The 49165-nt window shown below is 66.8% G+C and carries 46 protein-coding genes; 19 read left to right on the top strand and 27 right to left on the bottom strand.

Annotation, left to right across the window (positions count from 1 at the left end):
• Together ATI53_RS23635 and ATI53_RS15675 are read right to left on the bottom strand one after the other, a co-directional pair.
• Positions 1-219 (bottom strand): hypothetical protein (locus ATI53_RS23635; RefSeq protein WP_211315399.1); only part of this gene is annotated, 219 nt, incomplete at its 3' end.
• A gap of 57 nt (positions 220-276) precedes the next feature.
• On the bottom strand, positions 277-1008 hold the full coding sequence (locus ATI53_RS15675; protein ID WP_111550797.1) for a response regulator: 732 nt from the start codon (positions 1006-1008) through the stop codon (positions 277-279).
• 246 nt (positions 1009-1254) lie between these two features.
• On the opposite strand from ATI53_RS15675, the gene hisA reads away from it, so the two are divergent.
• The gene (gene hisA / locus ATI53_RS15670; RefSeq protein WP_009507238.1) at positions 1255-1977 is read left to right on the top strand and encodes a 1-(5-phosphoribosyl)-5-[(5-phosphoribosylamino)methylideneamino]imidazole-4-carboxamide isomerase; all 723 of its coding nucleotides are present in this window, start codon (positions 1255-1257) and stop codon (positions 1975-1977) included.
• A gap of 48 nt (positions 1978-2025) precedes the next feature.
• Here hisA and amaB read toward each other — a convergent pair whose 3' ends face one another.
• Complete coding sequence (gene amaB / locus ATI53_RS15665) at positions 2026-3546, bottom strand: L-piperidine-6-carboxylate dehydrogenase (protein WP_111550796.1); 1521 nt, start codon at positions 3544-3546, stop codon at positions 2026-2028.
• Positions 3547-3684: 138 nt separating this feature from the next.
• Here amaB and ATI53_RS15660 point away from each other — a divergent pair, with 138 nt between their 5' ends.
• Positions 3685-4437: a response regulator gene (locus ATI53_RS15660; protein ID WP_009507240.1), complete on the top strand. Its 753-nt coding sequence runs from the start codon at positions 3685-3687 to the stop codon at positions 4435-4437.
• Here ATI53_RS15660 and ATI53_RS15655 read toward each other — a convergent pair.
• Together ATI53_RS15655 and ATI53_RS15650 are read right to left on the bottom strand one after the other, a co-directional pair.
• The gene (locus tag ATI53_RS15655; protein ID WP_111550795.1) at positions 4404-7082 is read right to left on the bottom strand and encodes an ATP-binding protein; all 2679 of its coding nucleotides are present in this window, start codon (positions 7080-7082) and stop codon (positions 4404-4406) included. The genes ATI53_RS15660 and ATI53_RS15655 overlap by 34 nt on opposite strands.
• Positions 7079-8509 carry an ABC transporter substrate-binding protein gene (locus tag ATI53_RS15650; protein WP_111550794.1) on the bottom strand — a complete coding sequence of 477 codons (1431 nt, stop codon included), beginning with the start codon at positions 8507-8509 and terminating at the stop codon, positions 7079-7081. The genes ATI53_RS15655 and ATI53_RS15650 overlap by 4 nt, the downstream gene beginning before the upstream one ends.
• A gap of 68 nt (positions 8510-8577) precedes the next feature.
• Here ATI53_RS15650 and ptsP point away from each other — a divergent pair, with 68 nt between their 5' ends.
• Genes ptsP through ATI53_RS15635 form a run of 3 tightly spaced genes read left to right on the top strand, consistent with a single transcriptional unit; the run spans position 8578 to position 13834 of the window.
• Positions 8578-11043, top strand: coding sequence for a phosphoenolpyruvate--protein phosphotransferase (ptsP, locus tag ATI53_RS15645; protein ID WP_111550793.1), 2466 nt, complete (start codon positions 8578-8580; stop codon positions 11041-11043).
• Positions 11044-11048: 5 nt separating this feature from the next.
• Entirely contained in the window at positions 11049-12023 is a 975-nt protein-coding gene (pfkB, locus tag ATI53_RS15640) for a 1-phosphofructokinase (protein WP_034453698.1), read from the top strand.
• Positions 12020-13834, top strand: a complete 1815-nt coding sequence (locus ATI53_RS15635; protein ID WP_009507248.1) for a PTS fructose-like transporter subunit IIB — start codon at positions 12020-12022, stop codon at positions 13832-13834. The genes pfkB and ATI53_RS15635 overlap by 4 nt, the downstream gene beginning before the upstream one ends.
• A gap of 96 nt (positions 13835-13930) precedes the next feature.
• Here ATI53_RS15635 and ATI53_RS15630 read toward each other — a convergent pair whose 3' ends face one another.
• The 6 genes from ATI53_RS15630 to ATI53_RS15610 all read right to left on the bottom strand — a co-directional run bounded on the left by ATI53_RS15630 (position 13931) and on the right by ATI53_RS15610 (position 19659).
• Complete coding sequence (locus tag ATI53_RS15630; RefSeq protein WP_111550792.1) at positions 13931-14929, bottom strand: endonuclease/exonuclease/phosphatase family protein; 999 nt, start codon at positions 14927-14929, stop codon at positions 13931-13933.
• On the bottom strand, positions 14929-15612 hold the full coding sequence (locus tag ATI53_RS15625; RefSeq protein WP_009507251.1) for a TerB family tellurite resistance protein: 684 nt from the start codon (positions 15610-15612) through the stop codon (positions 14929-14931). The genes ATI53_RS15630 and ATI53_RS15625 overlap by 1 nt, the downstream gene beginning before the upstream one ends.
• 122 nt (positions 15613-15734) lie before the next feature.
• A complete protein-coding gene (locus ATI53_RS23370) occupies positions 15735-15878 on the bottom strand; it encodes a GNAT family N-acetyltransferase (protein WP_009507252.1) in 144 nt (47 codons plus the stop codon).
• Positions 15875-16492: a VOC family protein gene (locus ATI53_RS15620; protein WP_009507253.1), complete on the bottom strand. Its 618-nt coding sequence runs from the start codon at positions 16490-16492 to the stop codon at positions 15875-15877. Before ATI53_RS15620 ends, ATI53_RS23370 begins: the two co-directional genes overlap by 4 nt.
• 139 nt (positions 16493-16631) lie before the next feature.
• Positions 16632-18761 carry a methylmalonyl-CoA mutase gene (scpA, locus tag ATI53_RS15615; RefSeq protein WP_009507254.1) on the bottom strand — a complete coding sequence of 710 codons (2130 nt, stop codon included), beginning with the start codon at positions 18759-18761 and terminating at the stop codon, positions 16632-16634.
• A complete protein-coding gene (locus ATI53_RS15610; protein WP_009507255.1) occupies positions 18724-19659 on the bottom strand; it encodes a hypothetical protein in 936 nt (311 codons plus the stop codon). Before ATI53_RS15610 ends, scpA begins: the two co-directional genes overlap by 38 nt.
• 134 nt (positions 19660-19793) lie before the next feature.
• Between ATI53_RS15610 and ATI53_RS15605 the strand changes: the two genes are divergently transcribed.
• Positions 19794-20258, top strand: coding sequence for a DUF4174 domain-containing protein (locus tag ATI53_RS15605; protein ID WP_111550791.1), 465 nt, complete (start codon positions 19794-19796; stop codon positions 20256-20258).
• 79 nt (positions 20259-20337) lie between these two features.
• Here the strand turns inward: ATI53_RS15605 and ATI53_RS15600 are convergent, their stop codons facing one another.
• The 8 genes from ATI53_RS15600 to ATI53_RS15570 all read right to left on the bottom strand — a co-directional run bounded on the left by ATI53_RS15600 (position 20338) and on the right by ATI53_RS15570 (position 26688).
• Positions 20338-20841 (bottom strand): hypothetical protein, encoded by a 504-nt coding sequence (locus tag ATI53_RS15600; protein ID WP_009507257.1) that lies wholly within the window; start codon positions 20839-20841, stop codon positions 20338-20340.
• Positions 20842-21022: 181 nt separating this feature from the next.
• On the bottom strand, positions 21023-23023 hold the full coding sequence (locus ATI53_RS15595) for an acetyl-CoA carboxylase biotin carboxylase subunit (protein WP_009507259.1): 2001 nt from the start codon (positions 23021-23023) through the stop codon (positions 21023-21025).
• A 139-nt stretch (positions 23024-23162) separates the two neighbouring features.
• Positions 23163-23372 carry a hypothetical protein gene (locus ATI53_RS15590; protein ID WP_009507263.1) on the bottom strand — a complete coding sequence of 70 codons (210 nt, stop codon included), beginning with the start codon at positions 23370-23372 and terminating at the stop codon, positions 23163-23165.
• A gap of 226 nt (positions 23373-23598) precedes the next feature.
• The gene (locus ATI53_RS15585; protein ID WP_009507265.1) at positions 23599-23961 is read right to left on the bottom strand and encodes a hypothetical protein; all 363 of its coding nucleotides are present in this window, start codon (positions 23959-23961) and stop codon (positions 23599-23601) included.
• Positions 23962-24057: 96 nt separating this feature from the next.
• Positions 24058-24195: a hypothetical protein gene (locus tag ATI53_RS23365; protein ID WP_009507267.1), complete on the bottom strand. Its 138-nt coding sequence runs from the start codon at positions 24193-24195 to the stop codon at positions 24058-24060.
• A 214-nt stretch (positions 24196-24409) separates the two neighbouring features.
• A complete protein-coding gene (locus ATI53_RS15580; RefSeq protein ID WP_009507269.1) occupies positions 24410-24796 on the bottom strand; it encodes a DUF6497 family protein in 387 nt (128 codons plus the stop codon).
• Positions 24797-25132 carry a hypothetical protein gene (locus ATI53_RS15575; RefSeq protein ID WP_009507271.1) on the bottom strand — a complete coding sequence of 112 codons (336 nt, stop codon included), beginning with the start codon at positions 25130-25132 and terminating at the stop codon, positions 24797-24799.
• A 23-nt stretch (positions 25133-25155) separates the two neighbouring features.
• The gene (locus ATI53_RS15570) at positions 25156-26688 is read right to left on the bottom strand and encodes an acyl-CoA carboxylase subunit beta (RefSeq protein WP_009507273.1); all 1533 of its coding nucleotides are present in this window, start codon (positions 26686-26688) and stop codon (positions 25156-25158) included.
• A gap of 174 nt (positions 26689-26862) precedes the next feature.
• Here ATI53_RS15570 and ATI53_RS15565 point away from each other — a divergent pair, with 174 nt between their 5' ends.
• The 7 genes from ATI53_RS15565 to hrpB all read left to right on the top strand — a co-directional run bounded on the left by ATI53_RS15565 (position 26863) and on the right by hrpB (position 35606).
• Positions 26863-28080 carry a multidrug effflux MFS transporter gene (locus ATI53_RS15565; protein WP_111550790.1) on the top strand — a complete coding sequence of 406 codons (1218 nt, stop codon included), beginning with the start codon at positions 26863-26865 and terminating at the stop codon, positions 28078-28080.
• A 76-nt stretch (positions 28081-28156) separates the two neighbouring features.
• Positions 28157-29548, top strand: coding sequence for a helix-turn-helix domain-containing protein (locus ATI53_RS15560; protein ID WP_111550789.1), 1392 nt, complete (start codon positions 28157-28159; stop codon positions 29546-29548).
• Between the two features lie 82 nt (positions 29549-29630).
• A complete protein-coding gene (gene gatC, locus ATI53_RS15555; RefSeq protein ID WP_009507278.1) occupies positions 29631-29918 on the top strand; it encodes an Asp-tRNA(Asn)/Glu-tRNA(Gln) amidotransferase subunit GatC in 288 nt (95 codons plus the stop codon).
• Positions 29915-31402, top strand: coding sequence for an Asp-tRNA(Asn)/Glu-tRNA(Gln) amidotransferase subunit GatA (gene gatA, locus ATI53_RS15550; protein WP_111550788.1), 1488 nt, complete (start codon positions 29915-29917; stop codon positions 31400-31402). The genes gatC and gatA overlap by 4 nt, the downstream gene beginning before the upstream one ends.
• 29 nt (positions 31403-31431) lie before the next feature.
• On the top strand, positions 31432-32136 hold the full coding sequence (locus ATI53_RS15545) for a hypothetical protein (protein ID WP_009507280.1): 705 nt from the start codon (positions 31432-31434) through the stop codon (positions 32134-32136).
• Positions 32097-32792, top strand: a complete 696-nt coding sequence (locus tag ATI53_RS15540; protein ID WP_009507281.1) for an N-acetylmuramoyl-L-alanine amidase — start codon at positions 32097-32099, stop codon at positions 32790-32792. Before ATI53_RS15545 ends, ATI53_RS15540 begins: the two co-directional genes overlap by 40 nt.
• Before the next feature lie 375 nt (positions 32793-33167).
• Positions 33168-35606: an ATP-dependent helicase HrpB gene (hrpB, locus tag ATI53_RS15535; protein ID WP_111550787.1), complete on the top strand. Its 2439-nt coding sequence runs from the start codon at positions 33168-33170 to the stop codon at positions 35604-35606.
• Between the two features lie 57 nt (positions 35607-35663).
• Here the strand turns inward: hrpB and argF are convergent, their stop codons facing one another.
• The 3 genes from argF to truA form a co-directional block, all read right to left on the bottom strand.
• Positions 35664-36590, bottom strand: coding sequence for an ornithine carbamoyltransferase (gene argF, locus ATI53_RS15530; protein WP_111550786.1), 927 nt, complete (start codon positions 36588-36590; stop codon positions 35664-35666).
• A 94-nt stretch (positions 36591-36684) separates the two neighbouring features.
• On the bottom strand, positions 36685-37860 hold the full coding sequence (locus tag ATI53_RS15525; RefSeq protein ID WP_111550785.1) for an aspartate aminotransferase family protein: 1176 nt from the start codon (positions 37858-37860) through the stop codon (positions 36685-36687).
• A gap of 208 nt (positions 37861-38068) precedes the next feature.
• Complete coding sequence (gene truA, locus ATI53_RS15520) at positions 38069-38836, bottom strand: tRNA pseudouridine(38-40) synthase TruA (RefSeq protein WP_111550799.1); 768 nt, start codon at positions 38834-38836, stop codon at positions 38069-38071.
• Positions 38837-39001: 165 nt separating this feature from the next.
• Between truA and ATI53_RS15515 the strand changes: the two genes are divergently transcribed.
• From ATI53_RS15515 to ATI53_RS15495, 5 genes are all read left to right on the top strand, one after another.
• Positions 39002-39445: an NUDIX hydrolase gene (locus ATI53_RS15515; RefSeq protein WP_009507292.1), complete on the top strand. Its 444-nt coding sequence runs from the start codon at positions 39002-39004 to the stop codon at positions 39443-39445.
• Between the two features lie 49 nt (positions 39446-39494).
• Positions 39495-40976, top strand: a complete 1482-nt coding sequence (locus tag ATI53_RS15510; protein WP_111550784.1) for an inorganic phosphate transporter — start codon at positions 39495-39497, stop codon at positions 40974-40976.
• Between the two features lie 68 nt (positions 40977-41044).
• Complete coding sequence (locus tag ATI53_RS15505; protein ID WP_009507296.1) at positions 41045-42481, top strand: YcjX family GTP-binding protein; 1437 nt, start codon at positions 41045-41047, stop codon at positions 42479-42481.
• The gene (locus ATI53_RS15500) at positions 42478-42939 is read left to right on the top strand and encodes a GNAT family N-acetyltransferase (protein ID WP_009507299.1); all 462 of its coding nucleotides are present in this window, start codon (positions 42478-42480) and stop codon (positions 42937-42939) included. The genes ATI53_RS15505 and ATI53_RS15500 overlap by 4 nt, the downstream gene beginning before the upstream one ends.
• On the top strand, positions 42936-43982 hold the full coding sequence (locus tag ATI53_RS15495; RefSeq protein ID WP_111550783.1) for a YcjF family protein: 1047 nt from the start codon (positions 42936-42938) through the stop codon (positions 43980-43982). Before ATI53_RS15500 ends, ATI53_RS15495 begins: the two co-directional genes overlap by 4 nt.
• A gap of 93 nt (positions 43983-44075) precedes the next feature.
• Here ATI53_RS15495 and ATI53_RS15490 read toward each other — a convergent pair whose 3' ends face one another.
• From ATI53_RS15490 to dctP, 5 genes are all read right to left on the bottom strand, one after another.
• Entirely contained in the window at positions 44076-44240 is a 165-nt protein-coding gene (locus ATI53_RS15490) for a DUF1328 domain-containing protein (RefSeq protein ID WP_009507302.1), read from the bottom strand.
• Positions 44241-44263: 23 nt separating this feature from the next.
• The gene (locus ATI53_RS15485) at positions 44264-44452 is read right to left on the bottom strand and encodes a PLD nuclease N-terminal domain-containing protein (RefSeq protein ID WP_009507304.1); all 189 of its coding nucleotides are present in this window, start codon (positions 44450-44452) and stop codon (positions 44264-44266) included.
• Positions 44453-44823: 371 nt separating this feature from the next.
• Positions 44824-46221 carry a TRAP transporter large permease gene (locus tag ATI53_RS15480; protein WP_009507306.1) on the bottom strand — a complete coding sequence of 466 codons (1398 nt, stop codon included), beginning with the start codon at positions 46219-46221 and terminating at the stop codon, positions 44824-44826.
• The gene (locus ATI53_RS15475) at positions 46218-46850 is read right to left on the bottom strand and encodes a TRAP transporter small permease subunit (protein ID WP_009507308.1); all 633 of its coding nucleotides are present in this window, start codon (positions 46848-46850) and stop codon (positions 46218-46220) included. The genes ATI53_RS15480 and ATI53_RS15475 overlap by 4 nt, the downstream gene beginning before the upstream one ends.
• 136 nt (positions 46851-46986) lie before the next feature.
• On the bottom strand, positions 46987-48003 hold the full coding sequence (dctP, locus tag ATI53_RS15470; protein WP_009507310.1) for a TRAP transporter substrate-binding protein DctP: 1017 nt from the start codon (positions 48001-48003) through the stop codon (positions 46987-46989).
• A gap of 414 nt (positions 48004-48417) precedes the next feature.
• Between dctP and ATI53_RS15465 the strand changes: the two genes are divergently transcribed.
• The coding region (locus ATI53_RS15465; RefSeq protein ID WP_146609939.1) for an AMP-binding protein at positions 48418-49165 on the top strand (748 nt) is incomplete at its 3' end.

Genomic DNA, 49165 nt, shown 5'->3' with positions numbered 1-49165 from the left:
TTGCGCCACTTGGCGACGGTCTTGACGTTGATGCCCAACTCCCGGCTCAGCGCCGCGTTCGAAGCTTGCGCTTCTCATCGTTGTGCTGCGCAAACGACTGCCAGCCAATGGATCGCTGTATTGCTGCTCGGATCGCGTGCGTGCCCTCTCGGCAGATTTGCCTTGCAAATCGCCTGCCGGGTAACAGTGCGTGGCGCTGCCGTGAAGAATTTGTCCCATAGTGCGTCCTTCCCATGGTCACAGATAAGTAGACCATCACACGCTGGGACTAAACACCTAGCTGATTCGCCCGGTCATCGACCCCGAATGGCAATCGGCGAACCGGTCCCGCTTTTCGTCCGCTGGCGGCAGCGCCTCGCGACAGACTCCCTCGATCTCGCCAAGGGCGGTCAGGCCGTTCAGGCACATTTCGGTCATTTCGTGGTGGTCCGGACGCCAGGGTCCGGCATCGTCCCGCAGCGTTGCGGCTGAAATCCGGCGCAGCAGCCGCAACAGAACTGTCCGCATGTCGGGCGTGAACCCGGCGCCGACCCGCTGAATGCGCGATTCCAGTTCGACGAGCCGCCGGCCGCGCGCGCCATGACTGCGCCGCACGAGCCGTCGTTCAAACGCATTCGCAACCGACTTGCGAATGGCGTCAAGACCGAGTTCTTCTTTGACAAGGTAATCGTCGCAGCCACTGCGCATCGCTTCGATCACGACGTCATGGCGGCTGACGCTGCTGACCATGATGACCACCGCATCGCGCTGGTTGGGATGGGCGCGCAAAAGCTCCAGCGCCTCTTGCCCGCTTTCGATCCCGAGCCAGTAGTCGAGAAAGACGATGTCAAAGCGCCGCGCGTCCATCAGCGCCTTCATACGCTTCAGGCCCTCGGCATCGTGAAAGGCAAAGTCGAGCCCCGCCTTGCGGCACATCTTTGTCAGACGATAGCGATCTGCGTCATCGTCATCCACGATCAGGGCAAGCGGCAGATCGCCGCCCGTGTCCGGGTACTCCGTCAGCTGCATCGGTCTTTCGGTCTCCTCGTGTGCGGCCGCCTTGGCCAGAACCTACGCAGGCGCGTGTAAACACGGACTTAACGCAAGGTTAGCCGCGCCGACGACGCATCTGCCCATGGCGCGCCTCGGCGTCGGTCCCGGACAAGGCGCCTGGCAGATGGCGTATCGTCGATCCGGGCAGGAATGACGCAGCCGCCGATTGCATCGGACGCCCGGTCGTGAAATGTAGAAAAAAACAGCATATTGCGGACTGCCATGATCCTTTACCCAGCCATCGACCTCAAGGACGGCAAGGCCGTGCGCCTTCTTCGCGGCGACATGGACAAGGCCACCGTGTTCAATGACAACCCCGCCGCGCAGGCGCTGGAGTTCGTCGCCGCCGGCTGCGAGTGGCTGCACCTGGTGGATCTGAACGGCGCCTTTGCGGGCGAGCCGGTGAACGGTGACGCGGTCGAGGAAATCCTGAGACTGACCAACACGCCCGCCCAGCTTGGGGGGGGCATCCGCGACATGGCCACTATCGAACGCTGGCTGATGCGCGGGCTGGCGCGGGTGATCCTGGGCACCGTCGCCGTGGAAAACCCAAGCCTGGTGCGTGAGGCCGCCGCCGCCTTTCCCGACAAGATCGCCGTAGGGATCGACGCGCGCGACGGGCGCGTCGCGACCAAGGGCTGGGCCGAAGTCACCGATGTGGATGCGGTGGAGCTGGCCAAAAGCTTCGAGGATGCGGGCGTCGCCGCGATCATCTACACCGACATCAACCGCGACGGCGCCATGCAGGGGCCGAACGTGACCTATACCGCAGCCATGGCGCGGGCCGTGAGCATCCCGGTCATCGCGTCGGGCGGTGTGTCGTCGATCCAGGATCTTGAGGCGCTGCGCGATTGCGGCGCGGCGCTGAACGGCGCGATTTCGGGCCGGGCGCTGTATGACGGCGCCATTGACCTGAAAGAAGCCCTGGGCGCGCTGCGCCGCTGACCCGCGGGCGCCTCCGCGCGGCGAGGCTCTGCCCCGCCGCACCCGGCGTCATCCGATGTCAAAGCTCACGCCCTGCGCCAGCGGCAGCTCGCGGCTGTAGTTGATGGTGTTGGTCGCCCGGCGCATGTAGGCGCGCCATGCGTCCGAGCCGCTTTCACGCCCGCCGCCGGTTTCCTTTTCCCCGCCAAAGGCCCCGCCGATTTCGGCACCGGACGTGCCGATGTTGACATTGGCGATGCCGCAATCAGAGCCCCGGGCCGACAGAAAGGTTTCCATCTCGCGCAGGTCGGTGGTGAAGATCGACGACGACAGCCCCCCGCCCACGGCGTTGTGCGCATCGAGCACCGCGTCGAAATCGCTGTATTTCATGACATACAGGATCGGAGCAAAGGTTTCGCGCAGCACCGGGCCGGCCTGCTCGGGCATCTCGACAAGGGCGGGTTTGACGTAATAGGCCGCGTCGCCCTCGACCGGTTGACGTGCACCGCCGTGAACGGTCCCGCCCAACGCCTTTGCGTCGTCCAGCGCCGCGCCCATGCCGACGAATGCCGCCTTGTCGATCAGCGGACCGACCAGCGCGCCCGAGCTCAGCGGATTGCCGACCGACACGCTGCCATAGGCCGTGACAAGCGCCGGAACCAACCGGTCATAGACGGACTCGTGCACGAACAGGCGGCGCATGGTGGTGCATCGCTGCCCCGCCGTGCCCATGGCGCCGAAAGCGATCGCGCGCAGGGCCATGTCCATGTCGGCGCTCGGGCAGACGATGCCCGCGTTGTTGCCCCCCAGTTCCAGGATGCAGCGCCCGAAGCGCGCCGCCACCTTCGGCCCGACGATGCGGCCCATGCGGGTCGACCCGGTGGCCGACACCAGCGCCACGCTGGTGCTGTCGGTCAGCGCCTCGCCCAGATCGGGGCCGCCGATCAGAACCTGCGAAAGCCCCTCGGGCGCATCGCCAAAGCGCGCCACCGCCCGGTCGAACACCGCCTGCACCGCCAACGCCGTCAGCGGGGTTTTCTCGGACGGTTTCCACAGCACCGGATCGCCGCAGACCAGCGCCAGCGCCGCGTTCCAGCACCAGGGCGCGCAGGGGAAGTTGAAGGCAGAGATGATGCCCACCACCCCCAGCGGGTGCCAGGTTTCCATCATCCGGTGACCGGGGCGTTCGGTGGCGATGGTCAGCCCGTACAGCTGGCGCGACAGGCCCACGGCGAAATCGCAGATGTCGATCATCTCCTGCACCTCGCCCAGCCCTTCGGAGGGCGACTTGCCCGCCTCGATCGACACCATGCGGCCAAGGTCCTGCCTGGCGCGGCGCAGTTCCTCGCCGAACAGGCGCACCAATTCGCCCCGGCGCGGCGCCGGCACCAGGCGCCAGGTCTTGAAGGCGGCAACGGCGGTGTCGATCGCCGCTCCGGCGCCGGCGGCCGTGTGCGGGGCCAGCGTCGCGACGGTCTCGCCCGTCACCGGCGACCGGACGGCCATGCCCCCCGCCACATCAAGCGCGGCGCTCGCCCCGCAGTTTTGCAGCGTGCGGGCGGTCAGGGCGGACAGCGGTTCGGTCAGCATCTTGCGATCTCCTTGAAGCGGTGCGCCAAGCCTATCATCGCACCCGGCGCAAGCGCCAGACACGCCTGCGATCCGCCCGCGCTTGCCGAGCGCGGTACAGAAGATTACCTGATGGATGCAACGTAAGGGATAGGGCGCATGGTCAGGATTCTCATCGTCGACGATGACGCGGATGTCCGCGACCTGTTGCGCTTCGAACTGGAAGCACAGGGCTGGACGACGCGCGAGGCCGCCTGCGCGGCCGAAATCGGCCCGGCCCTGCATCACGACACCCCGGACCTGATCCTGCTGGATTTGCGGCTGCCCGATGGCGACGGGCTGGCCATCGCTCAGCGCCTGCGGGCAGGGTCGCAGATTCCGATCATCATGCTGACCGGCCTTGGCGGCGACATCGACCGCATTCTGGGGCTGGAAATGGGCGCTGACGATTACGTCGTCAAACCGTTCAACCCGCGCGAGCTGATCGCGCGGATCAAGGCGGTGCTGCGGCGTTCGGGCCCGGCGCGGCCCCCCGCGCTGATGCCAGTGCCCGACCCTGTGCCCGACCCTGCTCCGGACCCCGCGCCGGATCACGACAGGCGCGGTTTCGCCGGCTGGACCATCGACCTTGACGCGCGGGTGCTGGAACGCCCCGGCAACGCGCCCGTGGCGCTCACCAATGCGGAATTCCTGCTGCTTGAGACCTTCGTGCAGGCGCCCCGCCGGGTGCTGTCGCGCGACCAGTTGCTGGAACGGACCCGCACCGACGGAGGCGAGGTGTTCGACCGCACCATCGACGTGCTGATCCTGCGTCTGCGCCGCAAGATCGAGCCCAACCCCAAGGCGCCCACCCTGATCCGCACCGAACGCGGCGCCGGTTATGTGTTCGACGCGGATGTATCGCGGCTCTGAGGAGTCAGCGCCAGGCTGACCGCCGCCGCCAGGATATCTTCGCTGACGGGCTTGCGCAGCAGCGGGGACGGCCCCTCGACCAGCCCGCCCGAGGTATAAAGGACCGCGAGGCCGGGGCGCCGCGCGCGCGCGCGGGTGGCCAGTTCGCCGCCATCCATGTCTCCGGGCATCGAGACGTCGGTATACAACAGGTCGATTTCGGGGATGTCTTCCAGCAGGGCCAGCGCCGACGGCCCGTCGGGTGCCGTCACCACCGCATAGCCAAGAGAGCGCAACTGGCGCGCGCTCAGTTCGAGCAGGTCAGCGTCGTCGTCCACCGCCAGAATGCAGGCATCCCCCGGCGCTGTTCGCACCGGCGGCGCGGGCGCCGCATCGGGCACGCGGGCAACCGGCAGGCACAGCACGATGCGCGCGCCGGGGCCGTCTTCGATGCGCACGCTGCCGCCCGATTGCCGCGCAAAGCCGTAGACCATACTTAGCCCCAACCCGCTGCCCTTGCCCACCGGCTTTGTGGTGAAGAACGGCTCGAATACCTGTTCCAGCAGTTCGGGCGGAATGCCGGGGCCGGTATCCGACACCGTAATTTCCGCCATGTCGCCCGCCGGGCGGGTGGCGATGGTGATCTCGCCCTGCCCGTCCATCGCATCGCGCGCATTGACCGCAAGGTTCATCAGCGCCGCCTCAAGCTGGCCGGGATCCACCCGCAGCCTGGGCAGACCGGGGGCAAGATCCATGCGCAGGCGGACCCCGGCGCCAAGGCTGGTTTCCAGCAGCTCGCCCACACCCAGCGCCAGCGCGTTGGCATCGACGTTTTCCGGAGCCAGACGCTGACGGCGCGAGAACGTCAGCAGGCGGCTGACCAGCGTTGCGGCGCGTTCGGCGGCGCCCCGCGCGCGGCGCACCCTGCCCCGAAGCGGCTCTGGCACACCGTCATCGCGGGCCAGAATGTTCAGGTTGCCCAGGATCACCGCAAGGATGTTGTTGAAATCATGCGCGATGCCCCCCGTCAGAAGCCCGACGCTTTCCATCTTCTGCGCCTGTGCCAGCTGGCTTTCGGTGGCGCGCTGTTCGCTGACATCCATGTGGATCGTGGCAAAGCCCCCCTGGGGAATCGGGTTCGAGCGCAGTTCCAGCACCGCGCCGCCGGGAAACCGCAGTTCATGGCGGAACGACAGCGCCAGACGGCGGTGCGAAATCTGTTCCAGGTCGGTCTCCTCGCCGCCGGGCAGAAAGGCACGCACGCCCTGGGCTTGCAGATGGCGGTTGATCTCGTCAAGCGACGGGTGGCTTTGCAGAAAACCGTCGTCCATCCCATAAAGCGCCGCATAGCGCGGGTTGCAGGTGACCAGGCGACGGTCCTGATCGAACACCGAAAAGCCGTCCTTCATCGTCTCAAATGTGGTCAGCAACAGGCCGGAGCGCTCCGCCAGCTGCCGGTCGAGATGTTCCATCAGGACCGAATTGTCCTTGAACACGGTAAAGGCACGGGCAAGGTCGCCGATCTCGTCGCGGCGTTCGGCACCGGGCACCTCCGTATCGCGTTCTCCCCGCGCCAGCCGGGTCATTGCCCCCGTCACCCCCGCCAGGTTGCGGCCCAGCGGGCGGATCACCAGCGCATAGGACGCCAGCGCCGCCACCAGCACCACCGCAATGCCCACCATGGCGAATCGCGCGCTGCGGGTGACGATGGTCCGGCGCAGTCCTTGCGTGACATCCGCCATGCGCTGGCTCGCCTCGATCGCGCCCGCATCCACCGCCAGTTTCAGCGCCGCGGCGCGGTCGCCGACGCCCTCAAGCGCGGTTTGTGCCGCAAAAAGCGCGGCCAGTTCCCGCGCGCGCAGGTCGAACACCCCGCCCGGACCAAGCTGGGCATCAAAGGCATGGGTGGCAGCGCGCGCGCCCGCCCGCAGACCTTCGGGCAGACGCGGCACCAGCGCCGCAAGCTGCGCGGTGCTGCGCGCATAGCCGGCGCGGGTCTGCGCCAGCTCTGCCCCGGCATCCGCGCTGGCGCCCCGAAGGATCGCCGACGCCGCAAGGTTGGTCAGCCGTTCGGCGGCCAGCAAGGGCGCCTGGCTGCGCACCGCCGTGCGCCAGATCTCGTCCGCCGCGACGGCGGTGTTGGACGTGACCGTCTCGATCGCCAGGATCGACGGGCCGATCAGCTGGCGCAACCGGTCGATTTCGGCAAACACGGCGCGGCGGGCGGCGTTCTGATCGACGCCAAGGGCGCGGCGCCGGTCCAGCGCCCTGCGCAGATCGGCCAGCCCATCGGCCAGCGCCTGCGCTTGCGCCGGGATCGCCCGCGCGTCGGGCTGCACTTTGCGCAACAGCGCGGCCTGCGCGGCAAAAGCGGCAAGATCGGCGTCGATGTCCGCCTGCGCGTCGGCCATTGCGTCGCCGGTGCGGGCGGCCATCAGGCTGGCGCCCCGGCTTTGCAGGCGCTCGCCGATGCGCGCCAGCCGCAACGCCGAGGTCACGGCGGGCAAATCGTGTTCCGTGACATCTTCGGCGGCGGCGCCGATCCGGTCCAGCGCGCCCAGCGCCGCGATGCCGAGCACCCCCATGGCAAGGCTCGACACGGCGACGATCAGCAGCAGACGGCCCTGAATACCGCGCCAGCGGTTGCGTTTGGGCAAGCCGGTCATGGCGTTTCGGGCCGCAGCCGCATGGCCTCGCGGTAGTTGCGCGCCTGCGCCCCCCGCCCCAACCGGTCGGTGATCTGTTCCCACTCCACCGCGGCGGCGGCCAGCGCCTGCGCAGGTCCGGCGCGCCCCGCCAGAACATCGCCAAGATGCGCGTCGAGCGCCGCCATGTAGGCGGGATAGCCGGGGATGCGCAGATCTGGCGTGACGGCGGGCGACGACAGGCTTTCGCGCAGGACGCCGAGGTAGGATTCGGTCGCGTCCCCGATGATGTTCCGCCACCCGTCCGGATCGTTCAGTTGCGACATCCGGTAGGCGTTGAACCCCGACGCGCCCGAGCGCACATCGCTGTCCGCCCGCGCCGGATCGGCAATCCAGCGGATATAGTCCCAGGCGTGATCGGGCGCGCGCGCCTCGGCGGGGACGGCGGCAATCCAGCCGCCGAACGCCAGAAACGGCACCGGATAGGCGGCTTGCGCGCGCCAGACCTGCGCCTGCGCGTCCCAGACGGCCTCGCTGCCGGGCAGCACAAAGAACCCGGCGCGCCCCCCGACATGCGACAGCGCCGGGTCCGACGCGTAAAGCCCGATGTCGGACCAGTCGATCGCCATCGCCGCATCGCCCGCCGCAAAGCGCCGGCGCACGTCGTGGCTGGCCAACGCCGCGTCAGGCCCGGTGGCCACCGCGTCAAGATAGCCTTGCAGCGCCCGTTCCCATCCGGGGCTGTCGATGCTGGGGCGCATGGTCACCGGATCGAAGAACAGGCTGCCCCGGTCCGCCATCAGTGCGGCCGCGTGGCTGAACAGGTACCAAAGCCGCTGCCCGCCCTGCGCCGACGCCTCCAGCGTGCCGTAGCGTACCTCGGGGCGGGCCTGGAAAAACGTCGCGATGCGGGCGTATTGCGCCCAGTCTTGCGGCGGCTCCAGCGGTTCGCGATGTTGCGCGAGATACGCCGCACGCAGCACGGGATCTTCGAACAGGTCGCGCCGATAGGCGCCCATGTGCAGATCGCCGTCCAGCGTCACCGCCTTCCACGCGCCCTGCCAGCGCATGAGCACGTCGCGAAACGCCGGGTGGATGCCCCGCACCAGCGCGCTGTCAACCAGCGTCGGCGGTACCGGCGCCAGATAGGGCGCGAAATCCGGCAACCACGCGGCGGGAAAGATCAGCACATCCGCCGTCGGGCCGCCGGTGACAAAGCCCAGCATGACCTCGGCGTAAAGCGCGCTGAAGGGACGCTGCACCACATCCACCGGCACCCCCGTGGCGGTGGTGAAACCGGTGGCGTGCCGCAAGGCCGGCCCGGCGATGGGCCCGCCGTCGCGGGTCACCACGGTCAGCCGGTCCTGCGCCACCGACGCGCGCGGCGCGACCGCCCCCAGCAGCAGCAATATGACAAATGTTACAATCCGGGCCACGATCCGCGACATACTCCGTTCATCTGCAAGGCGCTTCCTTCTTGTCCGTCACCATGACACGGGAATGAGGAGGAGAGAACGTGCTTACCCTGACAAACGATCTCGTCGCGATCGGCCAGACCGCCACCGACAAGGCGGATGCCATCGCCCAGGCCGTCGATCTTCTGACCGCCGCCGGCAAGATCGACCCGCGCTACGGCGCGTCGATGATGGGGCGCGAGCAGGTGGCCAATACCTTCCTCGGCAATGGCATCGCCATTCCACACGGCCTGCCCAAGGACCGCGATCTGATCCATGACACCGCCATCGCCGTGGTGCAGATTCCCGCCGGTGTCGACTGGGGGTCGGGCGACCGCGCCCGGCTGGTCGTCGCCATCGCCGCGCGGTCCGATGAACATCTTGCGGTGCTGACCAACCTGACCGACGTGCTGGGCGATGACGCTGTCGCCGACAAGCTGGCCACCACCACCGACGTGGCCGAAATCGTCGCCCGCCTGACCGGGCAGGCCCCGGCCAACGACACAGCCACCGCCCCGGCCACGGATCTTGGCGACAGCTTCACCGTGACCATCGCGGGCCCGCACGGGCTGCACGCCCGCCCCGCCACCGCGCTGGTCACCCTGGCCAAGGGGTATGACGCCGACATCCGCCTGCGCCACGGCGACAAGGTTGGCAACGCCAAGAGCTTGATTTCGCTGCTGCGCCTCGGGGCCGACCAGGGCGCCGAGGTCACCGTCTCCGCCGAGGGACCCCAGGCCCCGGAGGCGCTTGACGCCCTGCGCGCCGCCTTTGCGCAGGGGCTCGAAGACGAACGGGACAGCGTCGACGATGCGCCGGCGGGTCCGGCCCCGGTCGCCGCGGCGCTGGATTGGGAGGGCAAGACGCTGCCGGGGATCTCTTCTTCGCCGGGCTATGCGCTTGCCCCCGTGTTCCAGTTTCTGCGCGAAGACGTGAGCTTTGCGACCGATGCCGACGACCCGTCGACCGAACAGGCCCGGCTGGACGCCGCGCTGCAAACCGCCTGGCGCCAGCTTGAAGCCCTCTACGAAGACGTCTGGAAGAAATCGGGGCCGGCCAAGGCGCAGATCTTTCGCGCCCACCAGGAATTCCTTGGCGACCCGGAAATGATCGAGGCCGCCGCGGCGCTGATCGCCCAGGGGCGCAGCGCGGGCTTTGCCTGGAACACCGCCGTGAGCGAACGCGCCGACATGCTGTCGGGCATGCCGGACGCAACGCTGGCCGCCCGCGCCGCCGATTTGCGCGACGTCGGCTTGCGGGTGCTCAAGCAGCTGGGCGAGGTCACCGGCGGTGCCCGCCTGCCCGATCAACCCTGCATTCTGGTCGCCGACGACCTGACTCCGTCCGATACCGCGCAACTGGACAAGGCGCTGGTCAAGGGGCTGTGTACCGCGTCCGGTGGCCCGACCTCGCACACCTCGATCATTGCCCGCGCGCTGGACATTCCCGCCGTGGTGGGGGCAGGGCCTGCGGTGCTGGACCTTGCCAACGGCACAGCCGCCCTGCTGGACGGAACGGGCGGCGGGCTGGTGCTGGACCCGACCGCCGCCGACACGCGCCATGCCGAGGCGGCGATGAACGATCTGGTCGCACAGCGCGAAACCGAAGCGCGCGACCGTTTCAAGCCCGCGATCACCACCGACGGCGCCCGCGTCGAGGTGGTGGCGAATATCTCGGATGTTGCCGAAGCGACGGCTGCCATCGACGCGGGTGGCGAAGGCGTCGGCCTGCTGCGCACCGAATTCCTGTTCGTCAACCGCGACCACGCCCCGACCGAAGACGAACAGGTGGCGATCTATTCCGCCATGCTGGACGCGATGAACGGTCTGCCCATCATCATCCGCACCCTGGACGTGGGCGGGGACAAGGAAATCCCGTATCTCCGGATGCCGGTCGAGGAGAACCCGTTTCTGGGGACTCGCGGCATCCGGTTCTGCCTGACGCACGAGGCGATCTTTCGCACGCAGCTGCGCGCCATCTTCCGCGCGTCGGCGCGCGGGCCGGTGCGCATCATGTTCCCGATGGTCGCCATGACCGATGAACTGGACGACGCCCTGCGCATCGCCGAAGAAGTCCGCGCCGAGGTCGGCGCCGAACACGCCGAGATGGGCATCATGATCGAGGTGCCCTCGGCGGTCATGATGGCCCCCGAACTGGCGCGGCGGGTGGATTTCTTTTCCATCGGCACCAACGATCTGACCCAATACGCGCTGGCGATGGACCGAATGCATCCCACGCTGGCGCGCAAGGCCGACGGGCTGCACCCCGCGGTGCTGCGGTTGATCGACCAGACCGTCAAGGCGGCCGCGCGGGCCGGCATCTGGGTCGGCGCCTGTGGCGGCGTCGCGGGCGACCCGCTGGGCGCGCGCATCCTGGCGGGGTTGGGGCTGGTCGAACTGTCGGTGTCGATCCCGTCGATCCCGTCGGTCAAGGCCGAACTGCGCGCAACCTCGATGGAGGACAACCGCGCGCTGGCGGGCCGCGCGCTAGGGTGCGCCGATGCCGCCGCCGTGCGGGCGCTGGCGTGATGGCCATGACCCACCCCAGCATCGCCGCCGTGTCGCTTAACGCGGCGGTGGACCAGACCGCCTTCGTGCCCGGCTTTGCGCTGGACAGGGTGAACCGGGCCGATGCCACCCGCGTCGACGCGGGCGGCAAAGGGGTGAATGTCGCGTCCTTTCTGGCGGGTTTCGGGCACCGCGTCGCGCTGGCGGGCCTTCTGGGGCGGGACAATGCGGCGCTGTTCGACCGGCATTTCCGCACGGCGGGTGTGGATGACAGGTGCATCCGCATCGACGGCGCCACCCGCACCAATATCAAGATCGTCGACCGGACGGGTGACACAGTCACCGACCTCAACTTTCCCGGCGCCCCGGCGACGGCGGATGATCTGAACGCCGTGGCGGCCACGGTGGCCGACCTTGCCGAGGCAGGACTGGACTGGGTCGCCTGCTGCGGGTCGCTGCCCGACGGGCTTGGACCGGACACCTACGCCCGGCTGATCGCGCTTGCCCGGGACCGTGGCGCCAAGGTGGCGCTGGACACCTCGGGCCCCGCGCTGGACCAGGCGTTGCAGGCGCGCCCCGACATCATCAAGCCCAACATCGACGAGCTGGGCGCCCTGCTGGGCCGCACGCTGGTCGACACCGACGATGTGATCCGCGCGGCCCGCTCGATCGTTTCGGATGGCGTGCGGCTGGTCGCCGTGTCGATGGGCGCGGACGGTGCGATTCTGGTGACCGCGCGCGAGTCGGTGCTGGCCGTGCCGCCCTCCACGCCCGTCGTCAGCACCGTGGGCTGCGGCGATGCCATGGTGGCAGGGCTGATCCACGCCGATACGCTTGGGCTGGGCCTTGCCGACAGCGCCCGCCTTGCCACCGGATTTTCGCTGGGCGCGCTTGGGCAGATCGGCCCGCGACTGCCCGCCCCCGACCAGATCGAAAGCTACGCCCGCGCGGTCACCGTGACCGCGCTTGAAACGACGACAGAAGGGAGGATTCACAGATGACACGCATTGTTGCCGTCACGGCCTGCGCCACCGGCATAGCGCACACGCACATGGCCGCCGAGGCGCTGGCTGAAACCGCGCGCCGCATGGGCCATGACATCCGCATCGAACGCCGCGGCTCCGGCGGGGTCGAAAACGCCTTGACCGCAGCCGAGATCGCGGATGCCGACATCGTGCTGCTGGCCACCGACATCGGCATCGACGAGGCGGCGTTCGCAGGCAAACCCGTTCACCGGGCCACGACGTCGGATGCGGTACGTCACACCGGGGCGGTGCTGCGCGCCGCGTTGAGCCAGGTCGAAACCCGACCCGACGCGGCGCCGCAAACGGCCCCCGAGACCGCCCCTCCATCAGCCCCCCCTGCCGCCTCCAGGGCGGCAACCAGGGTGGTTGCGATCACCTCGTGCCCGACCGGCATCGCCCACACGTTCATGGCAGCGGATGCGCTGAAAAAGGCAAGCGCCGCGCGCGGCTGGGACATTGCGGTGGAAACCCAGGGGTCTGTCGGTTCTCAGAACACGCTCGATGATGACCAGATCGCCGCCGCCGATCTGGTGGTCATCGCCGCCGACACCCATGTCGACGACAGCCGCTTTACCGGCAAGAAGGTCTACAAGACCTCGGTCGGCGCCGCCGTGAAAGGCGCGGCCAAGGTGCTGGACGAGGCCGCCGCCAACGGCGCCGTGCTGGGCGGTACGCCCGGATCGGCCGGGCTGGCAAGCCAGGTGGCCGAGGCCAAGGCAAAACGGTCCGCCGGGCGGTCGGGCCCCTACATGCACCTGCTGACCGGTGTGTCGTACATGCTGCCGCTGGTCGTCGCGGGCGGCCTGCTGATCGCGCTGAGCTTTGTGTTCGGCATCACCGCGTTCGAACAGGAAGGCACGCTGGCCGCCGCGCTGATGGCCATCGGCGGCGGCGGCGCGTTCGCGCTGATGGTGCCGGTGCTGGCGGGGTTCATCGCCTATTCCATCGCGGATCGTCCGGGCCTGACCCCCGGCCTGATCGGCGGGATGCTGGCGGTGAACCTGCAGGCCGGGTTCCTTGGCGGTATTGTCGCGGGGTTCCTGGCCGGGTATGTCGCGCTTTGGCTGCGCGACAACATCAAGCTGCCGCAAACGCTGGAAGGGCTGAAGCCCGTGCTGATCCTGCCGCTGCTGTCCACACTGATTACCGGGCTGGTGATGGTCTATATCGTGGGCGAACCCGTTGCCGCGATTCTGGCCGCGATGACCGCGTTCCTTCAAAGCCTTGGTACCGCCAACGCGGTGCTTCTGGGCCTTGTGCTGGGCGGAATGATGGCCGTTGACATGGGCGGGCCGATCAACAAGGCGGCCTATACGTTCTCGGTCGGGCTGCTGACATCGGACACCTACGCGCCGATGGCCGCCACCATGGCCGCGGGCATGACTCCGCCGCTGGGGCTTGCCCTTGCCGCCTGGATCGCCAAGAACCGCTTTACCCGCGAAGAACGCGAAGCGTCGGGCGCCGCCGCCGTGCTGGGCCTGAGCTTCATCACCGAGGGTGCGATTCCCTTTGCCGCCAAGGACCCGGCGCGCGTGATCCCGTCGATCGTCGTCGGTTCGGCCGTCACCGGAGCGCTGAGCATGTATCTGGGGTGCAAGCTGGTGGCACCGCACGGGGGCATCTTTGTGCTGGCCATCCCGAATGCGGTCACAAACATCGCGGGGTACGCCATGGCCATCGCCATCGGTACGGTCATCACCACCGGGCTGCTGATGGTGCTGAAAAAGCCGCTGCCCGACGCCGAAACCGGCCTGAACGAGGGCAAGGGCGCCGTGCCTGCGGAGTGATCCGCCCACGCCTTGTTCAATCAGGTATCGGCAAGCCAGGCATCAGCCAAACGGATCGCGCCGCCCTTCGGGGGGGCGCGATTTGCCTTTCGCCGCTCACAGATCCAGATCGACCGTCACCGGGAAATGATCCGACGCAAGCAGCAGCGCCTCACGCAGGTCGGGGCAGTGCCAGCAACCGGGGTCATCGAACGGGTGCCAGATCCGCCAGGACGCCCCGCCTGCAACTCCCGCCGAGACCATGGCGTAATCCAGCATGAACTGCATGTAGCGCCCTACGTCCTTCAGAAAGAACCGCGCCGTGGACGGCTGCGGCGCAAGCCCCGGCAGCAACGCCCGCGCCGCATGCGGATCGCTGAGCGCGCGCGCGCCCTCCCCCAGGACGATCTCGACCGAGCTGCGCCCGAACAGGTTTTCGTATTCGTCAAGCCCCGGCCCGTCGTTCAGGTCGCCGAGCACCACGACGTCTTCGCCAGCCTCCAGCAGCGCATCCACCCGACGGCGCAGCCAGATTGCCTGCGCCAGTTGCTTGCGGCGGTTGGCGATCGCCATGCGCATGATCTGATCGTGCCCGCGTGCGCCATGCGGCGCCTTGGACTTCAGATGCGCGCCGATCAGCCGGACGGTGCGCCCCGTCGTGGTGTCGATCCGGACCTCCAGCGGCGGCTTGGAGAACGTGACCCGGTCTTCGGTCGCGTCGATGTCAAGGTCGATGCGGAACACCCCGTCGAAACGCGGAGCGACGGCGCTTTGCAAGGGGGCGTGACGCGCCGACAGCCTGGCCGGGTCGTACATCAGCGCGATTTCCTGCTGGGTTTCGTTGGCAAAGCCGGTCAATACCTCGGTCGTGCGCAGATCGAACGCCGCCGCGAAAGCGCGCAGCGCGCGGCTGGTGTCACGCCGGGAATTGGTGTCGGGGGCCTCGATCACCATCACGGCATCGGCGTCGATGGCGGTAAAGACCTTGCCCAGCGCCTCGGCCTGCTGCGCGCGTGTCACCTTGTAACGCGCCGACCATGCGTCGTCGGCCAGCACCCGCCCCGCGTTGTCGAACAGGGCGTCGAACCATTCGACGTTGTAGGTTGCCAGACGCATCAGGCGGCGTGCCGGGCCGAGATTTCTTCCCATGCGTGGTTGATCGCGATCAGGCGCTTTTCGGACATCTTCACCGCCTCTTCCGGCACGCCGCGCGCCTGCATCACATCCGGGTGGCAATCGCGCACCAACTGGCGCCAGTGCTTGCGCACCTCGGGCAGCGGCGCGTCGGGCGACACGCCCAGCACCGCATAGGGGTCGGGCACCGCATCGGGCACGAAGCGCATGCGCAGGGTGCGAAAATCCGACTGCGGGATGTCAAAGATCGCCGCCACCCGTTCCAGGAACGCATCCTCGGTCGGGTGGTACTGCCCGTCGGCGATCGCGATGTAGAACAACCCCTCCAGCAGATCCAGAAGCGGGCCGTCGCGATCACCGAACATGCGGCGGATGCGGATGGCGTAGTCCTCATAGCCCGCGACGTCCTGCCGGGCGAGGTTGAACACCCGCGCCGCCGCCGCCTCGTCCTCGGGGGCAATGCTGAACACCTCGCGAAAGGCGCTGACCTCGTTGCGGGTGACGCGGCCGTCGGCCTTGGCCATCTTGGCCGACAGCGCGATCACCGCAATGGTAAAGGCGACGCTGCGCTCGGGCGGATTGCGCAGACGGTCAAAGACCGCGCCAAGGCTTTCGCCACTGGCAAGCGCGGACAGGGCTTCGGAGATGCGGGTCCAGATCGACATGCCCGGATTCTACCCGTTAAGGCAGGCGCTGTCAGGCGCAACCGGGGCCGATCACAGAAATTTCTGCATCAGCACCGGATCCATCCGGCGCCCGAACCTGTGACTGGCGCGCGGCGACCGCGTCACCTGCGCGAAACCAATGGCGGCGGCGATGCCCATTCGGTCCCGGTCTCGGAGCCGAAAGTGATCGCCGTATCCCCGATCCGCGGATTCCGGAACGCGGCAAGCGGCGCGGCATCGGTGGCCTGCGCGGGGCGCACGATCATTGCAGGGTGCGCCTTTGGCCACCCGCCCCGATCATTTCGGCCCGCAGACCGGGCGCGGGCGCGGTGCGAAACACCACGCGCGGCGCCTCCAGATGCGGTGCCAGAAGCGACTCCAGCGTGGCTGCGTCCGGGTGGATGATGTCCAGCCGGTCAAGCCGGGTGCCCGAGGCCGACAGGATCGCCCCCGCCGGCACCGGGCTAAGCCACTGGATCAGCGCGGGGAACAGCCCGTCAAAGGGCAGCACGCCGTCCTCGGGCACCGCCATCACCCAGCGCAGCCGCCCGCGCGACAGTTCGACCGGGCGACCCGCCATCGGCAGCGCCCTGATCGCCGCATCCATGTCGGGCACGCAGCACACCCAGTTCGCCAGCCGCGCCGGGCCCACGAAACGGTCCATCCCGAACCAGCGCGCCTCGGTCGGAGGTGTGGCGCCGGGGTCGATTGCCAGCGCCTCAAGATATAAGTCCCCAAGCCCGACCAGATGGTTGTGCGTTCCGTATCGTTCATGCGTACCGCCGGGCACGAGGGGCAGGCCCACCGCGGCCTCGGCATGGGCAACCGCTTCTTCCAGCGTTTCGCCCAATACGACGATGTGATCGAGTTTCAGAGTCATGCGTCTCGTCGGTGTCGCCTGTGTGTGTGTCATTCCGGTCGCCTCACGATAGGGCGCGCGCGACCTTGCGCAAGCGCCAAAGCGACGCGCGGGCCAAGCTGTGGCATGGCCCGCGCAATTCCCTCCGCCGGGATAGGGTTCAGTCGCGGGTTTCGCGGATGAGTTTCAGAATATCCTGCGCGGCCTGCGGAATATTGGTGCCCGGCCCAAAGATCGCCTTGACCCCGGTGTCATACAGAAACTGATAATCCTGCTGTGGAATCACGCCGCCGCAGATCACGATGATGTCGCCCGCGCCCTGATCGCGCAGCGCCTTGATCAGTTGCGGCGCCAGCGTCTTGTGGCCCGCCGCCTGGCTTGAAATGCCGACGATGTGCACATCGTTGTCGATGGCATCCTGCGCCGCCTCTTCGGGGGTCTGGAACAGCGGGCCGACATCGACGTCGAACCCGATGTCGGCAAATGCGGTGGCGATCACCTTGGCGCCCCGGTCGTGGCCGTCCTGGCCCATCTTGACCACCAGCAAGCGGGGGCGGCGGCCTTCGGCCTCGGCAAAATCCTCGACAGATTTCTGGATGGCGGCAAAGTCTTCGTCGCCCTCGTAGGCGGCGCCGTAGACCCCGGCGAGCGTCTTGACCTCGGCCCGGTGGCGGCCGAACACGTTTTCCATCGCCATGCTGATTTCCCCCACGCTGGCCCGTGCTCGGGCGGCTTCGACGGCGGCCTCCAGCAGGTTGCCGCCTTCTTTGGCGCGCCGCTCGACCTCGGTCAGGGCCGCGTCACAGGCCGCCTGATCGCGGCTCGCGCGCAGCCGTTCCAGTCCGGCGACCTGCCCCGTGCGCACCTTGTCATTATCGATATCAAGGATGTCGATCGGGTCTTCCTTGGCAAGGCGATACTTGTTCACGCCGACGATCACGTCGTCGCCCCGGTCGATGTCGGCCTGGCGTCTGGCGGCGGTTTCCTCGATCCGCAGCTTGGGCATGCCCGACGCCACGGCCTTGGTCATCCCACCCATTTCGTCGACTTCCGAAATGAGTTTCCACGCCTCTTCGGCCAGCTTCGCGGTCAGCGATTCGACATAGTAAGACCCGGCGAGCGGATCCACCACCTTGGTCACGCCGGTTTCCTCCTGCAGGATCAGCTGGGTGTTGCGGGCAATGCGGGCGCTGAATTCGGTGGGAAGCGCGATCGCCTCGTCCAACGCGTTGGTGTGCAGCGATTGCGTGCCGCCAAGGGCCGCCGACATCGCCTCGTATGCGGTGCGGATAACGTTGTTGTAAGGGTCCTGTTCGGACAGGCTGACCCCCGACGTCTGACAGTGGGTGCGCAGCATCTTCGAGCGCGGGTTCTGCGCGCCAAGTTCGGTCATGATGCGGGCCCAGAGCATCCGGGCGGCGCGCAGCTTGGCGATTTCCATGAAGAAGTTCTTGCCGATGGCAAAGAAAAACGACAGCCGGCCGGCGAACTTGTCGATGTCCATCCCCGCGTCCATGGCGGTTTTGACGTATTCCTTGCCGTCCGCCAGCGTGAACGCCAGTTCCTGCACCAGGTTCGCGCCCGCTTCCTGCATGTGGTAGCCGGAAATCGAGATGCTGTTGAATTTCGGCATCTCGTTGCTGGTGTATTCGATGATGTCCGAAATGATGCGGATCGACGGCTCGGGCGGATAGATATAGGTGTTGCGGACCATGAATTCCTTCAGAATGTCATTCTGAATCGTGCCCGACAGGATCGACCGGTCATGGCCCTGTTCCTCCCCCGTCACGATGAAATTGGCCAGGATCGGGATCACCGCGCCGTTCATGGTCATCGAAACCGAGATCTTGTCCAGCGGGATGCCGTCGAACAGCACCTTCATGTCCTCGACCGAATCAATGGCAACCCCGGCCTTGCCCACATCGCCCACAACGCGGGGGTGGTCGCTGTCATAGCCGCGGTGGGTGGCCAGATCGAACGCGACCGACACGCCCTGCTGCCCCGCCGCCAGCGCCTTGCGGTAGAATGCGTTGGATTCCTCGGCGGTGGAAAAGCCCGCGTATTGCCGGATGGTCCAGGGGCGGCCCGCGTACATGGTCGCCTTGACGCCGCGGGTGAACGGTTCGAAGCCCGGCAGTTCGTCAAGCTGGGGCAGCCCTTCGATGTCCTCGGCGGTGTAGATCGGCTTGACCTCGATCCCTTCAAGCGTCTGCCAATCGAGATCGCTCAGCGGGCGGCCGCGCAATTCCTTTTCAGCAAGTGCCTGCCAGTCGTCCTTTTTGACGGTCATGGCTGTGTCCTTTCCTTTGTGGTGCCGGCGGCCAGTTGAATCTGCCCTGTCCGGCTTCCGGGTCCTCTGTCAGTCGTGCAAGGCCGTCTGCCCCGGCGCGCAGCCAGAACAGATCGTCCGCGTATCGTTCGCGCAGCCGGGCGGATTGTTCGGGGCCAAAGGGCATCCAGCGGCCCGGCCCGGCGGGCAAGAGCGCGGGGTCGTCGCCGCGCAGCGCCAGCACCTGGCGCAGGTCTTCCAGCGGCGGCGCGCGATGCGCCCAGATCCCCGTGGGCGGCACCGGCGGCGTATAGAGCAGGCCAGACACCTGCCGCAGCAGCCGGTCGGGGCGGGTGACAAACCGTTCGAAGGGCGTGACCAGCAGCGTGGCTCGGGGCAGCGCCACGGCAATGTCCGAAATCACCTGCCGCCAGCCGCGTTGCGAGGTGCTGAACGCCTCGATCCGTTCCGGTTCCGGCAGCGGCAGCCCGCGTGCGACGAGATGCGCCAGGGTCGACGCCCACCACATTTCGGGCGAGCGGATCTGGATCACCGCCCGCGTCACCCCGTCGAAGCCCGCCGCCACGCGGCGCAGCCGTGCGCCCGCATCCGGGTACAGCGCCCCCGCCCGCACGCAGCCGCGCGGCGTGCCAAGCATGTCCTCGTCCGAGACCATTAGCGTCGCCACGCCGCGCGCCGCGCTGGCGGTTGTCGCCAAACGCACCCGCCCCTGCGCGCGCAGCGCATCGCCCGACCGCCGGGTCGGGTCCATCAGACCGTGCAGCAGGCCCTTGCGGGTGCGCCATGGCCCCCAGACCCCGACGCCCTGACCCGCCAGCTGCGGCTCTGCCCCGCGCAGATAGGTCTGAAACGTGGTTGCGCCGGCGCGATGCGCCCCGAGATGCAGTATGACGTCCATTGCCATGGTCCTTCAGCAGAATTCGCGGCATCATGTCCGCGCCTTCCCTGAGGATCCGGTTAAAATTGCAAAAATTTGTCCTGGTAGGGTCGCAGCCATATGCAGCGCGCGACGTCGTCCCTATATTCAGGCACATGAACCGTAGGACCGTCCTTGCGCTGACAGGCGCCGCATTTCTGGCGACGCCGCTTGGCGCGGCAGAGCAACCCGGCAACGGCATCATCCGGTCCGCCGGCGATGCGACGCTTGGCGATTTTCTTTGGATCGCCCGCCCGCTGGTCGTGCTGGCCGACAATCCCGCCGATCCAAGATATGTGCAGCAGATGCAGCTCATCACCCAGCGCCTGGATGCGCTGGCCGAGCGCGACGTGGTGGTCATCACCGACACCGACCCCGGCGCGCGTTCGCCGATCCGGCTGGCGCTGCGCCCGCGCGGGTTCATGCTGACGCTGGTGGCAAAGGACGGCACGATCCTGTTCCGCAAGCCAGCGCCCTGGGACGTGCGCGAGATTTCGCGATCCATCGACAAGCAGCCGCTGCGCCAGCAAGAGGTCCGCGACCAGCACGGCGTTTTGCCGCCCCTGGACCAGGTGCGCTGAGCGACGTCGCTGGAAAGGCCATGCACGGGCGCTGGTCTATCCTGCCGAAGGCGGGCTGATCCGTCACACCAAAGGCGGGCTAATCCATCGCCCGCAGCGCCCAGGCGCGTTTGTTCGGCCAGTCGACCAGCGTCAGCAGCTTGGTGTTCGGGTCGAAGATCGTCAGCGTATCGGGGCTGAACATCGCGTCGTACAGCAAGGCCTGCATGTCCTCGTCCAGACACATGGCCACGCCCGCCGCCCCCGCCGTCACGATCCCAAGCCCGGATCGCCGTTCGTGATCGCGCACCTGCATCGAGATGTCGTTCGGGCTGAGCTTCATGGTAAAGGCCACCGGCTTGCCCTGTTCGAGCATGTATAGCGCGCCGTACATGTCCCCAACCCGCAACACCCCCGCCTTGGGATAGCGCGAATACAGCGAATACAACGCCGCGGTGCAGCCGAGCCGGTCGCGAAAATACAATGCGTCGCGCAGATAGAGCGTCTCCGACAGGTCCTTTCGCAGTGCGGATTCGGTTTCGAAAAAGCAGCCGCCCAGGCAAAGGACAGCCGCGAGTCCCGCGAATATGCGAGATAACCTCATGACACCCACCTCTGGCCTGGTCCCCCGACGTGGGCAAACTGGCGCCAGAAAGTGACCGGCATGTTCGGGGAATGGGACGAAAGCGGGAAGAATCGCGCCAATCCGAACGATCAGCCCCTGACGGGTCGCATCGCACCGAACCGCAGATCATGTCCCGCCCTTGCCCCACGGAATGCTCTCCCTATTCGAACTCGATGATGACATCGTCCACGGCCAGACTGTCGCCGGGACCCGCGTTGATCTTTTTCACCGTGGCCTTGCGTTCGGCGCGCAGGATGTTTTCCATCTTCATCGCCTCGACGGTGCACAGCGCCTGACCTTCCTGCACCTCGTCGCCCTCGGTGACGTTCATCTTGACGATCAGCCCCGGCATCGGACACAGCAGCAGCTTGGATGTGTCGGGGGCCTGCTTTTCCGGCATGAGGCGGGCAAGTTCGGCGGTGCGCGGACTGCGCACATGCACCTTGAGATCCGCCCCGCGCGACCGGATGCGGAAGCCCCCCGAGATCTTGCCGACCTTGAACAGCAGCGGCGCGTCGTTGACAGTCATGTGCGCCAGTTGCTGACCGGGGGTCCAGTTGCCGGTGACGCGGATCGTCTGGCCGTCCACGAAGGTCACGGTCGCGCCGGACTTGTCCGCCGCGATGGTCACGTCGAAATCCATGTCCTGAAGCGCGATGTTCCATGCATCGCCGACCTTGCGCTCGTGATTGTCGAGCGTGCCGGAAATACGGGCGCGCCGGATCTCGGCGACGCGGTTCATCGCGGCACAGGCGGCGGCGATTTCGCGCAGCTTGTCCTCGGCCAGCGTCACCCCTTCGAAGCCGCCCGGATATTCTTCCTCGATGAACGCGGTCGAGATATTGCCCGAGATAAACCGCGGGTGATCCATCACCGCCGCCACGAAGGGCAGGTTGTGCCCGATGCCCTCGACCTCGAAACTGTCCAGAGCGTTGCGCATGGTTTCGATGGCGTCGGCGCGGGTCGGCCCCCAGGTGCACAGCTTGGCAATCATGGGGTCGTAATACATGCTGATCTCGCCGCCTTCATAGACGCCGGTGTCGTTGCGCACGGTGCCGTTGCCAAGCGGGCCTTCGGCGGGCGGGCGATAGCGGGTCAGCCGGCCGATGGACGGCAGAAAGCCGCGATAGGGGTCTTCGGCATAAAGGCGGTTTTCGATGGCCCAGCCGTTGATCTTGACGTCGCTCTGGGCGATCGTCAGCGCCTCGCCATTGGCGATGCGGATCATCTGTTCGACCAGGTCGATGCCAGTGATAAGCTCGGTCACCGGATGTTCGACCTGCAGCCGGGTGTTCATTTCAAGAAAGTAGAAGTTCTTGTCGCCGTCGACGATAAATTCGACGGTGCCGGCGCTGGTGTAATCGACGGCCTTTGCCAGGGCGACGGCCTGTTCGCCCATCGCCTTGCGGGTTTCGGGATCAAGAAAGGGGCTGGGCGCCTCTTCGACGACCTTCTGGTTGCGGCGCTGGATCGAGCATTCGCGCTCGTTCAGCCACAAACCGTTGCCGTGGCCGTCGCACAGCACCTGAATTTCGATATGGCGCGGCTGCGTGACGAATTTCTCGATAAAGATCCGGTCGTCGCCAAAGCTGCTGGCCGCCTCGTTCTTCGAACTTTGAAAGCCCTCGCGCGCCTCGTCGTCGTTCCAGGCGATGCGCATGCCCTTGCCGCCGCCGCCCGCGGATGCCTTGATCATCACCGGATAACCGACCTGGTTCGAGATCTTCACCGCCTCGTCGGCGTCTTCGATAAGACCCATGTAGCCGGGCACGGTGCTGACCCCGGCTTCCTTGGCCAGCTTCTTTGATGTGATCTTGTCGCCCATCGCCTCGATCGCGCCCTTGGGCGGGCCGATGAAGGCCACGCCGGCCGCTTCGAGCGCCTCGGCGAATTTCGGATTTTCGGACAGGAAGCCATAGCCCGGATGCACCGCCTGCGCCCCGGTCTGGCGCACCGCGTCCAGGATCTTGTCGATGACGATATAGGACTGGTTGGCGGGGGGCGGACCGATGTGGACCGCCTCGTCGGCCATGGCGACATGCAGCGCGTGCTTGTCGGCGTCGGAATAGACCGCCACGGTCTTGATACCCATTTTCTGCGCCGATTTGATGACCCGGCAGGCGATTTCGCCGCGGTTGGCAATCAGGATCTTGTCGAACATGTCCGTCCCTTCCCTTTTTTATCCCTTGGCCGCCGCGGCGCGCTGGCCGCGGGGCACGAAAAAAGCCACCGGGGCGAACGGCCCCGATGGCTTGCAATGTCGGTCCGACCGGGCGATGCGCCCGGCAATCCGAAGCTGATCAGTTGCAGTATTGCGGTGTGATGTCGTCGCAGACGGTGCCTGCGGTCGCGCCGATTGCCGCGCCGACCATGCCGTCACCCCCAAGGGCGCGGTCCGCGAGATAACCGCCACCGGCGCCCAGGCCCGCGCGGCCCAGGTCCGATGACTCGCAGGCTGCGACGGTGAAAAGGCCGAGCACGGCGGCGACGCGAACGATGTTTTTGCCCATGTGGAAAACTCCCTGTGTTCCGTGAGTGTAATCACGCACACAACGTCACATTCCGTCGGGGTGTTCCACAAAATTCGATGAAATCGTAATTCGTTGGCGGATCCCTGCCGGAATGCCACAGCATAGCGGGCAAAGTCGCCGCGCGGACGGGGCCCCAGAGCATCGCGCTGGACAGCAGGGGGGCGCGCTGCCGCATCCCCGTGCCGAACCGTGAAATGATGCGCGATCACGCCCATTCGGTGCCATCTTCGAACGCTTCGGGGAAGGATAGGCGCGCCGCCGCTTCGTCGATGACCAGCAGCGCGTCATAGCTTGCGGGGTCGAACGGGTCTTGCGCCGGTAAAACCTCGCGGCCGAACAGCCACGACAGACGCCCCGCATCCAGATTGCCGCGTTCAAAGGGTTCATCACCGAAATGCGCCCATAGCGCCGCCATGAACGCCAGATCGGCGCGTTTGTCCGGTGCCCTGCGGTCGCGATAACGCTCGCGCTTGGTCAGGGGTGTGACCCCCTTGGGGTTCGCGCGGCGTATGATGAACTGATAGTCGGATCCGGGCAGTCGCCCGGGAAAGCCGCGGTGTTTCAGCATCGCGCGCCCTCCTGTGTTGGGGGCGCCGCGGGGGCGATGCGCCCGAGGCGGTGCCCCGGGTGGTGGGGGACGGGCCCGGAGGCCCGTCCCGTCAGATCACTTGTACTTGCCGGTGTAAACCGGCTCGACGCTGATCGGCTCCGGATCAACGACGACGTACTCTTCTTCCTGCTGGCCGCAGGCTGCGAGGCCGAAAAGGCCGAGCATTGCCAGAACTTTGATGCTCTTGGACATCTTTGTCTCCTGTCATGTTCAACGGAACCGGCAAGACCAAATGGCCTGACCCGTCCTCGTTCCGAGGTAAAGATTGCTTGGGCGCAATCCGATCTCAACATAGCCCAATATTTTGGGGGGCAACATTGAATCGCAGCGAGATTGGCATTTTGTGGCTGGAAAGACGCAGTCCCCCCGGTGCCTGAGCTTTTCGCCGCAAGATATTGCGATTTCATCAAAAAGCCTCCCAGATACAGACCCCGTCGCGCAGAGTGTAGGCTTCGAAAATCTGGCGCGTGTCAGGAGAGGGTTGCCCGAAGACCGTCGGCGCCGCCATGAGCGAGATCACGATCCGCGCCGGAGTCGGCGCGACCCCGTCGGTGGCGGGAACCGCGACACCGTTGCACAGCGCGTCCATGTCCGCGCTGAGCGCGTCATAATCCAGCGCGCCGCCATCCCCGATCGCGGGCGCGACAAAGCGCAGCCGATAGACCGGCCCCTGCCCCGAATCGTCCCAGAGCATCTCGTGAAAGCTGACCGCCATCCCCGAAGGCACGGCGACAGGCGCGCCCTGTGGCAGAAGCGCGGTCGCGCCCAGCAGGAGAAGCCACAGAGCCGTCATTCAGGACCACCTTGTCCAGCGCGCGCGTGTTTCTGGGTCGTCCAGCAGCGCCGCGATGCGGGCGAGCGCGGCACCGCGCGCCCCGCCCGCATCGAGCTGACCGCCGGCGACCAGCCGGGTCGCGCCCGCGTCCTCCTCGATACGGATGCATGGGGTGAACCCGCGCAATCCCCGCAGCGCGCGCCACAGATCCTGCCGCACATGATGCGCCAGCCGCACCCGGCCCGACACCGGCGGCAGACGCGTTTCAACCGCAAGGTCAAAGCGCGCCGGCCAGCGCCGGGCAAGCGTCACCGCCCCGCCCTCATCGGCAAGATGCCAGCCGTTGCGGCGCATCTCTCCCCCCTTCGCGACCCGTCTCAGAGCGGGATGTTATCGTGCTTTTTCCACGGGTTGCTTAGTTTTTTGTTGCGCAGCATGGCAAAGGCGCGGCTGACCCGGCGCCGGGTCGACCGGGGCTGGATCACCTCGTCGATGAACCCGCGCTCGGCGGCGACGAAGGGGTTGGCGAAGCGGTCTTCGTATTCCTTGGTATGGGCCGCGATCTTGTCGGGGTCACCAAGGTCGGCGCGGTGGATGATCTCGGTGGCGCCCTTGGCCCCCATCACCGCGATTTCGGCGGTGGGCCAGGCGTAGTTCACATCGCCGCGCAGGTGTTTGCTGCTCATCACGTCATAGGCGCCGCCGTAGGCCTTGCGGGTGATGACGGTGACCTTGGGCACCGTCGCCTCGCCGTAAGCGAACAGCAGCTTGGCGCCGTGCTTGATGACGCCGCCGTATTCCTGCCCGGTGCCCGGAAGAAAGCCCGGCACGTCGACAAAGGTCAGGATCGGAATTTCGAAGCAATCGCAAAAGCGCACGAACCGCGCCGCTTTTTTCGAACTGTCGATGTCAAGGCAGCCCGCCAGCACCATCGGCTGGTTCGCCACCACGCCCACGGTGCGCCCCTCAAGTCGCATGAACCCGGTCAGGATGTTCTTGGCGTGATCTTCCTGGATCTCGTAGAAATCGCCTTCGTCCGCCACCTTGTAGATCAGCTCTTTCATGTCGTAGGGCTGGTTGGCGTTTTCGGGGATGATGGTGTCCAGCGACGTCTCGATCCGGTCGACATTGTCGAAGAACGGCCGCACGGGCGGCTTTTCGCGGTTGTTGAGCGGCAGGAAATCCACGAGGCGGCGCACTTCGGCCAGCGCCTCGACATCATTGTCGAACGCGCCGTCGGCGACAGAGGATTTTTTCGTGTGGGTGGACGCCCCGCCCAGTTCCTCGGCGGTGACGACCTCGTTGGTGACGGTCTTGACCACGTCGGGGCCGGTCACGAACATATAGGAGGTGTCGCGCACCATGAAGATGAAGTCGGTCATCGCGGGGCTGTAGACCGCGCCCCCGGCGCACGGCCCCATGATGACGGAAATCTGCGGGATCACGCCCGAAGCTTCGATATTGCGCTGAAAGATCTCGGCGTACCCGGCAAGGCTGTCGACGCCTTCCTGGATACGCGCACCGCCCGAATCGTTCAGCCCGATCACCGGCGCGCCGTTCTGCACCGCCATATCCATGATCTTGCAGATCTTTTGCGCATGGGTGGCCGACACCGATCCGCCCAGGACGGTGAAATCCTGACTGAACACATAGACCATGCGGCCGTTGATGGTGCCCCAGCCGGTGATGACGCCATCGCCGTAGGGGCGATTGCTTTCCATGCCGAAATCGGTGCAGCGGTGGGCGACGAACATGTCGTATTCTTCAAAGCTGTCCTCGTCGAGAAGCAGTTCGATGCGCTCGCGGGCGGTCAGCTTGCCCTTGGCGTGCTGGATGTCGATCCGTTTCTGACCGCCACCAAGGCGCGCGCCGGAGCGACGTTCATCGAGTACATGCAGAATGTCTTTCATGGCCGTCCCCTTCGGTTTGGGCAGACCATACTCCCGCCCGATAATTGCTCAAGTCAATTTCGGCAAATTTGCAAAGCTTGAAAACACCAAGTCTTGCTAATCGCAAACTGCCAAATTGCGGCGAACCCGCTTTACGAATGGACAGCACCGGGTTTCGACCCTAGTCACTGGCCCATGCAAAACGTGCCCACCGTCCGTTTCCTGGACCGAACCACCCCGCCGCATATTGCCACACTCATCCTACTGGCGGGCCTGTCCGCGCTGGCGATGAACGTGTTTCTGCCGTCTCTGCCCAAGATGGTGGCGCATTTCGACACGCAATACCGGCTGATGCAGCTTTCGGTTGCAATCTATCTGGCGGTGAACGCCGTGTTGCAGGTGCTGATCGGGCCGGTGTCGGACAAGTTCGGGCGACGGCCGGTGATTCTGTGGGGCGTGGGGCTGTTCTGCGTGGCCACGGTGGGCTGTATCTTTGCGCCCAACGTGACGCTGTTCCTGACCTTTCGCATGTGCCAGGCGGTGGTTGTTACGGCCATGGTGTTGAGTCGCGCGGCGGTGCGCGACGTCGTGCCACAGGATCAGGCGGCCTCCATGATCGGCTACGTCACCATGGGGGTCGCCGTGGTGCCGATGATCGGGCCGGTGATCGGCGGCATGCTGGACGAGGCATTCGGCTGGCAGTCCACCTTCTGGCTGTTGCTGATCCTTGGCGGTGCGATTTTCTGGCTCACCTGGTGCGATCTGGGCGAAACCTCGGCGCCGCGCGGGCTGTCGCTGGGCCAGCAGTTCCGGAAATACCCCGAATTGCTCGCCAGTCCGCGGTTCTGGGGCTATGCGCTGACCTGCGCCCTGGCGTCGGGTGGATTTTTTGCCTACCTGGGCGGCGCGCCCTTTGTCGGGACCGCGGTGTTCGGGCTGACCCCCACCGTTCTTGGCTTTTTCTTCGGTCTGCCGGCCATCGGATATTTCATCGGCAACGGGCTGTCGGGCAAGTTCTCGGCACGCATCGGGGTGAACCTGATGATTCTCTGGGGCTGCCTTACCAACACCGCAGGGCTGGCGCTGGCACTGATCCTGTTCCTGTCGGGGCTGCAATCGGAATGGACGTTCTTTGGCTGCATGACGTTCATGGGCCTTGGCAACGGCATGACCATTCCCAACGCCACGGCCGGCGCGCTGTCGGTGCGTCCGCATCTGGCGGGTACCGCGTCGGGACTGTCGGGCGCCATCATGATCGGCGGCGGCGCGGGACTGTCGGCGCTGGCGGGTGGCCTGCTGCAACCGGGCACCGGCGCCTGGCCGCTGCTGTGGCTGATGTTGGCAACCGGAGTGGCGTCGATCATGTCGATCGCGCTTGTGTTTCACCGCGAACGCAAGCTGCGCGGCTACTGACACACTGGACCTGCGCGCATGGATTTGCAAAACACTCCCCCACCTGTCGCAAACCTGCAAACAGGAAGGGGACACCATGGCGATACGCAAACTTTATGCCGGTGCGAAACTGCGGGACCTGCGCGGCCGTCTTGCGCTGACGCAAAAGGATTTCGCGGCAAAGCTGGGCATTTCGCTGCCCTACCTCAACCAGATGGAAAACAACAACCGCCCGGTGTCCACCACGGTGGTGCTGGCGCTGGCGCAGGAATTCGGCTTTGACGTAACCGAGCTGGGACAGGGCGACAGCGAACGCTTGGTGTCGGACATGCGCGAGGCGCTGGCCGATCCGGTGTTTGCCGAAAGCCCGCCGCTTGCGGATCTGCGGCTGACCGCGTCCAACGCCCCCGCCCTGGCGCGGGCCTTTCTGGAACTGCACCGCGCCTACCGGCAAACCCACGAACGTCTCGCCAGCCTGGACGAGGCGCTGGGGCGCGAGGGCTCGCAGCTGCAACCTTCGCCCTGGGAAGAGGTGCGCGACTTCTTTCACTACTGCGACAACTATCTGGACGCGGTGGACCACGCCGCCGAGCATTTCGCGGGCAAGCTGACGGGAGAAACCCGCGCGGCGGTGACGTCGCATCTGCAAAACCAGGGCATCTCGGTCGAGATCGGCCAGACCACCGCGCTGCGCAGCTATGACAAGGATGCGCGCCGGCTGACAATCTCGGGGCTGGCGCCCCCCCAGACCCAGGGCTTCCAGCTGCTGGTTCAGGTCGCCCTGCTGCGCCAGAACGATCTGCTGGAGGCAACGCTGGATCTGGCGCGCTTTCACACCGACGCGGCCCGCGCCATCGCCAAGCTGGGACTGGCGAATTACTTCGCCGGGGCCGCGCTGATGCCCTATCGCCGGTTTCTGGCCGCGGCACAGGAAACGCGTCACGATCTGGAATTGCTCGCCTCGCGTTTTGGGGCCAGCATCGAACAGGTGGCGCACCGGCTGTCGACGCTGCAACGCCCCGGTGCCAAGGGCATCCCGTTCTTTTTCGCGCGCGTCGATCAGGCGGGCACCATCACCAAACGCCATTCCGCCACACGGCTGCAATTCGCCCGTTTTGGCGGCGCCTGCCCGCTGTGGAACGTGCACCGCGCGTTCGAAACGCAGGGGCTGTTCCTGCGCCAGCTGGCCGAAACGCCGGACGGGGCGCGCTATGTGCTGCTGGCGCGCGACGTCACCAAGCGGGGCGGGCATTTCAACGCCCCCGTGCGCCGCTATGCCATGGCGCTGGGGTGCGAGGTGAAACACGCGGGCGCCCTTGTCTATGCCGACGGGCTGGACCTGAACCGGGACGGCGCGTTCGAACCCATCGGCATTTCCTGCCGGATCTGTGAACGCACCAACTGCCACCAGCGGTCGGTTCCACCGCTGGAACGCCGCCTGTCGATCCATCCCGAACGGCGCGGCGTGATCCCCTACGAGCTGGAATGACTCCGGCCGTTGCGCCCGAAGCTTGCGGCCCGGCGCGTCCGACGGTAAAGCGGGCAAAACCTCATGGACAAGGGAACCGCCCATGTCGATCGACACCGGCACCGCCGCCAAGGTGGCCAAGCTCGCACGCATCCGCGTCGAACCCGATCACCTGCCAGAACTGGCCCAGGAATTTTCCAACATCCTGGATTTCATCGAACAGCTGAACGAGGTCGATATCGACGGCGTCGAGCCGATGGTGTCGGTCACGCCGATGCGGCTCAAGCGCCGGGTCGATGGCGTCACCGATGGCGGGATGCAGGACAAGGTGCTGGCCAATGCCCCCGATGCCCGCGAGGGGTTCTTTGCCGTGCCGAAGGTGGTGGAATGACCGATCTGACCAGGATGAAGGTGGCCCAGGCGCGCGATGCCCTGCGCGCCGGCGAAGTCACCAGCGTTGCGCTGACCGAGGCATGCCTGACAGCCATCGAGGGCGCCGATGCGCTTGGCGCTTTCGTGCACAAGACCCCCGAGATCGCGCTGGAACAGGCCCGCGCGGCGGATGCGCGCATTCAGGAGGGCGACGCGCCGTCGATGTGTGGCATCCCCATGGGGATCAAGGATCTTTTCTGCACCAAGGGCGTGCCGAGCCAGGCCGCCAGCGGTATTCTGAAAGGGTTCAAGCCGGAATATGAATCCACCGTCACCAGCCAGCTGTTCGACGCGGGCGCGGTGATGCTGGGCAAGCTGAACATGGACGAATTCGCCATGGGCTCGTCCAACGAAACCAGTGTATACGGCAACGCGGTGAACCCGTGGCGGCGCGGCAATGACGACGCGGCGCTGACGCCGGGCGGCTCGTCCGGCGGCTCGGCCTCGGCCGTGGCGGCGGACCTGTGCCTGGCGGCGACCGGCACCGACACCGGCGGATCGATCCGCCAACCGGCCGCCTTTACCGGCATCACCGGGATCAAGCCGACCTACGGGCGCTGCTCGCGCTGGGGCATCATCGCCTTTGCCAGCTCGCTGGATCAGGCCGGCCCGATGACCAAGGACGTGCGCGACGCCGCCATCGTGCTGGGCGCCATGTGCGGGCACGACCCGCGCGACAGCACTTCGGTCGACCTGCCCGTGCCGGATTTCGAATCCATGCTGACCGGCGACATCCGCGGCAAGGCCATCGGCATTCCGCGCGAATACCGCATGGATGGCATGCCCGCGGAAATCGACGCGCTGTGGGACCAAGGCCGCGACATGCTGCGCGACGCGGGGGCCAGGATCGTCGACATCTCGCTGCCGCATACGAAATACGCGCTGCCCACCTATTATGTGATCGCGCCCGCCGAGGCGTCTTCGAACCTCGCGCGCTATGACGGGGTGCGCTATGGACACCGCGCCACGCTCGCCAGCGGCGAGGGCATCAACGACATGTACGAAAAGACCCGCGCCGAGGGCTTCGGCCCCGAGGTGCAGCGCCGCGTCATGGTCGGCACCTATGTGCTGTCCGCCGGGTTCTACGACGCCTATTACAACCGTGCGCGCAAGGTCCGCACCCTGATCAAGCGCGACTTCGAACAGGCGTTTGCCACCGGGGTCGATGCGATCCTGACCCCGGCGACGCCATCCGCTGCCTTTGGCCTTGGCGAATTGCAGGACGCCGATCCGGTGCAGATGTACCTCAACGACGTGTTCACGGTGACGGTGAATCTGGCCGGTCTGCCGGGCATCAGCGTGCCTGCGGGCTTGGACAAGCAGGGCCTGCCGCTGGGGCTGCAACTGATCGGGCGCCCCTGGGAAGAGGGCGATCTGCTCAACACCGCCTACGCGCTGGAAACGGCCGCCGGTTTCGTGGAAAAACCGACCAAGTGGTGGTAATGGTACCAAAACAAGGGGTGACCTGCGCAATGAAAGCGATCTTTCTCATGACGGCAGCGGCGTTCGCGCTGGCCTCTTGCGGACCGACCGTGCCCGAAAGCGGCGTCGGCTTCGAGGATTACCAGACCTACGCGCAGCGCCAGCAGGCGGCTGAACAGGCCGGGGCCGCGCCCCTGCCCGGCATCCGCCCCGGCCAGACCGTGGTGCAGGCCCCCGTCAGCGATATCGCGTCGAACACCCCCGAAAGCACCGCCGCCGTGCGCGCCGCCGCGGCCAATTCGGGGATCACGCCGATCGAGGCCTCGCCCGGCAATACTGCGCCACAGGTGGTGACCAATGCCGCCGGGATCTCGAACGAGAACAGTTTCGAGGCGGTCAGCGCCGAACGCGACATCGGCGCCGATGCGCAGCTCATCGCGCAGAACCGGGCGCAGTATCAGCTGATCACGCCGACCGATCTGCCGCCGCGCCCCAGTGGCAGCGGGCCGAATGTGGTGGAATATGCCCTGCGCACCACCAACCCGGTCGGCTCGCCCCTGTATGACCGGCGGGGGCGCGATGACGGCAATCGCATTTCGGCGGCCTGCGGGGCCTATACCTCGTCCGATCAGGCGCAAGCGGCGTTTCTCGCCGCCGGTGGCCCGCAAAAGGACCGCAAAGGGCTGGACCCCGACGGCGACGGCTTTGCCTGTGCATGGGACCCCGCGCCCTTCCGCGCGGCGCGAGGCGGCTGAGACCGCTCTGGCATCCGTCCGACAATTTCGGGCCGCGCCGGCTTGGTGCGGTACCGGATATGGTCGTGCTGCACTACACCGCGATGGCTTCGGCCGAAGGCGCGCGGGACTGGCTGTGCAACCCCGATTCCGAGGTGTCGGCCCATTACGTCATCGACCGTGATGGCACCTGCTGGCAGCTGGTCCGCGAAGACATGCGCGCCTGGCACGCCGGGCGCGGAACCTGGGGCGGGGTGTGCGACGTAAATTCGCGCTCGATCGGGATCGAGATGGTGAACACCGGCGACGAGCCGTTTCCCGACCGACAGATCGACGCGCTCGAATCCCTGTTGACCGGCATCCTGGCACGCTGGCGCATCCCCGCGCACCGCGTCATCGGCCATTCGGACATGGCGATCGGGCGCAAGATCGACCCCGGCCCGCTGTTTGACTGGAACAGGCTGGCCCGGAGGGGCCTTGCCATAGCGCCACGCCCCGATGCGGAACCGGGTGATTTTCACGCCGACCTGCGTCGCTTTGGCTATGAGTTCAGCGACGATCAGCACGCGCCGCTCCTTGCCGCGTTTCGCGCCCGCTTTCGCCCGCAGGCGCAAGGGCCACTCGGCCCCGAGGACGCGGCGCTGGCGCGCTGTCTTGCCGAAACATGGCCCGCATAGCCCGCTGTCGTGCCTTGCGGGGCGCCGGAAATCCGCGCACAGCCGCCCGCTCGTTTCCCGCCTTTGACCGCGCGCCGTGCATGGATGGACCTGCGGCTGATGCTTCTGCCGGGGAGGGGCTTGGGGGGGGGCGACGTGGATGCCTAGGGGCGTGACCGAACGGCTGGTCCCGCTGCTGCCGCGTGGCCTCGCGCGGATGATCTGCACGGTGCCGATCAACGGGCGCTCAAGGCACGCTGCCGTGCGACAGGATGAAGGGCGCCCTGGCACCGTCCCCCCTGAGGCGCGACTTTGGCGGCACGCCCAGGGCGGCGCGCCCAAGGTGGCGCGCAGTGACGGCTCGACGGCGGGGCGCGGGTGCCGCATAAGGCGGGGATGGACCGCCTTCCCATCGACGATGCCCTGCCCGCCCTGATCGACGCGCTGAAAACGCGCGGCCGCGCCGTGCTGCAAGCGCCCCCCGGCGCGGGCAAGACCACGCGTGTGCCGCTGGCCATGCTGGCGGCGGGGCTGACGACCGGCAAGATCGTCATGCTGGAACCGCGCCGCCTTGCCGCCCGCGCCGCCGCGCAACGGCTGGCGGAAACGCTGGGCGAGGTGCCGGGCCAGACCGTCGGCTACCGCATCCGCGGCGAAGCCAAGACGTCCAGAGCGACCCGCATCGAAGTAGTGACCGAAGGCATCCTGACCCGGATGATCCAGTCCGACCCCGACCTGCCGGGCGTCGGAGCGGTGCTGTTCGATGAATTTCACGAACGGTCCCTGAATGCCGATCTGGGGCTGGCGCTCTGCCTGGAAATCGCCGGCGCGCTGCGCGACGATCTGATCCTGCTTGTGATGTCGGCCACGCTTGACGCCGCCCCCGTGGCCGACCTGATGGAGGCCCCTGTCGTCACCTCACAAGGGCGCGCCTTTGCGGTCGATACCCGATGGCTGGACAAGCCCACCCCCAGGACCCGCCGCTTCGAGGACGCGATGGCCGATCTGATCGCGCGGGCCGCGGGCGAAACCACCGGCGGGATGCTGGCCTTTCTGCCCGGCGAGGGCGAGATCCGCCGCACCCAGGCGCTGCTGCGCACCCGTCTGCCCGCTGACGTGACGATCCGGCCCCTGTTCGGCGCGATGGAGTTCACCGCCCAGCGCGATGCGATCCGCCCCGAAGCCCAGGGCCGCAAGCTGGTGCTGGCGACCGCCATTGCCGAAACCTCGTTGACCATCGAAGACATCCGCGTGGTGATCGACGGGGGCCGCGCACGCCGCGCCCGGTTCGATCCCGGCTCGGGCATGTCACGACTGGTCACCGAACGTGTCACCCGCGCCGAAGCCACGCAGCGCGCGGGTCGCGCGGGGCGTGTGGCCCCCGGCACCGCCTACCGGCTGTGGACCAGGGGCGAAGAAGGCGCGCAATCGGCCTTTCCCCCCGCCGAAATCGAAAGCGCCGATCTGGCCGGGCTGGCGCTGGAACTGGCGCTTTGGGGCGCCGCGCCGGACGACCTGCCGTTCCTGTCGCCCCCCAACCCTGGCGCCTACGGCGAAGCGCAATCCTTGCTGCATATGCTGGGCGCGCTGGACGCGCAGGGGCGCATCACCCGCCACGGGCGCGCCCTGGCCGCCCTGCCGCTGCACCCTCGCCTGGCGCATATGCTGACGCTGGGCGGGCCGGGGGCGGCGCCGCTGGCGGCGCTGCTGGCGGACCGCGACCCGATTAGGGGGGCGCCAAGCGACCTGACGCTGCGGCTTGAGGCGTTGCGCGATGCGCGGCGGTTTGCGCAAACCCGACCCTATGGGCTGAACCGCCCCGCGCTGGATCGCATCCGGTCCGAGGCCAGGCGGCTGGCATCCCGCGCAGGGAATGGCACGGCGCATGGCCCCGCCGCGCTGGCCGCGCTGGCCTATCCCGACCGCATCGGCCTGCGCCGCAAGGGCGATGCGCCGCGCTACCGGCTGTCGGGCGGCAAGGGCGCGGTGCTGGACGATGCCGACCCGCTGGCGCAGGCCCGCCTGATCGTGGTGACCGACACCGACGGCAACCCGCGCGAGGCGCGCATTCGCCAGGCCATCCAGATCGGGGAAAGCGATCTGCGCGCGCTGTTCGCGGATCAGATCGGCTGGGAAAACAGCTGTGCCTGGTCGAAACGCGACCGCCGTGTCGTGGCCCGCCAGCAGGAAAAGCTGGGCGCCATCGCGCTGGACGACCGGCTGTGGAAGGACGCCCCCGCCGACGCGGTCGCGCGCGCCATGCTGGACGGGGTGCGCGAGTTGGGGCTGGCGCTGCCGGACGCGGCGCGGCGGTTTTGCGCGCGGGTTGCGCTGGGGCGCGACGGCGGGCTGGATCTGCCCGAGATGACCGATGCCGCGCTGCTGGATACGCTGGAGACGTGGTTGCTGCCCTTTCTGGGCGGAGTCAAAAGCGCCGAGGACTGGAAACGCTTCGACCCGCTGCCCGCCCTGCGCGCGCGGCTGGACTGGGGACAGATGCAGGCGCTGGATGCGGCGGTGCCGGGCAAATTCACCACGCCGCTGGGGCGCGACATCCCGATCGACTATTCGGGGGAACATCCGGAAATCTCGTTGCGCATCCAGGAGATGTTCGGCCAGCGCACCCATCCGCTGGTGGGGCGCACCCCGCTGCGCGTGACGCTGCTGTCGCCGGCGCGCCGACCCGTGCAGGTGACCATGGATCTGCCCGGCTTCTGGCAGGGGTCCTATGCCGACGTGCGCAAGGACATGAAGGCGCAATACCCCCGCCACCCCTGGCCCGAAGACCCGCGCGAGGCGGACCCGACGCTGCGCGCCAAGCCGCGCGGGCGCTAAGGGACCCGGTCGGGGCGCAGTCAGGGGCGGCGCCCAGCCCCCCCTTGCAACAAGGCGTCAGCCCCCGGCGCACCAGCGCATGATCGCCTTTTGCGCGTGCAGACGGTTTTCCGCCTCGTCCCAGATCACCGATTGCGGGCCGTCCATGACTTCGGAGGTGACTTCCTCGCCCCGGTGCGCCGGCAGGCAATGCATGAACAGCGCGTCCTTTCCGGCGGCTTCCATCAGCGTTTCGTTGACCTGATAGGGGCGCAGCATGTTGTGGCGCCGCTCGCGCGCGGATTGCGCATCATGCATCGACACCCAGGTGTCGGCGACGATCAGGTCGGCGCCCTCGACCGCCTTGAAGGGATCGCGTTCGATGGTAATCGTGGACCCGGCGTTGCGCGCGAGCCCGACGAATTCCATTTCCGGGTCCAGCTGTACCGGGCCGGTGAACGTAAGGTCGAACCCGAATTGCCCGGCAGCGTGCAGGAAGGACGAGCAGACGTTGTTGCCGTCGCCGCACCAGACCACCTTTTTGCCCGCGATGGGGCCGCGATGTTCCTCGAACGTCAGGATGTCGGCCATGATCTGGCACGGGTGGGTGCGGTCGGTCAGCCCGTTGATGACCGGCACGGTGGCGTATTCGGCCATCTCTTCAAGAACCGATTCATCGAAGGTGCGGATCATGATCATGTCGACGAAGCGCGACAGCACGCGGGCGGTGTCGGCGATGGTTTCGCCGTGGCCCAGCTGCATGTCATTGCCCGACAGAACCATGGTCTGCCCGCCCATCTGGCGCGCACCGACGTCAAAGCTGACGCGGGTGCGGGTGGATGGCTTTTCGAAGATCAGCGCGACCATGCGATCCTTCAGCGGCAGATCGGCGTCGGGCGCGGCCTTGGGGCGGCCTGCGCGGGCGTCCTTGATGGATTTCGCGGTGTCGATGATGTGACGCAGTTCGGATTTGTCGGTTTTGTGGATGTCGAGAAAATGTTTCATGTGTTTTTGCTTTTTGGTGTGAGGGTGGGGGCGCGGCGCCCCGCTGTCGCCCGGCGGCGCCATTCACCCCGGTACAGGTCAGGCCACAAGAAGCTCAGGCCGTTTCGATTGCGGTGGCGGCGGCATCCAGACGGGAAAGCGCCTGTGAGATTTCGTCGTCGGTGATGGTCAGGGGGGGCAACAGGCGCACCACGTTATCGGCGGCGGGCACGGTGATGACCAGCGACTCGTAGCCTTTGGCAACGAAATCGGCGGGGGCGACTTTCATCCGGAGGCCAAGCATCAGACCCGTTCCGCGCACACCCTCGAACACATCCGGGTGCGCGGCAACGAGACCTTCGAGTTTCTGGCGCAAAAGCCCCGCCTTGCGATTCACCTCGGCCAGAAAGGCAGGGTCGCTGACGTGATCCATCACGGTGTTGCCGACGGCGCAGCCCAGCGGGTTGCCCCCATAGGTCGACCCGTGCGTGCCCGCGGTCATGCCGCTGGCGGCGTCTTCGGTGGCCAGCACCGCGCCCAGCGGAAAGCCGCCGCCGATGCCCTTGGCGACCATCATGATGTCGGGGGTGATCCCGGCCCATTCATGCGCGAACAGCTTGCCGGTGCGGCCCATGCCGCATTGCACCTCGTCCAGGATCAGCAGGATGCCATTTTCGTCGCACAGCGCGCGCAGCCCCCTGAGACACTGGTCGGGCAACGGGCGGATGCCGCCTTCGCCCTGGATCGGTTCGATCAGGATCGCGGCAGTGGTGTCGGAGACGGCCGCTTTCAGCGCGTCGTGATCGCCCCAGGGCAGATGCACGAAGCCCGGCAGCAGCGGGCCGAAGCCCTTGACCATCTTTTCCGTCCCGGCCGCGGCGATGCCCGCCGAGGACCGGCCATGGAACGACCCCGCAAAGGTCAGGATGTCGGTCTTTTCGGGCGCGCCTTTTTCGTACCAGTATTTGCGCGCCATCTTGACCGCCAGTTCGCAGGCCTCGGTGCCGGAATTGGTGAAAAACACGGTATCGGCAAAGGTCCGCGCGACCAGCTTGTCGGCCAGCGCCTGTTGCTGGGAGATTTCATACAGGTTGGACACATGCCACAGCTTGCCCGCCTGTTCGGTCAGGGCCGCGACGAGGGCCGGGTGGGCGTGGCCCAGCGCGTTGACCGCAATGCCGCTGCCCAGATCAAGGAATCGGCGGCCGTCTTCCTCCACCAGCCAGGTGCCGGTCCCCGCCACGAAGTGAAGCGGGGCGCGCGAATAGGTGGGCAGGACAGACGGGATCATGCGTGATCTCCTGTATATGGATCAGGCCCGATTGGTGCCAAGGGCGTGGGGCCAAGTCAAGTTATGCGGGGTGAAGACGTGGATCGGCGGGCCTTCCCCTGGTGGGGACGCCAAGAAGAGCGTCAGGCTCGTCGGATGCGGATCGGGTGCGTCATGCGTATGCCTTAGCGCACCGCATTGGATTTGCCCAGAGGGGTTCATGCAGAAATCAGACGAACGGGTCCTCCGGATAGCCCACCCCCATCAGGTACAGCCCGTCGGGCGGGCAGACCGGGCCGCAGGCCGCCCTGTTCCGCGCCGCAAGCGCGCGCGCCACGTCGTCGGGCGCCCATGCGCCCGCGCCCACCCGTTCCAGCGTGCCGACGATTGATCGCACCTGATTGTGCAGAAAGCTGCGGGCGCGCAGGTGAAAGCGCACCTCGGGGCCCGCGTGCGAGACCAGCGATTCGATGCGGATCTCGTCCATCGTCTTCACCGGCGATCTGGCCTGACACATGGTCGAGCGGAAGGTGGTGAAATCATGGGCCCCGACCAGAGACGCCGCACCCTGCCGCATCGCGTCGATGTCCAGCGGAGTCTTGACCCGCCAGACCTGCCCGGCCTCAAGCGTGCACGGCGCGCGCCGCACCAGCACGCGATACAGATAGCGCCGTTCGATCGCGGAAAACCGCGCGTGCCAGTCATCGGGCACCCGCACGCAATCCCGGATCGCCACCGGGTCCGGGCGCAGGTGGTGATTCAGCGCCTCGGACAGGCGGAACGGCGTCCAGTCCTTGTCCATGTCGCAATGGGCGACCTGACCGCGCCCGTGCACGCCCGCGTCCGTACGCCCGGCGGCGGCAATGGTATGCGCGCGCGGTTCCAGCCGCGCCAGCGCGCGCTCGATCACCGCCTGCACCGAAGGGTGGTCGGTCTGGCGCTGCCAGCCCGAAAACGGGCCACCGTCATATTCCACAAGAAGCGCGTATCTGGGCATGGGCGCCGGAATATCTCCGCCATGCGCGGGGGGCAAGGGCCGGACCATGCCGCCTGCGCTGCCCGCTTGAGTTTTCATCCGGAGTTCTTTATGCAGCTTCGATCCTCAGTCATGCCAAATGGTCCCGCCATCCTGTTTCGCCTCTGGAAAAGCTATGTTGCTCCCATGCTGCGACGCCCCGCGGGTTTCCAGGTGGCGGCGCTGTGCCACCGGCATGGCCCCGGCGGGATCGAGGTGCTGATGATAACCTCGCGCGAGACGCAGCGCTGGATCCTGCCCAAGGGCTGGCCGATGTACGGCACCGACGGCGGCGGAACCGCGCTGCAGGAGGCGTGGGAGGAAGCCGGGGTCAAGCCCCGTGGCGGCAAGCCGTTGAAGATCTGCTCATACCGCTATGACAAGGTGCTGGATGGGGGGCTGCCCTTGCCCACCGATGTCGATGTCTACGCCATTGCCGTTGAAAAACTGTACGACAGTTTCCCCGAAGCCGGTCAGCGCACACGCCGCTGGATGTCCCCCGAGGCCGCCGCCGCCGTTGTGGCCGAGCCGCAGCTTGCCGCGCTGCTGCGCGCGCTGCCCGATCTGCCCGACGGCGCGCCCTCCCCCTGACCCGATGCCGGCAGCGCCGTCCGGACGACCAGAAAGACCCTTTTCCGACATGACCGAGCCCCGTGACCAGACCGAGTGGAAGACACTCGACCAGGATCTTCGCCGCCTGTCCCGCCTTGAGGCGGCGACGATGCACGGGTCCCGCCCACTGGTGGGTGTCGGCGTCAGCCTGGTGTTCGTGTCCTTCGCCGCCCTGGTTGCGGCAATCCTGACTGGAAGCGAACCACAGGGGCTGGCCGTGGTCGTCGCGGCGGCCTTTGGCGCCTATATGGCGCTGAACATCGGGGCCAATGACGTTGCCAACAACATGGGCCCGGCGGTGGGCGCGCGGGCGCTGTCGATGCTGGGCGCCATTCTTATCGCCGCGATTTGCGAAAGCGCCGGCGCGCTGCTGGCGGGCGGCGACGTCGTGTCGACCATTTCCAAAGGCATCATCGACCCCGCCGGACTGTCGGATCTGCGGGCCTTTGTACGCGCGATGATGGCGGCGCTGCTGGCCGCCTCGATATGGGTCAATATCGCCACCTGGGTCGGGGCGCCGGTGTCGACCACGCACGCGGTCGTCGGGGGTGTCATGGGCGCGGGCATCGCTGCCGCCGGGCTGGGCACGGTCAACTGGCCCACGATGGGAGCGATCGCCGCCAGCTGGGTGATTTCGCCGCTGCTGGGCGGGATCTTTGCCGCCGCCATGCTGGCGTTCATCAAGTGGCGGGTGATCTATGTCGCGGACAAGGTCGCCGCCGCGCGAACCTGGGTGCCGGTGCTGATCGGGCTGATGGCTGGGGCGTTTGCCACCTATCTCGCGTTGAAGGGGCTGGCAAAGGTCATCGACATCGACATGCGCCACGCGCTGTTGATCGGTGGCGCGGCGGGCGTCGTGCTGGGCGTGCTTTCCGTACCGCTGATCCGTCGTCAGTCAGAGGGGATGGACAACCGCAACCGGTCGCTCAAGACGCTGTTCCGGTTGCCGCTGGTGATCTCTGCGGGGCTTTTGTCATTCGCGCACGGGGCCAACGACGTGGCAAACGCGGTCGGCCCGCTTGCCGCCGTGGTCGCCGTACAGCAATCGGCGCAAGTGACGGGCGAGGTGGCCATTCCGCTGTGGGTGATGCTGATCGGAGCGGTCGGAATCTCGGTCGGGCTGGTGCTGTTCGGGCCCAAGCTCATCAATATGGTCGGCAACCAGATCACCAAGCTCAACCCGATGCGGGCCTATTGCGTGGCGCTGTCGGCGGCGGTCACGGTGATCGCGGCGTCGTGGCTGGGCCTGCCGGTCAGTTCGACCCATATCGCGGTGGGTGGCGTGTTCGGCGTCGGGTTCTTTCGCGAATGGTACACCAACCGCCGGGCGCGGCGCCTGAACCGGACACGCAACGCGGGCCGCCAGATCGCACCGCAGGAACGCACGCGCCGCCGTCTTGTGCGCCGGTCGCATTTCATGACCATCGTGGCGGCATGGGTCATCACCGTACCCGCTGCCGCTTTGCTGTCGGCGGGCTGTTTCTGGGTGCTGCGTCTGGTGGGGTTCTGACAGTCACCACTGGCATCAGGCTCCCTCCGCCTCTATCTGTAAAGAACACCACACGGAGAAGCACCACCTTGGTTTTCGGCCCCATCGGCAGCATCGCAGACAGCATCACCCGCAGCGTCGAAACGGTGGCGGACACCGTCACCGCGCCTTTTGGCGATCCGGTGATCCGGCTGGGCGTGACGGGGCTGTCGCGCGCCGGAAAGACGGTGTTCATCACCTCGCTCGTCGCCAACCTGCTCGACCGCGCCCGCATGCCGCAACTGGTGGCCGAAGCAGAGGGGCGCATCCTCGCCGCCTACCTTCAGCCCCAGCCCGACGACACCATGCCGCGCTTCGATTACGAATCCCACCTTGGCGCGTTGACCGCCGCGCAGCCGCGTTGGCCCGAAAGCACCCGCGCCGTGTCGCAGCTGCGCCTGTCGCTGAAATTGCGCCCCACCGGCTTGCTGGCGGGGGTGTCGGGGGCGCGCAAGGTGCATCTGGATATCGTGGATTACCCAGGCGAATGGCTGCTTGATCTTGGCCTGATGGACAAAAGCTATACCGACTGGTCGCTGGAAACGCTGGGCCGCCTGCCCCACCGCCCCGGCGGTGGCGCATACCTTGACATGGCCAGGGCCGAAGACGCGACCGCCAGGCTGGATGAACCCCGCGCCAAGGCGCTGGCCGCCCGCTTTACCCAGGCGCTGCACAGCGCGCGCGAGGCGGGGTTTTCCGACTGCACACCGGGGCGCTTCCTGCTGCCCGGCGAAAAAGAGGGCAGCCCCGCGCTGACCTTTGCCCCCTTGCCGCCGCTGGACGACGCGCCCCGCCAGTCGCTCTGGCGCGAGATGCAGCGCCGGTACGAGGCGTATAAAAGCCAGATCGTCAAACCGTTCTTTCGCGATCACTTCAGCCGCATCGACCGGCAGGTGGTGCTGGTCGATGCGCTTGGCGCGATCCACGCCGGCCCCGCCGCCGTCGAGGATCTGCGCCGCACCATGGCCGAGATCCTGACCGCTTTCCGCCCAGGCGCCAACGCGTTTCTGCGCCAGATCCTGCTGGGCAAACGGGTGGAAAAGATCCTGTTCGCAGCGACCAAGGCCGACCATCTGCACCACACCCAGCACGCCCGCCTTACCGCCATCATGGAGGCGCTGACGCGCGAGGCCCGCGACCGCGCGCGCTTTGCCGGGGCGCAGACCGGCGCCATGTCGATCGCCGCCCTGCGCGCCACGGTGGAACAGACGCTGCCACATCAGGGCGCGCAGCTGGATTGCGTGCGGGGCACATTGCTGAACGCCGACGGCACGCGCGGGCGCGAGGCCGCCTTTCACCCCGGAGAACTGCCGCAGGACCCCGCGCGCCTGCTGGGCCCCGCCCGTGACGGCGCGGAAAAATGGCTGGGCGATGACTACGCCATCATGCGCTTTGCCCCTGCCCCGCTGACGCTCAGGCCGAACGAGGGGCCGCCCCACATCCGCATCGACCGCGCCGCGCAATTCCTGCTGGGGGACCGGCTGTGACCGTCCTCCGTTGCGCGCGCAGCACCGATGCGGGCGCCCTTGGCGCGATGATGACCGACGCCGCGCCGGCGTGGAAACCCCGCCTGCACAGCGGTGCCGAGGATATCGCCCATGTAGGCACCATGATCGACCGGGGCTGGGTCACGGTCGCGACCGACCCCGAAGGGCGGCGCACCGGATTTATCGCGCTTGAAGACGGCTATGTGCACGCGCTGTTCATTGCCCCGGCCCATCGGCGCAGCGGGGTGGGCCGCGCCCTGATCGACGCCGCGCGGCGGGCGCAGCCCCGGCTGGACCTGTGGACGTTCCAGTCCAACACCGCCGCCCGCCGCTTTTACGAATCGACCGGATTTGTCGAAATCGGCCGGGGCGACGGGTCGCGCAATGACGAGGGCCTGCCCGATATTCACTACCGCTGGGAGCGCGCCCGCGCCCCCCGACAGGAGCGTCACGCATGACCGAAGGCCCCCGCCAGAATCCGTCAGACCGTACAGACCGCCCCACCGGGCCGGTCCTGATCGAAATCGACGACGCCGCCCCCGCCTCCCCGTCCGAGGCACCGCCGGTGCCGGAACCCGATACCGCCCCCACCCTGCCCGAAGGGCGCGCCATGGCGACCGCCGCCGCTCTCGCGGCCCGCCGCCCGTCGCGGCTGGCGCGCTGGTTCTGGGGGCTGTTCGGCGCGCTGCTGGCCACGCTGGTATCGGTTGCCGCATGGCAGTTCGCCATGGATCTGATCGCGCGCGTGCCGCTGCTTGGCTACGCCGTGACCGCGCTGATCGTCGCGTTTCTGCTGGTTGTGCTGTTGATCGTCGTCAAGGAGATCGCCGCGCTGTCGCGCCTTGGCGCGGTCGATGCGCTGCACCGCGCGGCGGATCGCGCGCTGGCCGATGACGACCTCAAGGGCGCGCGCGCGGTGGTCGACAAACTGACGGCGCTTTACGCCGGGCGCGACGACACGCGCTGGGGTCGCGAGCGGCTGCGCGAGCGCACCCCCGAGATTTTCGATGCGACCGGCGTGCTCGGCCTGGCGGAAACCGAATTGCTTGGCCCTCTCGATGCCGCCGCCCGGCGCGAGGTCGAGGGGGCGGCGCGTCAGGTCGCTACCGTCACCGCGTTCATTCCGCTGGCGCTGGCCGATGTGGCGGCCGCCCTGGGCGCCAACCTGCGGATGATCCGGCGCATCGCCGAGATCTATGGCGGGCGGTCGGGCACGCTGGGCAGTTGGCGGCTGGTGCGGGCGGTGATGTCGCATCTTGTGGCGACCGGCGCGGTCGCCGTGGGCGATGACATGCTGGAACCGATCCTGGGCGGCGGTCTGCTGGCGAAACTGTCGCGCCGCTTTGGCGAGGGGCTGGTGAACGGCGCGCTGACCGCCCGTGTCGGCGTGGCCGCGATCGAGGTCTGCCGCCCCCTGCCCTTCAAGGCCACCCGCCGCCCTACCGCCCGCAGCATCGTGCGTACGGCTCTGGCGGGGCTGTTCGGCAGCGACAAGACCTGACGCGAAACAGATGCGGGCACAAAAAGGGCCGCTGCGAACAGCGGCCCCGATCAAGGCCCGATCAAGGCCCGATCAAGGCATGGCTGCACAAGGTCACGCGCGGCGCACGAACCGCATCACCAGCGAGATCACGAACAGCACCAGGAAGATAAAGAACAGCACCTGAGCGATGCCTGCCGACGCCGAAGCGATGCCGCCGAAGCCAAAGACTGCCGCCACGACAGCGACGATAAAGAACAGAATGGTCCAGTAAAGCATGGGTCTTTCCTACATTGCAGCGGTTACAGGGCGGCGCGCGACGACCGCGGCCCGGCGATAAGCCAGATAATGAAGCCAAGAACCGGCAGAACGATCACGAGTAGCGTCCAAAGCACCTTGGACCCGGTGCCGGCGTTCGACCCGAGGATCGAGACGATGGCCCAGATGTCGAGAAGGAGAACGATAAAGCCTCCGATGCCTGCGAATTCCATGACGTATCTCCTTTTCGTTTTGTCCATGCGAAAGACACGACCGGATTCTCGGGCCAATGGCCCGCACCGATGCGCCAAAGCAGCGGGTGTCCTGTCTTTCGATTTGTTGATCCCGTTCCGAAAGGGCCACCCTTCGGACGTTCTGGGCATGTAACGCGGGATTTACCGAAAAGGTTCCCACCCGCATCTTGACAGGTACGGGCGGCTGCGGGTCGCCGACATCAGAGGCAATTCAATGGGGACATCGCCCGGAATGACCGGGGCGCGATCCGCCCCGTCGGTGTCCGGTCGGGACGGCGGCGCCACCCCGATCTTCCGGGGGGCGCCGTTTCATGTTTGGGTCAGACCGGTTCCTGTCGCTTCATCCGGGTTCAGGCCAGCGACGGCAGCCACAGCACGATCGCAGGGAACGCCACCAGCAGCCCGATCGTCACCGCGTCAGCGATGAAGAACGGGGTCACGCCCCGGAACACATCCTGCACCGACAGGTCCGGCCGCACCCCCGCCACGACAAAGCAATTCAGACCGATGGGCGGGGTAATCAGGCAGAACTCGGCCATCTTCACCACGAGAATACCGAACCAGACCGCGCACATCTCGCCGCTCATGCCAAAGGTGCTTTCGGCGGCGGTGACGCCCTCGCCCCCGTTCAGCGCCATGACCGCCGGATAGACCACCGGCAGCGTCAGCAGCAGCATCCCGATGGCATCCATGAACATGCCGAGCACCGCATAGGCCAGCAGGATGCAGATCAGGATCATCATGGGCGGATAGCTGAGCGACGCGATCCAGTCCGCAAAGGCCGCCGGCAGATCCGCAAACCCCAGAAAGCGCACATAGATCAGCACGCCCCAGATGATGGTGAAGATCATGATCGACAGCTTGGCGGTTTCGATCAGCGCGTCCTTCAGCTCGGCGCCGCGCATGCCGTGCAGCAGCGCCATCACAAAGATGATGAATGCCCCGACCGCGCCGCCTTCGGTGGGGGTGCCCCAGGCGTCTCCGAACGGGTTGTAGACGAAGAACACGATGATGACGACCACGGCGACGATGGGCAGCGCCGGGGGCAGCGATGCGAAACGCTGGCGCCAGGTAAAGCCGCGCACCGCCGGGCCGAAATTCGGAATGACCAGCGCCATGCCGATGATCAGCCCCGCATAAACCAGTGCCGAGAACATGCCGGGGATGAACCCCGCCAGCAGCAGCTTGCCCACATCCTGTTCGACGATGATGGCATAGATCACCAGAATGGCCGAAGGCGGGATCAGCGAGGCCAGCGTTCCCCCCGCCGCGACGACGCCCGCGGCGAACCGCTTGTCATAGCCGATCTTCAGCATTTCCGGGATGGCGATGCGGGCGAATACCGCCGAGGTCGCCACCGATGCGCCGGACACCGCCGCGAACCCGGCCGTCGCGAACACGGTCGACACCGCCAGCCCGCCGGGAACCCAGGCGAACCAGCGTTTGCAGGCCTCGAACAGCGCCTTGGTGAGGCCCGCGTAATAGGCCAGATAGCCGATCAGGATAAAGGTCGGGATCAGGCTCAGCGCCTGGCTGGCCACCTTGCCATGGGGCACCTGCCCGGCGGTCTTGGCCGCGACGCCGATGGCCCAACCCAGCATCTCGGGATCGTAGCTGCGCTTTTCCCAGAAGATCCAGACAAGCCCCAGCAACCCGGCAAGACCCGCCGCAAAGGCCACGCGCATGCCCAGCACCACCATGACGAACAGGCCGCCCGTCACCCAAAGTCCGATTTCAATGGATGTCATTCGTCGTGCCCCTGGATGTGCGCGGCTTCGGCTGCGGCCTGTTCCGCGACGGTCTGCACCAGCGGCACGGCGACGGGGCGGTCAAGGCCCAGCACAAACGCCCGCCCGTATCCCCACAGTTGCAGCACGCAGCGCAGCGACATCACCGAAAATGCCACCGGCACGATCAGTTTCGCGGGCCACAACGGCAGGCCGAGGTCGATGGTTGAATCGCGCGACCACAGCGGCGCCCCCGGATCGAAGCTGCGCTGGAAATGCGCCCAGCTGCCCCAGACCAGCGCCACCATCAGCACCAGGATGGCGAATGTCGTGACAAGTTCCGCCGCCCAAAGCGCGCGCCCGCGCAGGTTGCCGACAACGATGTCCATGCGGATATGCCCGCCACTGCGCTGGACGTAGGAAATGCCGAAAATCGCGATCAGCGGCATCGCCATTTCGATCCAGTCGACATAGCCCCTGAGCGGCTCGTTGAAAAACTCACGCCCGCCGACGGACACCACCGCAAGAAACATCAACCCGAAGGCACCAAGCCCCGAGACAAAGGCCATTGCCTTTTCAATATGTTCCAGCCCCCTGTCGAGGCGGCTGAGGGTGGAGGCGTCGGCAAGCACGGCAGAAGATCCGGCCATATGTGCTGCCCCTCGTGATGCTCCCGGCCATGCCTGCCGGGCAAAAAAATAGCACGGGCGCCTGCGCGGAGCGCCCATTGCCTGTCAGGACGGCGCCCCGATGACCACGCCTACCGGATGCGCCGCTGCGGTCCGATCAGTTCGACGCGCGCGTTTCAGCCAGCGTATCTTGCACAAGGTCGTACAGCTCTTGCGCGGGCAGGCCCTGCGCGGCCATTTCCTCGATCCAGGCGGTGTGGATCGGATCACCCGCCGTTTCCTTGAACTTGGCAAGCTCTTCGTCCGAGATCATCACCTTTTGCACGCCTTTTTCGTCCAGCACGCTGTCCCACCGGGCCAGCAACTCGCCATAATTGTCAAGGTAATGGGCGATGGCGGGCTCGACCGAACTTTCGAGCGCCTCGCGTTCGGCGTCCGACAGCGCCTCGTAGGCGTCGATGTTCACCACGACCGGGCAGTTCACCGTGCCGGGGTTAAGATTCGCGGTCCACCAGTCGGCTTCGTTGATGGTGCCAAAGCTCAGGTGGGCGTGCTGGGCGAACGAGGCCGTGTCGATCACGCCCGCCTCCATCGCCTGATACACTTCGGACGCGGTCATGGATGTAGGCACGGCGCCCACCGCCTCGAAGGCGCGACCGATGCCGCCGGTGGCACGCACGCGCATTCCGTCAAAGCTGGCCAGCGTGTCGCGCGGTTCGCCGGTGCCGACAAGGTTGTACTGCGGCATGGGCGTGGGCATCAGCAGCCTGGCGCCCCATTGTTCCATTTCCTTGGCAACGGCGGGGTTGTCATAAACCGCCTGCGCCACCGCGACTTCCTCTTCCAGGGTGTTCACGCCCATGAACGGCAGCTCCAGCACGGTGATCGCGCGGTTCTTGTCGGGGTGGTAGCCCGCGCAGAACTGAGCCATCTCGAAAGCAAAGATCGAGATGCCGTCAAGATTCTCGGTATTCTTGGACAGGCCACCGTAAGAAATGTTCATGGTAAATTCGCCGTCGGTCTTTTCCTCGACCAGCTCGGCCAGCTTGTGAACGTGTTCGGTAAAGGCACGGCGTTTGCCCCAAAGCGAGACGTTCCATTCGGTCGCCATGGCTTCGGTGGCAAAAGCGGTGGTCAGCGCCGCCACACAGAGCTGTGTCGTCAGGTTTTTCATGTGGCTCCCTCCCATGGGTGCGACGGCTTTGCGCCGCCTTGTGTCCCAAAGTGTAACGCATCGACCGCAACGCGCAACCCTGATCGCGACTCGGGGCGGGCGGTGCCGCGACAGTGGCATGCCGCCGCATCCCGAAAACAGTTGGAACGTGTGCCGCACCTGCTCTGCGCACGCGGAACGCGGGCTGACTTCCTTTACATCAAGTTACCGCGAGCGCCTTGAATCCATGAAAAAATTCGGCGCCGCAGGCAAAGAATTTACAAAATGTCTCGCGCTACCGAAAATCATTTACAAAGTTATGCTTGTTTTCCCGATGCTTGTTCCATTCTTTTCGCTTCCGGGTATGATCTGGCAAGGGATGGGAAATGCCGCCACGCGGCCTTCGAGAGACAGCGAGATCTTGGGAGGATCCTCATGAAAGACGATATTCAAGCCAATACCACGACCTACGCGCCCTCGCCCGAGTTCGCGGCGAACGCGCATGTGAGCGCGGCGCGGTATGATGAGATGTACGCGCGCTCGATCAGCGACCCGGACGGGTTCTGGGCCGATCAGGCGCGGCGGCTGGACTGGATGGCACGGCCGACGCGGATCAAGAACACCTGCTTTGATTTCGGCAAGGTCTCGATCAAGTGGTTCGAGGATGGCGTGCTGAACGTCGCCTACAATTGCGTCGACCGCCACCTGCCCGCCCGCGCCGACCAGACGGCCATCATCTTCGAACCCGACAACCCCGACGATCCCGCCCGGCACATCACCTATGCCCAGCTTTACGACAAGGTGAACCGCATGGCCAACGTCCTGCTGAGCCAGGGCGTCATGCGCGGCGATCGCGTTGTCATCTACCTGCCGATGATCCCCGAGGCGGCCTATGCCATGCTGGCCTGCGCGCGCATCGGCGCGATCCATTCCATTGTTTTCGCGGGCTTTTCCCCCGATGCGCTGGCCAACCGCATCAATGATTGCGGCGCCAAGGTCGTCATTACCGCCGACACCGCTCCGCGCGGCGGCCGCCGTACCGCGCTGAAATCAAACGCCGACGCGGCGCTGCTGCATTGCTCTGACAAGGTCCGCTGCCTGGTGGTCAAGCACACCGGCGACCAGACCAGCTGGGTGCAGGGCCGTGATGTCGATCTGAATTACCTGATGGAACACGCCGCGC

This window comes from Salipiger aestuarii (genome assembly GCF_003259905.1).
Classification (GTDB): Bacteria; Pseudomonadota; Alphaproteobacteria; order Rhodobacterales; family Rhodobacteraceae; genus Salipiger; species Salipiger aestuarii.
This window is presented reverse-complemented; position numbering and strand designations above follow the sequence as displayed.

Bases quoted from the DNA above. Each gene is read 5' to 3' on its own strand.
- ATI53_RS15675 (WP_111550797.1), bottom strand. From the start codon at position 1,008: ATGCAGCTGACGGAGTACCCGGACACGGGCGGCGATCTGCCGCTTGCC.
- hisA (WP_009507238.1), top strand. From the start codon at position 1,255: ATGATCCTTTACCCAGCCATCGACCTCAAGGACGGCAAGGCCGTGCGC.
- amaB (WP_111550796.1), bottom strand. From the start codon at position 3,546: ATGCTGACCGAACCGCTGTCCGCCCTGACCGCCCGCACGCTGCAAAAC.
- ATI53_RS15660 (WP_009507240.1), top strand. From the start codon at position 3,685: ATGGTCAGGATTCTCATCGTCGACGATGACGCGGATGTCCGCGACCTG.
- ATI53_RS15655 (WP_111550795.1), bottom strand. From the start codon at position 7,082: ATGACCGGCTTGCCCAAACGCAACCGCTGGCGCGGTATTCAGGGCCGT.
- ATI53_RS15650 (WP_111550794.1), bottom strand. From the start codon at position 8,509: ATGTCGCGGATCGTGGCCCGGATTGTAACATTTGTCATATTGCTGCTG.
- pfkB (WP_034453698.1), top strand. From the start codon at position 11,049: ATGACCCACCCCAGCATCGCCGCCGTGTCGCTTAACGCGGCGGTGGAC.
- ATI53_RS15635 (WP_009507248.1), top strand. From the start codon at position 12,020: ATGACACGCATTGTTGCCGTCACGGCCTGCGCCACCGGCATAGCGCAC.
- ATI53_RS15630 (WP_111550792.1), bottom strand. From the start codon at position 14,929: ATGCGTCTGGCAACCTACAACGTCGAATGGTTCGACGCCCTGTTCGAC.
- ATI53_RS15625 (WP_009507251.1), bottom strand. From the start codon at position 15,612: ATGTCGATCTGGACCCGCATCTCCGAAGCCCTGTCCGCGCTTGCCAGT.
- ATI53_RS23370 (WP_009507252.1), bottom strand. From the start codon at position 15,878: ATGATCGTGCGCCCCGCGCAGGCCACCGATGCCGCGCCGCTTGCCGCG.
- ATI53_RS15620 (WP_009507253.1), bottom strand. From the start codon at position 16,492: ATGACTCTGAAACTCGATCACATCGTCGTATTGGGCGAAACGCTGGAA.
- scpA (WP_009507254.1), bottom strand. From the start codon at position 18,761: ATGACCGTCAAAAAGGACGACTGGCAGGCACTTGCTGAAAAGGAATTG.
- ATI53_RS15610 (WP_009507255.1), bottom strand. From the start codon at position 19,659: ATGGACGTCATACTGCATCTCGGGGCGCATCGCGCCGGCGCAACCACG.
- ATI53_RS15605 (WP_111550791.1), top strand. From the start codon at position 19,794: ATGAACCGTAGGACCGTCCTTGCGCTGACAGGCGCCGCATTTCTGGCG.
- ATI53_RS15600 (WP_009507257.1), bottom strand. From the start codon at position 20,841: ATGAGGTTATCTCGCATATTCGCGGGACTCGCGGCTGTCCTTTGCCTG.
- ATI53_RS15595 (WP_009507259.1), bottom strand. From the start codon at position 23,023: ATGTTCGACAAGATCCTGATTGCCAACCGCGGCGAAATCGCCTGCCGG.
- ATI53_RS15590 (WP_009507263.1), bottom strand. From the start codon at position 23,372: ATGGGCAAAAACATCGTTCGCGTCGCCGCCGTGCTCGGCCTTTTCACC.
- ATI53_RS15585 (WP_009507265.1), bottom strand. From the start codon at position 23,961: ATGCTGAAACACCGCGGCTTTCCCGGGCGACTGCCCGGATCCGACTAT.
- ATI53_RS23365 (WP_009507267.1), bottom strand. From the start codon at position 24,195: ATGTCCAAGAGCATCAAAGTTCTGGCAATGCTCGGCCTTTTCGGCCTC.
- ATI53_RS15580 (WP_009507269.1), bottom strand. From the start codon at position 24,796: ATGACGGCTCTGTGGCTTCTCCTGCTGGGCGCGACCGCGCTTCTGCCA.
- ATI53_RS15575 (WP_009507271.1), bottom strand. From the start codon at position 25,132: ATGCGCCGCAACGGCTGGCATCTTGCCGATGAGGGCGGGGCGGTGACG.
- ATI53_RS15570 (WP_009507273.1), bottom strand. From the start codon at position 26,688: ATGAAAGACATTCTGCATGTACTCGATGAACGTCGCTCCGGCGCGCGC.
- ATI53_RS15565 (WP_111550790.1), top strand. From the start codon at position 26,863: ATGCAAAACGTGCCCACCGTCCGTTTCCTGGACCGAACCACCCCGCCG.
- ATI53_RS15560 (WP_111550789.1), top strand. From the start codon at position 28,157: ATGGCGATACGCAAACTTTATGCCGGTGCGAAACTGCGGGACCTGCGC.
- gatC (WP_009507278.1), top strand. From the start codon at position 29,631: ATGTCGATCGACACCGGCACCGCCGCCAAGGTGGCCAAGCTCGCACGC.
- gatA (WP_111550788.1), top strand. From the start codon at position 29,915: ATGACCGATCTGACCAGGATGAAGGTGGCCCAGGCGCGCGATGCCCTG.
- ATI53_RS15545 (WP_009507280.1), top strand. From the start codon at position 31,432: ATGAAAGCGATCTTTCTCATGACGGCAGCGGCGTTCGCGCTGGCCTCT.
- ATI53_RS15540 (WP_009507281.1), top strand. From the start codon at position 32,097: ATGGGACCCCGCGCCCTTCCGCGCGGCGCGAGGCGGCTGAGACCGCTC.
- hrpB (WP_111550787.1), top strand. From the start codon at position 33,168: ATGGACCGCCTTCCCATCGACGATGCCCTGCCCGCCCTGATCGACGCG.
- argF (WP_111550786.1), bottom strand. From the start codon at position 36,590: ATGAAACATTTTCTCGACATCCACAAAACCGACAAATCCGAACTGCGT.
- ATI53_RS15525 (WP_111550785.1), bottom strand. From the start codon at position 37,860: ATGATCCCGTCTGTCCTGCCCACCTATTCGCGCGCCCCGCTTCACTTC.
- truA (WP_111550799.1), bottom strand. From the start codon at position 38,836: ATGCCCAGATACGCGCTTCTTGTGGAATATGACGGTGGCCCGTTTTCG.
- ATI53_RS15515 (WP_009507292.1), top strand. From the start codon at position 39,002: ATGCTGCGACGCCCCGCGGGTTTCCAGGTGGCGGCGCTGTGCCACCGG.
- ATI53_RS15510 (WP_111550784.1), top strand. From the start codon at position 39,495: ATGACCGAGCCCCGTGACCAGACCGAGTGGAAGACACTCGACCAGGAT.
- ATI53_RS15495 (WP_111550783.1), top strand. From the start codon at position 42,936: ATGACCGAAGGCCCCCGCCAGAATCCGTCAGACCGTACAGACCGCCCC.
- ATI53_RS15490 (WP_009507302.1), bottom strand. From the start codon at position 44,240: ATGCTTTACTGGACCATTCTGTTCTTTATCGTCGCTGTCGTGGCGGCA.
- ATI53_RS15485 (WP_009507304.1), bottom strand. From the start codon at position 44,452: ATGGAATTCGCAGGCATCGGAGGCTTTATCGTTCTCCTTCTCGACATC.
- ATI53_RS15480 (WP_009507306.1), bottom strand. From the start codon at position 46,221: ATGACATCCATTGAAATCGGACTTTGGGTGACGGGCGGCCTGTTCGTC.
- ATI53_RS15475 (WP_009507308.1), bottom strand. From the start codon at position 46,850: ATGGCCGGATCTTCTGCCGTGCTTGCCGACGCCTCCACCCTCAGCCGC.
- dctP (WP_009507310.1), bottom strand. From the start codon at position 48,003: ATGAAAAACCTGACGACACAGCTCTGTGTGGCGGCGCTGACCACCGCT.